We start from the raw sequence: 57671 nt of genomic DNA, 5'->3' as shown, positions 1-57671 counted from the left end.
AACATCCGGCAAAGCAGCTTCTTGCTTTGCATCTTCCGCAGTATTCTCAAATACTACTGATGCTGCGGAGCCATCAGCGTTTAGAAAATCCGAGGAATCCTTTTCTTTTTTATTTTCAGAAAATCCGCCGCTGTCAGAAGTGGTTTTACCAATAAATCCTGCACTCACGCCAGTTTTTCGCAATAAAATATCGCGTTTTACTTGAGCGAGACGCTTAGGATCCATTCTTGCAACAGATTCCACCGCTTCTCCGTTAGATGCAACTGGAGCAGGAGCAATCATTACTTGATTGCCAAAAACATCTTTTACTACGCTCATTACCACTTTTGGCACTTTTTGACCATCGTAAGGAGATGTAGTGCATACTGCGAGCGCAAAAGCATGCTGACTCATAGGCTCATTAAAAGTAAGCACTAAACGCTGACGCCCAGATTGCTCAGAGTTTAATTGCACTTTAGGAACATACTTACGCGTCACATATTCGCGCGCGTCTTCTGGCAATTTAGCGACTACTTCATCCCACATTTCGTCTGTACTTAGAGAATCATTATTCTGCGTTTTTGTAACAGAATTAGAGGATTCTGCAGAAGATTCTGGCGAAGACTCTAGCGAAGATACCGACGAAGATTCCGACGAAGACCCAGCAAAAGATCCAGCAGAAGATTCCGAAGAAGATTCCGAAGACTCTTCATGCTTAGTTTCTTTCACAGAAGAATTATCTTGCGTCTTTTGCGCAAAAGATTTATTTTGCGGCTTTGCTGCACCTATAAAAGATTTACCTTGTACATTTGCAGTAATGTCACTATCTGCAAGCAAACGAGCAACAAGAATTTCCAGATTCATTCGAGGAGAAACAGCACCGGCCATTGAACTTAGCGCTTCATTAATAGTTTGAGCCATACGCGCTAAATTAGGTAACGTCATTTGCGAAGATTGACGCTGCAAGGTTTCCAAATCTTCTGGAGCAATATCATTAAGCAGATCGGACGCGGCTTTAGCACCAGCAGAAACCATAAGAAGCAAATCTCGCACTCTGCCTAGCAAATCTTCAACAAATTTCCTAGTATCGTAGCCGCCAACAACAACGCGACGAACAACGTCATATATTGCAGCACCATCATGTTCAATAAGCGCATCAATGGCTTCAGAAATTAACTCACTAGGCGTAAAACCAAGTAAAGCAACTGCAGAATCCAAAGAAATAGCACCATCAACTGCACCGACCATAAGTTGATCAAGAACAGAAAGAGTGTCACGCATTGAACCCGCACCTGCTCTCATAGCAAGACGTAAAACACCAGGAGCAGGGTTAATACTTTCCTTCTTGCATATATCTTCAAGATAAGGGCCCATAACTTCTGGCGGAACTAGACGGAATGGGTAATGATGAGTGCGGGAACGAATAGTACCAATTACTTTATCTGGTTCAGTAGTAGCAAAAATGAACATAACGTGCTCAGGAGGCTCTTCTACAATTTTCAACAATGCGTTAAAACCTTGTGGAGTTACCATATGAGCTTCATCGAGAATAAAAATCTTATAGCGGTCTCGAGCTGGAGCAAAACCCGCACGCTCTCGAAGCTCTCGAGCGTCGTCAACACCGTTATGGCTTGCAGCATCTATTTCTACAACATCAATAGACCCAGGGCCACCAGTTGCCAAATCTTTACAGCTCTGGCATTTACCACATGGATGCGAAGTAGGACCTTTTTCACAATTAATGCAACGTGCCAAAATGCGCGCAGAGCTGGTCTTACCGCATCCGCGAGGACCAGAGAATAAATAAGCATGAGTAATTTTGCCTTGGTCTAATGCTCTAGACAAAGGTACGGTAACTTGATCCTGCCCAATAACACCATCAAATGTGTCCGGACGATATCTACGATACAGTGCAAGTGCCATGTTTTCTAACCTACCGCGACCTAAATGTTTCCCCGATATATCTTATTTCAGATTAGCAGCAGCCGCCACCCTCTTATAAACAAAAGAATATTAATTACTTTTATTTATCACAATCTTCCAATGCTGCTCGAGCAGACGCCTCTACACTTGGAGCTAAAGGAATATTCAAAGGAACTGTAACGCTTACAGTGACTTCATCTTTAGCTGACTTACAAGATTTCAATATTGCGTGACTTGAAGTAACAGTTCTAGTAGAAAATTCACAAGGATTATTTTCCATGCGCTGTAAAGCGGAAGCACCCGACAACGCAGCCGCAGTAGCAACTGCGTAAGCTTGATGCCTAGCGCTAAGAACATGCCCCAAAATTGCAGCAACAGCGAGCATTGAGCAGACTGCGATTACCAGCATAACGCCTAGCGCTGTGCCAGAACCGCAATCTGCCTTACTGCTCTTCTTACGAGCGAAAGATACTAAACAATTAAAATAACAATGCAAACTCATCCCAAAACCTGACTTACGTGACTTTCCACCAAAGGAGGCAATATGTGAAGCGGATCTGGAATAAGAGGACATTTCACAACAATATTAGCCATATTCCCATTACGATTTATTTGCACAGATGCACCTGAACCTGCAACTTTCTGCACGATACTTGCAGCAGCTTTATCGTCGTGATGAGTAACCATGTAGTAAGCAACCTGAGAAGCCGCATCATGGCAATTCATATTGCATACTACTGCTCTACCAACTCCAAGAAGTACAACTACAAGCACTATTGCACACGGCAAAACAACTGCAAATTCAGCAGTTACAGCACCAAAATCACGCGTATTAATATTACGCAATAATTTTTTGCATAACACAAAACATTTGCGCAAAATATTCTTCCGCATCATAAGCTCATTTCACTAAACATAGCGCATCAATAGATTAGCCAAAATCAATCAACCAATTTTCAACGCTTTTTTCACTAATTCTGTCAATGTTTTGCGTATTGCATCTGATTTCAAAATGGCAACTAATAATGCCGCAAAACCAGTAGCAGCAATAAGCACCACAGCATACTCGGCGGTTACAGCACCAGAATCTTGCTTTTGAAGATTGTTAATATACTGCTTACCTTTTTGATTAAGGCGCATTTCTACCACTGATAATTGGTCATTTACTTGAAGCATCGATACAGTGTATCTTGCAACAAGCTTTTGAATTATCCCAACCATTATTTGTACCTTTCCCTTCAAGTTATCCGAAATTTTCGGATAAAAATATTTTTGCAGGTTGATTTGCGAAGTCCAAGAAAAAATCTTCATTGTGGATAAAAGCTAGAAAGTATTGAAATCTTTTGGAAACTACTTAAGAAAATTCAAAAATAAGATTTTCTTAAAAAATTTAATCTACTATCGCATAAGAGAAGCAACCGTAGGAATAATACCAATACATATAAAAGCTGGCAAAAAGCACAATCCAACCGGTAGCAATAATCGCACAGACAGCCTGGAAGTTTCTTGCCTAGCAACATTTTCCATAGTGATTTCGTAATGCTTAGAAAGCGCAAGTAGAACCGGAACAGGCGAAGACCCATTACACCAAGATTCGCGCAAAGAAGTCATTAACCAAGTTGCTAAAACCGACGATGAATCTATTTTTTCAAGTTTTTTGTTGCGGCTTGTGCTTTTTGAAACAGCTTGAATATTTTTACGAACATGCGGCGGAGACCATGCTTCATGCCAGCTATCTCCAGAAATCAAAGCTCTGGACACCTCACACATCCACAATCCATGCCCTCCAGGCAAAACAGCACCGACTACATTCAAAGCTCTAGGAATAGCAACGCCACTGCGCAAAGCAACAATAATCATATGCAATCCAAGCAGAGGATCAATATCTTTAGAATAAGCATTACGCCACTCATATTTAGTATCAGAATCGCCAATATTTAATCTTTTATAGCCAAGCAACGTTTTAGAACCAAAAGAAATATTGCAAAATTGCCAAGCCATAATAACGAATACAGGCACAATCAGCAAAAGACGACTGTTATACTCCATTTTTACTTCCTAATAACCGAACTTGCCATAGTATGATTAGATATTCGCAACATTGACTTAACCCATGCCAAGCCAAGGCTGTAAGAAATCGCTCCAACAATCAACAAAACCCACCCATATACGGTAGTTAGCAAAATAAGAATCGGATGACCGCCAAGCAATTCACCTGCTAATAGAGACAAACAAGGCAACGCGGTGAGTAATTTTATTGTGGCAGTTGGCATTGCAGATACGTCTGCTTGAAGATCTTCCGCTCTGCGGCGAACATGGTACGATGCCGAAGCAGCTTCTACACAAGTAGCCATTTCGCAGCCTAAAGTATTGCTTAATTCATAAGCTGCCATAAGATTTTCGCAAACAGATCGCATATGGTTTTCAATGCGCCTACGCTGAGTCGCAGATAGATTTTGATTTTTAATAGAACATCTATTATTAAGCCATCTGTAAATCATTTTTGCACTTACTTCATTAGAACAAATACTATTCTTAGAATCAGCATCATTTTGCAATATCATTTCAAACGTTGAGCCGGATCTCAATGCAGCAATTAAACCGGCAAGAGCTTCTTCAATATCCATATTCCCCCAATCAAAAAATGAAAGTTACGAAGCTATTTGATTAAAATTACGTTGATTAAAATTACGTTGATTAAAACTATTTTTACTAAAATTACTCGCGCAAATATTACTAATATCTTCTGGAAGCTTCCAACACTTAGCAAACTTTTTCCACTCAGGTAAAACAAGCATGCGAATACTACCGTCGCTAAAACATCGTTCTAAACGCAAAACTGCTTTACCTTGTAAAGCCGAAGCGGAAGGCAAATATTGCAGAACGCCAATTTCGCGAAGCATGCGTCTTCCATCCGAAGCGCGCTCCACATGAATTACTACATCAAAAGCTCCCGCAGCCAAAGCGCATAATGCTGCAGGATCTAATTTAGCGAGCAAACCAAGAGCCATAAGTCGAGCAGGAACTTTTTCTACCTCATCCGCATGAATCGTAGTCATGCCGCCTTTATGGCCGGAAGTAAAAACGCGTAGCAAATCAGCAATTTCTTCCCCTCTGCACTCGCCTAAAACAATTCTGTCTGGGCGCATTCTCAAAGTTGCTTTTACTAATTGAGATAATCCAATTTCTCCAACCCCTTCCACATTGGCTTCGCGAACGCTTAGCGAAACATGATTTGCAGTCAGCTCACCTAATTCACGAGTTTCTTCCACAGAAATAATTCGATCATGTGAATCCGCCATTGCAAGAAGAGCTTTCATAAGCGTAGTTTTACCAGAACCAGTGCTGCCGGTAATCAATATGTTTGCCTTTAATTTCACAAGGAATCCAAGAACATACGCAATTTCTTTAGGAAACATTCCTTGACTACTTAACGCTAATAAGTCGTACTTTTTTAAAGTTGGAAATCGCACTGACAAAGCTGCACCTTGCGCTACTACTGGTGCTAAAACTGCGTGAATACGAATACCAGAGTTAGTTGAAGCGTCCGCAGTAGGGCAAGCATCATCAAGCCTTTTGCCAAGCTGAGCACACAACCACACTGCATACTCTCTCAATAATTTAGGGCTATGCATTGGCACTCTAGGCTTGCACTCTTTTAAACCCTGCCCACAATCTACCCACACACGTCCATCTTCGCTCACAACCATATCTGTAACCCGTGAATCATTTGCAAATTCCTGCAAAATTCCAAAATCAATATCGTGAGAATTATTTACGACCATACTTTCCCCTTGAATATGAAAAATGACTAAATTTAGAATGACGATGTTTGTTTGAACTTTCTTTTTTGCTAAAGATTGCCTCTGCTAAAAGCCAGTTTCCTAGTTTTTTCATAGCTGATTTCATGCAAGAAGGGACTTCTCGAATACCGTAGCCCCCTATAATGTCTGCATGAAGGTTTGAATCATACGGCAAAAATCCTAATATCTGTGTTGAAAGATATTCAGAAGCCTCGTCAACATTTAAAACATATGATTTTTGTTTTAAGCCTCTAGGGCACATCCCTATTGCAGCAAATTCATCGCTAGTAATATCAACATTGCAAGTTGACTTAAGCACATGCGAATATGCGCGAAAACGAGCTAAATCAAGAACAGATAATTCAACAGAAGCAAGAGTTGCAGAAGCAGAAAGTTGGGGAATACTTTTGTAAATTTCAACTGAGGATTTTCCTGATCCAATATCTACAATAACTACATCGCAAGCTTCAGCTAAAGCGCGAATTACAGCCTCAACAACCCACGGCTCTGGGCGTTCGCTTCGCCATGGAGAAAATGCTAAAACATCAACATCATCCCAATGAATAAGCTCATTTTTTAGCACGTATCCATCACAACGACCAAGAGGTGCTTCTACTTCTTGCAAACGCCTGCCTTCGTCGGATTCTAACCCCAACAAAACATCCAAACCGCCATGCGTTAAATCAGCATCTATAATCGCCACACTGTAGCCTTGCTTGCTTATATAACGAGCCAGAATAGACAATAACGTACTCAAACCAATTCCGTCAGTCGCCGCAGTTCCAACCAATATATTCGAAGGCAAAGCCTCAAGCAATTCGCTTTCAAGCGGCGCTTCTTCTGAATATTCACAAAAAGACTGATTTAGATTTTGCAATGAAATATTGCGATTTTTGGGCGCAATAGTAGTTATTACAGTGTGATCGTCTACAAGAGTAGATGAATTAACACAATCACTACGAATTGCGCTTGGATTAGAATAGCTCGACGCTTGAGGTGGGTAAACGTAACGATTAACGTCTTTCGACGCACTAAATCTAGCTAAATTGCTAGTACCGCTTGAATCAGTTTGCCTAGCGCTAGCCAACTTGTTATTTAAATCAATATTTGTACTCATGCGCCTATTAAAACGCATACGCAAGTTGGTTTGCAATAAAATTAAACCAATGTGGTTAAAACATTAATCATTCGGCAATTAGCGCATTATTAAGAACAAGATCTCCATGAGATTGCATATACCGTTCAAGAAGTTCGCTATAAACCGGCTTAGTTTTTAGAATATCCGAAACAAGCAACGCAATAAATGCGGAAGCTGCCACTGGAAGTGTATGAATCATAGTTCCAGACATTTCAACTGTTAGCAAAATCGAAGTAAGTGGAGCTTTTACAGAAGCAGAAAGCGTTCCAGCCATCACACAAACTGCAAACACGGATACGAATTTTGCGTCAATACCAAATGCTGAAATGCTAGTAATACTGCGAGCTGCAACTCCGCCTGCGAGCGCACCAACAGCAAGTATTGGCATAAAAATGCCTCCAGGAGCACCACAACCAAAACTTGTTGAAGTAAAAAGCATTTTTGCAACAAAAAGCAAACAAAGCATTGCAATACTTATTTTTCCATATTCCGAAAGGCGCACTAAGTTAGATCCGCCTCCGAGAACTTCCGGAAGGAATAAACCAACTGGTACTGCAATTAAGCAGGCTATTGCAACCGGCATCCACTTAGGCAAATATCCGTACAATGTTTGCAACCCAAGAAGAGAACGATTCATTAAAGAGCCCACAAATCCTGCAAAAATACCAAGTGGAATAAGCCAAATATGCAATCCCATTGGCAAATCTGGAATTTGACCGAAATCAAGCACTGGGCGCAAACCGAAGCAGGTTTGTGAAACAAAATCAGCAAAAAGAGAAGCGACAGCAGCGCCCATTAAAACTGTAGACGATATTCCATGCTGTACTTCTTCTAAAGCAAACATAACTCCAGAAAGAGGAGCAGAAAATGCTGCAGAAAGACCGGCAGCAGCACCAGCAGTTACAATATAATGCTCCTCAATATCGTCTCTCTTTCCTTTACGGAAGATTCGAGACAACATTTGAGCACCGCATGCGCCGATTTGAATTGATGGGCCTTCACGCCCAAGCGACAATCCGAATAAAGAACCTAGAAAACCACCAACAAAACGCACCGGCAAAATAGTGTGCCAGCGCATATTTAATCCACGGCGAACGTAGCCAACAACTTGTGGAATACCGCTTCCGGAAGCCATGCTTTCCTTAACGCTCATCCAACCAATAATCAGGCCTGCAATTATGGCAAAAATTAAGCATGGCACAATCCACCATGCGTTATGCCAAATTTGCAAGTACATCCAACGCGCAAAATCGGTACCATACTCAATGCCAAATCTGTAAAAAGCTACGAGAGAACCAGAAACTACGCCAACTAAAACGCCCGCTAATATTACTTTCCAGCGAAGCTGGCAAAAAGTTTCTAATATTTGCTTTGACTGCTTACTTAAAAAGCTCACTACATTCTTAAAGCTCACTACTGCTCGATTCTGCGCACAAAACTTAACTTTTAAATACTAAAATATTTGAAATAACAAAATTTGCAAAGCAACATAACCAATAGAAGCAGACAAAAATGGCGCAATAAGCTCCGCACAAAGTAGAAAAATGCCATCTTTTATGCGCTTTTTTTTGAATAAGATCCACACCTTCAAAAATTGCGGTAGAAAACGTGGAAAATCCACCCAAAAATCCCAAAATCATCAAATAAACAAAATTAGCGCCAAAAATTGATACTGCAACCATAAAAACATTAGCAACAACTCCTAAAGTAAACGAAGCTAAACAATTAATAAACAGCGTTGCAACAGGAATTCTACTATTATGGCTTGCAGAAATTTTTTTAGTCATTGCGCATCTTAAAACAGCACCCAAACCGCCAAAGAAGCAAGGCAAAACAAATATAGTAAAAACGTACAATGGATTCATCACTTCACCGCCTTAGTATTATCTTCTTGAACAGTTTGCTCTTGCTTTTTATTAATGCGCTTTGCAATTCCCGTTCCAAGCCAACTGCCAACAAACGCCATAAAGACGCCAAATATTAAGGAAAGAACCATACCAAAAATAGCAAAAGTCATGCGCGGAGAAATAAACGACATAGCACCTTCAAATGCGAAAGTAGACATAGTTGACAATCCGCCGCAAAAGCCCGTTCCTAAAGCATATTTGTAAAAAGTTTGCTTTTCTTTAGATAACGCTTTAACAGATATTGCAGTAACAAGAGCGAAAATAAAGCACGCAACCATATTAGACAAGAAAGTGCCTAAAGTAAGCTGACCAAATATAGAAGATTGTAGATTTACCGGGTAAATTAAAGGCGCGTAGAAAGAAATTACTTCACGTACAAACGCTCCGCACGCGCCACCAATAAAAACTAAAAGATATAAGCGGCGGCTATTTTTACAATTTTTCTCGCTTATTTTACTCATTCTCACTCTTTTACAAAACTATTTGCATAAACCAAAACGACACTCTCAATTGAGAAGTGCCGTTTTGTTAAGTTAATCATCAACCAATAAACAATTCAGTTAGTCAGAGAGTGAACACTAATAATGTGATCTCGCTGCGGACCAGTGCCAATGGCAGAAATACGGCAATTCGAAAGCTCTTCCAAACGCTTCACGTAATTCTGAGTATTCTGAGGCAAGTCTTCAAACTTGTGAATTTGAGAAATATCCTCACTCCAGCCAGGAACCATCTCATAAACTGGCTTTGCCGAAGCAAATAGAGACTGGTCCACAGGCATTTCTTCCACGCGCTTGCAAGTTCCGTCTGCCAAAGTCACGTCGTAAGCTACGCAAACTGGAATTTCCTTCAAGCCTGTTAAAACATCAAGCTTAGTAAGAACAATGTCTGTTAAACCATTTACGCGAGTTGCGTAACGGCTTACTACAGAATCGAACCAACCGCAGCGGCGAGGACGGCCTGTTGTGACGCCATATTCATGACCCTGCTCACGAAGCCAATCACCCTGCTCGTCCAAAAGCTCAGTTGGGAATGGGCCTTCACCAACACGAGTGATATAAGCCTTAGCAACACCAATTACGCGAGTAATGCGAGTTGGGCCAACACCCGTACCTGTGCAAGCGCCGCCAGCAGTAGGATTCGAAGAAGTAACGAATGGGTAAGTGCCGTGGTCAACGTCAAGCATTGTGGCTTGTCCGCCTTCAAACAGAACGGTTTTGCCTTCATCCATTGCCTTATTCAAAACTAGCGAAGTGTCAGCAACATAAGGCTTCAAACGCTTACCGAGCTCAACAAGCTGGGCAGTTACAGCGTCAATATCAATAGGATGCTGATTATAAAGCTTCACAAGCATCTGATTCTTTTGATGCAAGCTCGCCTCAACCTTGTCACGCAAATGCTCAGCATTAAATAAATCGTGTACACGAATGCCAACGCGATTAATTTTATCCGCATAAGTAGGTCCAATACCGCGACCGGTTGTACCAATCTTGTGCTTTCCAAGGAAACGCTCCGTAACTTTATCTATTACGCGATGATACGGCGTAATAATGTGCGCAGCTTCGCTTACCAGCAAACGAGAGCAATCAACTCCACGAGATTCCAAAGCATCAATCTCTTCAAGCAAAACTTCCGGGTCAACAACAACGCCGTTGCCAATTACAGGTGTTACATTAGGGCTAATAATGCCGCTTGGAAGCAAATGCAGTGCGTAAGATTTATCTCCAACTACAACGGTATGGCCAGCATTGTTGCCACCATTAAAACGTGCGACAATATCAACTTTAGATCCAATTAAATCTGTTGCTTTACCTTTACCTTCGTCACCCCATTGAGCGCCAATAAGCACAATACCAGGCATGCCGCACCTCCATTTTTTGGGCTAACGTTGCCCAAATTTGCACAATCCTACCTGACAAGATTATCGCTACGCCCCTACCGATTAAGAGGGAAGAAAAATCTTTTAAGCATGAAAGCTAACTATTTCAATGCTTTACCAGCAGAACCAAGCTGCACACAAGCTTCTACCACGCGTTGAGCCATGGCTTTTTCGGCTTCACGGCCCCAAGAACGAGGATCGTAAAGTTTCTTTTCTCCAACTTCGCCATCTATTTTAAGAACAGAATCGTAATTGCTAAACATGTGCCCTGCAATAGCGCGAGTAAAAGCATATTGCGTATCCGTATCAATATTCATTTTAACTACGCCGTAACGCACAGCTTCTGCAATTTCTTGAGCAGTAGAACCAGAGCCTCCGTGAAATACCAGCAGGAAAGGCTTTTTAGACGCGCCAAATGTACGAGTATCGCAAACATCTTTATATTCTTCATACACAGTTTGCTGGATTTCTTGCAACAATTGCGGACGTAACTTTACAACGCCAGGCTTATATGCTCCGTGAACATTGCCAAAAGTAAACGCTGCCATATATCTGCCGCGCTCTCCCAAACCAAGACGTGCAGCAACACGTAATGCATCTTCAGGCGTAGAATATAGGCGCTCGTCAATATCTGCACGATGCCCATCTTCTTCTCCACCAACCGCACCAATCTCAATTTCAAGAATTGTACGAGCCTTTTGTGAAGCGTCAAGTAGCTCTTCTGCAACGTCTAAATTATGTTGCAAATTAACAGTTGAGCCATCCCACATATGCGATTGGAAAAGAGGTTCCGCGCCCCTTTTTACCTGCTCTGCTTCTTTAGCTAACAGTGGGCGAATCCAGTCGTCAAGGTAAGCCTCTGCACAGTGATCAGTATGAAGAGCAATAGTAATATTTGGGTACTGAGATGCAACTTCATGCGCAAAAGCAGCAAACGCAAGAGATCCAACAACACGATTATTTACGCACTGCCCAGAAAAATAAGCCGAACCGCCAACAGAAACCTGAATAATGCCATCAGACTCAGCCTCTGCAAATCCCTGTAGAGCTGCATTAAGCGTTTGAGTACTTGTAACATTAATAGCAGGATACGCGTAGCCACCTCGACTTGCAGCATCAAGCATATGCGCGTAACGTTCAACGGTTGCAATAGTCATACTTGTATTATCCGCCTTTATAATTCACAAAGCTACACAAATCCACAAAAGTGTTACAAAAGCTGTTTTAATAACTTACTAACTAAAACGCTTTAAGTTACGACTGCATCTTTTGATGACGCTTTTTAGCTTCTGTAACTACAAATTCGTGATACTGTAATGCGATTGATTCGTCTAAACCAGCAGCAGCAGAAAGATTTAGCAGACGCTGAATCTGCTCCTGCTCACGCTTAGAATCCAAAGGGGCAAATTTAGCTTTAGCTTTAAGCTCACCAATGCGATTAGTAGTCTTAAAACGTTCCGCTAGAAGCGCAATAATCGCGCCGTCAATATTATCAATCGTTTTGCGCAGCGTTAAAATCTTATCCGCAGCATCTTCACAACTTTTATTTAATGAAGTATTGCTCGAATTAATTGTTGTTTCAGAAAAATCACACATAATATGATTTATCCAAAACTTTAATCAAAATAAGTCTGCAAAACCATTGTGGTTTCCGTACTTACCGGCACAATGCGATGAATAGTATTGATTAACTCTTCCAACTTACTTGGCGTTGCAACACGAACTACCAGCATAAAACTTGGACTTCCGGTAATGGAATAGCACGCTTCAATACCAGGAATATCGCGCAACTTTGTAGGAATTGTTGCTTCCTTACCAAAATCAAGCGGAGTTACTGACACGAATGCACTAACTGGCAAGCCGCGACGCTCGTAATCAATAAGCGCACGATAACCAGTAATAACACCCTTGCGCTCAAGCTTTTGAACACGCGACTGTACGGCAGAAACAGATAAGCCTGAAGCCTTTGCTAAACGCGTTAACGTGGCACGACCATCATGCTCAAGAATATCTACAATAACTCCATCGGTTGAATCCATTGGCAAAGCGCCTTCAACTTTACGGGAATTTCCTGTCATATTTTCTCCATTCTCTAATCGACGCTGAACGAGAATTATAGTCGGATTTATGCTAGCGCCGGCAGGCAGCAATACCTATGTTACCTTATTTTTTACAGAAAAAGAACAAAATAATATAAAAATTTTTTTATACCTTGCTTTATTTAGTTTTTTTGTGGAAAAATAATAAAAAATATAAACTAAATAATAATATTTATTGTCGAAAGAGTAGAGGGAGATAATATGGCTGTTGTAGCAGAACACGCAATCTCAATACCTAGATCTGGTATTCGTGACGTATTTGATCGCGTAGAACAAATCCCTGATGCTATTTCGCTCTGCCTAGGAGAGCCTGGCGAAACCGCTTCTAACCATATTGTTAAAGCAGCTTGCGAATCTATTGAAGCTGGAAAAACAAAATATACAGACGTTTTAGGAATTCCAGAATTCCGCAAAGCCGCAGTTGATTACACAAAAAAAGTAAAAGGCTTAGTTTATGACGCCGATACTGAAATTCAAGCAGTTGACGGCGCTACAATTGGTTTATATTTAGCTATTAAAGCAGTAATTGATCCGGGAGACGAAGTAATTATTCCTTCGCCATACTTCACTTCTTACGATGCCGAAGTTTTAATGTGCGACGCCACTCCTGTAACGGTTGCTCTTAAACCTGAGCATGGAATGCACGTTAATGCTGAAGAAATACGCAAAGCAATTACTCCACGAACTAAAGCTATTATTATCAACTCACCTTGCAACCCAACTGGCGCAGTAACTACAGCCGAAGAACTTGCAGAAGTTGCGAAATTATGTAAAGAATTTGATTTGTGGGTAATTTCTGACGAAGTGTATCATCCATTTGTATTCGCAAGTGATCCTGAAACAGAACCTGCAGGAGATGCTGTAGCGCCATCTATTGCAGCAGTTGAAGGAATGAAAGATAGAACCATTATTGTAGAAAGTTTGTCTAAAACTTACGCAATGACAGGTTGGAGAATCGGCTATATTCTTGCACCAGCTAACGTTATTGAACAAAGCAGTAAAATTGCGGAAATGATACACTCTTCCGTCAATTCGACTGCACAATACGGCGGAGTTGCTGCTCTTACCGGACCTCAAGATCATGTTCGTCAAATGCGTGAAGAATACCGCGAAAAACGAAATCTGGTACTTAACGCATTACAAGATTGCGACGCATTAAAACTTATTGAGCCGCAAGGAGCTTTCTACGTTTTTGTTGATGTTCGCCCAACTGGATTAACTTCCAAAGAATTTAGCAGAAGACTTTTGGAAGAAGAAAAAGTTGCTGTTGTTCCGGGAGAAGCTTTCGGAAAAGAAGGAAGCGGATTTGTGCGACTTTCTTACGCTGGAAAATCAGAAGAGCTTAAGGAAGCTGTGGCTCGCATGCGAAAGTTTGCGCTTGAGCAGCAGGCTGCTAATAATGCGTAAAAAATAATTAAAAACAACAAATAAAAGCAATAAATAAAAGCGCACAATCCTAGGGTAGATTCTTAAGATTGTGCGCAAAATTATTTATTTTGTTATTTTCAGTTTACAGACTAAAAAATAACACTCAAATCACTTATGCAGCAGTTTGCGCAGAAGTATTTGAAGAACCGTTTGCTTGCTGAACAATAGCAGCCAAGAAATCACGGTTTGAAGCAGTCTTCTTTAAGCGAGGGATCAAAGTCTGATACGCTTGCTCAGGCTCAAGACCGCCAAATAGGCGACGCAAACGGTAGATAATAGGAAGCTCGTTAGCCGGAGTAATCAATTCCTCACGGCGAGTTCCAGAAGCATTAATATCTACAGCAGGGAACAGACGCTTATCTGCCAAGTCGCGACTCAAACGCAACTCCATGTTGCCAGTGCCCTTGAACTCTTCGAAAATAACCTCATCCATCTTAGATCCGGTTTCAACCAGAGCGGAAGAAATAATCGTCAAAGAGCCGCCGTCTTCAATATTTCGAGCAGCACCGAAGAACTTCTTAGGTGGATACAACGCCTGAGCATCAACACCGCCAGAAAGAATACGTCCAGAAGCAGGAGCAGCGATATTGTATGCACGAGCCAAACGGGTCATAGAATCGAGCAAAACAACAACATCCTGACCAAGCTCAACTAAACGCTTAGCGCGCTCAATTGCAAGCTCTGCAACTGTAGTATGGTCGGAAGCAGGACGGTCAAATGTGGAAGAAATCACTTCACCCTGAACCGTGCGCTCCATATCCGTAACTTCTTCCGGACGCTCATCTACAAGAACAACCATCAGATGCACTTCAGGATTGTTAGTAGTGATAGCGTTAGCAATATTTTGCAGCGTAATAGTCTTTCCAGCTTTTGGAGGAGACACAATCAAACCGCGCTGACCCTTACCGATTGGTGCAACCAAGTCAATAACGCGGCCAAGCATGCGATTAGCAGTAGTTTCTTGGCGTAAGCGCTCATTAGGGTACAGCGGCGTAAGCTTAGCAAATTGCGGACGATTCTGAGCTTCTTCAACACTCATTCCATTGATGCTATTAACAGTTTGCAACGGAACAAACTTCTGACGCTGATTCCTGCGATCACCCTCGCGAGGTGCACGAATAGAGCCTTGCACAGCATCGCCCTTGCGCAAACCATACTTTTTAATTTGGCTCATTGAAACATACACGTCATTTGGCCCTGGAAGGTAGCCAGAAGTGCGTACAAATGCGTAAGATTCGAGCACATCAACAATACCTGCGACTGGAACAAGATCTTCCTGAGGCTCTTCGCGGCGAGATTCTCGAGAATCGCGCTCTTCGCGGCTCTCACGATTATCGCGATCTAAACGAGAATTGCGCTCAGAGCGATCTTTACGATCCTGGCGGTCAGAACGATCTTGACGATCATCGTGATCAGAATAATCCTCTCGATCATCCTCATAATCTCTACCGCGTCCACGCATGCGACGCTGGAAGCGCTCCGACTTATTGTCTTGCTCTTCGCGATCAAAATCGCGAGAAGCTCCACGCTGTCGACGAGATTCGCCTTCGGAGCGAGATTCATCTCCTGGCAAAGTTGCCAAAATCTGATCCAAATCGCGCGAATCTACTCCTTCTGCGCGACGATCACGATTGTTATCGCGCTCATCATTTACACGACGACGCTGGAAAGAAGAATTACGATTGTTGTCTCGTCGATAATTCTTAGATCCAAAATCTTCGTCGCGCCTACGACGATCATTAGTTGCATTTGGTACTAAGTTTTCCAACGCTTCTAAGTCTTTATCGTCGCCCAACGAACGAACTTCTTCATTATCTGCACGAGTATCTGCAGACTTACTTGCACTCGTAGAATTGTAAGGCGTGCGAACAGTTACACCAGCAGGCGCTTCTCCCCCATTGCGTGCCGCATTCAATGTAGCTAACAATTCAGGCTTACGCATGGTCGAAGTGCCGCGCAAACCCATTTGCTTCGCAAGATCTTTCAATTCTGAGAGCTTCATTTTCTCAAGATTTTGGCTTGTTGCCACAATTTTACCTTTCCCTAACTCACACGGAATATACTACCGGTAAGCCTTTGTATGGAAGATTACGGAAAAATCCGTCACGAACTCATGATTATTACATAACAATGTACACAACCACGAACATTATGTATGCTACTACAGCTCTACGACGCTGCAAACCGCGACGCGCCAGCAAGTCTAATTATTTTTAAATTATAAACTGAATATTCTAATAAAAAAGCGCCAATAATAATGGACTATGCCACTACTATTGACGCTACTTTTAGCTTAATTTTTACTTAAGTTATTTATAAATACTTACTACTTCTTTTCGTGATAAGACTTTTCAGTATTTACAGACCACACATTTGCTTTAGATTCTGCGCCAGTGTGAATATTTTCTACAGCTTCGATTGCGGTAGCCATGGAATGATCCTGGTTATTATAACGATGCTGTCCGTTTCGACCGACGCAATACAAGTTGCCGAAGCTATCCAAGTACTTAATCAACTCAGGCATTTGTGCATAAGTGTCAAAGTAAGCTGGGTAAGCTTTTGGAACACGTTCACGATGGGAATCAATAACATCTTCTTCGCCATTAATAACCTGCATGCGAGTTAATTCGTCGATAGCCATCTTACGAGCGTCTTCATCACTCATATTCCAGAAGTCGTCGCCTTCTTCGCAGAAGTACTCAAGACCAATCCAAACAGTGTTGTCAACGTCTTTAACAAGATAAGGACTCCAGTTGTTGAAGATTTGCAGACGGCCAACCTTGTAACCAGGGTCCTGAACATAAATCCAGCAATCTGGAACAATAGGCGGATTTCCAAGAGTTGGAATAGTAGTAGTATTACGCAGACGTACACGCTTAACGAGCAAGCCTACAGTCACAAAATCGCGGTAAGGCAAGCCCTTAGCCACTCGCTGCATTTCTGCTGGAACTTCAGCCTTTTCGTCACCATTTGCACCCTGCTCAAGAGCTGCAACCAAATCTTTAATAGGCATAGAAGAAACAAACTCGTCAGCATGCAATTCAGAACGTTCACCGTTTGCATCTTCAATAACAACGCTTGAAATCTTGCCATCAGACTGCTTAATAGCAACAACCTTAGCATCTGTACGAACTGTAGCACCATTTTCACGGCAACGGCGTTCAACAGTTTCCCACAATTGGCCAGGGCCAAGCTTTGGATACCAGAATTCTTCAATTAAAGAAGTTTCTACTTCCTTCTTCTTACCCTTTTTCTTAGGGAAAAGCTTAGAAAAAGCATTCTTCAAAACTTCAACAATGCTCAAACCCTTAACACGCTGAGCACCCCAATCTGCAGAAATCTGGCTTGGATGCCTACCCCAAAGCTTCTCGGTATAACCCTCGAAGAACATTGAGTAAAGCTTCTTACCAAAACGATTAATGTAGAAGTTTTCAAGATTAGTTTCTGGCAACTTGTGAATCATTGACCACAAGTAGCTAAAACCAACCTTCATCGTCAAAATAAAGCCCATAGAGCGCAAGGTGGCTGCGGAAAGAGAAATCGGGTAATCGAAGAAATGATGATTCCAGAAAATACGCGAAACACGATGGCGCTTCAACATAACTTCGTCTTCAACTTCAGGATCAGGACCGCCTGGTTCCAAGTCATGGTGACGACCAAGCTTCTTGTCATCGTATGAAGGCGCACCCTGCAACGGCAACATTTCACGCCACCACTGCATAATGCGATCATCCTTCGAGAAGAAACGGTGACCGCCAATATCCATACGATTACCGTTGTACTTTACAGTACGCGAAATACCACCAAATTCACGCGTTGCTTCGAGCAACGTTACGTCGTAGCGGCTAGAACCGCCATCTTTAACGAGCTCCCAGGCTGCCGTCAACCCTGCCGGACCGCCGCCAATAATCACAACAGATTTCTTTGGGGATTGTGTATCCGTCACTTGTCCTCCATACCTTAATACATCAATTTTTACGAAAACACATTTTGTGCCAGGTAAAATTTCTATATATCTTTATTGAGCATACGCTTATCACGCGATAGATTCCGGAATATCAATGTCTGTTTTCTGCACTTCTTCAACATTAACATCCTTAAAAGTCACTATTCGCACATTTTTAACAAAACGCGAAGGCCTATAAACATCCCAAACCCACGCATCCGTAAGTTGAACGTCAAAATAAACGTCTTGGCCGGCCGAACGCACGTTGAAATCAACCTTATTCGCCAAGTAGAATCGGCGCTCTGTTTCTACAACGTACGTAAAAAGCTTAATAACATCACGATATTCTTTATACAACGCAAGTTCAGCATCAGTTTCATAATTGTCGAGATCTTCGGCGCTCATTGCTTCCCTTCCGTATTGGTGTTACGTTTACGACCGCGACCTATAATGCGCCACCAAGCTCTTTTTGAAGAACTACCTTCGGTGTTATTTGCATTATAAGGCCATTCTTCATCAAGATTATCATGACGCACGGGTATAGCCACAGAGTGCTCATGTGCGCTCAACGCTTCAACTACACCCGGATTTTCCTCTATAACATGCAGACCAAACGCATCAAGAGAACGAATTGCATCGTACTCATCGGAAATCGTATCCATAACAACAAAATCTTGATACTTTTGATTTTGCGCATCCCATAAAGCATCGCGCGCAGTGCCAGTTTGTGCGAAACCAAGAGATTGATATACAGAAAGCGAGCGAGTATTCGTAGCAGGAACACCAACCCAAATGCGATGCAATCCTAATCCTACTGGCTCTGACGCAAAACCGTAAGTCATCACTCGAGGCATAGCATCACGCGAATAGCCGCGTCCGCGATAATCCTTGCCAAGTACAACTTGAATACGCGCAGAACGAGACCACCCATCTATGTCAATAAGAAAAATCATGCCAATAATCGCGCCAGAAGTATTCTTAACATCATCTAAAACATCTGGCACTATAGCCCAAGCAATTGTAGGACGAGACTGAACATCGCCAGCAAAACGACATAATTCAGCAGCTTTTTCAACAGAAAAACCGTCATTAGACCACTGAACAGAACGCTCAACCCACGCATGAACCATAGAACGCTCAGACTGAGAATCTTTTCCGGTAATAACCGAAGCGTTATCATATGCGCAAAGCTCATCCATACGCTGTAAATCATCGCATGTTGCTGGGCGAAGATGCGCCATTTCTCCACGAATTGGAGGGATTACTATAGATTTTGGTAACTCGCGAGAGTTGTTCACACCATCATTGGTTTGTTGCATAGTCACCTACTTGTATTGTGCCTTTGAGTATTAAGCCCTTCGCATAATTCTCATGTCGCATAATATATGATAATCCAGAAGACGAAAAATGCGTCACGATATTGCCAAATAGCAAATTCTGCGCACCTGCCGCATGAAACAAATTTAATCTGATTTAATCTGTTTTAGTATGATTAAATCTTATTAAATTATGCAGCAAGTACGCAGCACTTACTTTTTGATATTGATTACGCTTTTGCGTTTATACATTAGCGTTATCAAATATTAAATTTTTCAGATTTTTGGTTTTTCAGCCCTTGATTTTTGCCATCACAATCTTAGTAACAGCTTTAGCATCAGCCTGACCCTTAGTTGCGCGCATAACAGCACCAATAATCGCGCCCATCGGCTTCATATTGCCTGCCTTAAGCTTTTCTGCAACTTCAGGATCGGCTGCAAGAGCAGCGTCAACAGCGGCTTCCAAAGCGCCGTCATCGTTCATAACCTTGAATCCGTGCTTATTAACAACTTCATCAGGCTTGCCCTCGCCAGCCAAAACGCAAGCAACAGTTTGCTTAGCGAGCTTATCGTTAAGCTTACCGTCTGCAATTAGCTTTTCAACTTCAGCCACGTCTTGCGGAGTAATAGGCAATTCTTCCAAAGTCACGCCACGAGTGTTTGCTTCGCGAGCAAGCTCACCAAGCCACCACTTCTTAGCACCTGCTGCAGTTGCACCAGCTTTAACGGTTTCTTCAACCAAATCAAGAGCATCCGCGTTCAAAATATCGCGCATTTCAAGATCGCTAATGCCCCATTCGCTTTGCAAACGGTTACGGCGCTCGCGAGGCATTTCCGGCATCTCGGCCTTCATGCGCTCAATATGCTCTTTAGTGATGTGAAGCATAACCAAATCAGGATCTGGGAAGTAGCGATAATCGTCGGCGTCGGACTTCACACGACCGCCAGCAGTGGTCTGAGTTGCTTCATCCCAGTGACGGGTTTCCTGCAAAATCTCGCCGCCTTCGCTCAAAATAGCAGCCTGACGACGAATCTCATATTGCAGCGTCTTTTCGATTCCGCGGAATGTGTTCACATTCTTAGTTTCGGAACGAGTGCCGAACGGATCGGTCGGATTTTTGCGGAGTGAAACGTTCACGTCAGCGCGCATATTGCCCTGCTCCATGCGAGCGTGGGAAATGTTGAGGGCGCGAACAATATCGCGAATAGCACGCATATAAGCACCAGCAATTTCTGGAGCGCGGCTACCCGCACCTTCGATTGGCTTAGTTACAATCTCGATTAAAGGCACGCCTGCGCGATTGTAATCAACCAAAGAATGATTTGCGCCTTCAATACGGCCGTCAGCACCGCCAACGTGAGTATTCTTACCAGCGTCATCCTCAATATGAGCACGCTCAATCGGCACGCGGAACACCGTGCCATCTTCAAGCTCAACATCCAAGTAACCGTTGCCGTTAGTAGGCTTATCGTACTGGGAAATCTGGTAATCGCGAGGCATATCTGGGTAGAAGTAGTTCTTACGAGCGAACTGGCTCCACTCAGCGATTTCGCAATGCAATGCCAAACCGAGCTTAATAGCGTAATCAACTGCAGTCTTGTTTACGACTGGCAAAGAGCCTGGCAAACCAAGGCTTACAGGAGTTAGCTGAGTGTTTGGCTCGCCACCAAAAGATACTTCCGCTGGGCAAAACAGCTTCGTACGAGTGCAAAGCTCAACGTGCGTTTCCAAACCGAATACTGGATCAAACTGCTCAACAGCATCGGCGTATTTCATAAGTTTTTCAGCCATGAGAATCCTTCTTACTTAAGCTTTACTTCACTTTACTTAGCCAATGAATCGAGCCAGCCAGCCTTAAGCGACTTCCAGATTGGACCGCCCCACTGCTCTTCAAGAGCAGCTTCCAACGCTGCTGCAGGCTTGTACATCTTCTCATCATGGCATTGCGGAGCAATAATCTGAATACCAACAGGCAGACCATCGTCGCTTAAGCCAGCTGGAAGGCTCAAAGCTGGAACGCCAGCCATGTTTGCAGGAATCGTAGCAATATCGTTCATGTACATGGAAAGCGGATCGTTCATCTTTTCGCCAAACTTAAATGCCGTTGTAGGGCTTGTTGGAGAAACAAGAACATCTACCTTATTAAACGCTTCTTCAAAATCGCGAATAATAAGGGTTCGAACCTTTTGAGCAGAACCATACCATGCATCGTAATAACCTGCAGAAAGTGCGTAAGTACCGAGAATAATACGGCGCTTTACTTCGTCACCGAAACCAGCTTCACGAGTTGCAGCCATCATATTTGCGGCCGTCTGAGGCTTGTCTGCTGGCGGCATTACGCGCAAACCGTAGCGCATGCCGTCGTAGCGAGCCAAGTTGGAGCTAACTTCGGAAGGCATAATAATGTAGTAAGCAGCCAAAGAATAAGGGAAGTGAGGGCAGGAAACTTCCGTAACCTCTGCACCCATATCCTTAAGCAGCTGCACCGCCTCATTAAAGCGAGCTTCAACGCCTGGCTGGAAGCCATCGCCACTAAGCTCTTTAACAAGACCAACCTTTACGCCCTTCAAATCTCGACGAGCGCCCTCGCGTGCAGCCTGAGCCATTGGAGGAACAGGAGCTGGAATCGAAGTAGAATCGCGCCTATCGTTGCCGCCAATAATCTCCTGCAAAAGCGCAGAGTCAAGAACGGTACGAGAAACAGGACCAATCTGATCCAAGGAACTTGCCATGGCGATTGCACCAAAACGGCTAACACCACCGTAAGTTGGCTTTGCGCCGACTGTACCAGTTAAAGCACCTGGCTGACGAATAGAGCCACCAGTATCTGTACCCAAAGCAATAGGAGCTTCGAATGCAGCAACAGCAGCTGCAGAACCGCCGCCGGAACCGCCAGGAACACGGTCAGTATCCCAAGGGTTGCAAGTGGTTTGGTAAGCAGAATGCTCGGTTGAAGAGCCTTGAGCAAACTCATCCAAATTAGTCTTGCCGAGAATTGGCATACCAGCTGCTTTGAGCTTTTCAATAACAGTAGCGTCGTAAGGTGGAACCCAGCCTTCAAGAATCTTGGATGCTGCAGTAGTTGGAATGCCTTTAGTGACAATCATGTCTTTAATTGCAATTGGAACGCCTGCAAGCTCAGGCAAGCCTTCAGTCTCGCCATTAGCGTTCTTTTTATCAAAAGCATCTGCTTGCTCGAGTGCAATATCTGCAGAAACGTGCAAGAATGCCTTGATTTCTGGCTCAGCAGATTCGATTACTGCCAAGTGAGCTTCAACAAGCTCACGGCTAGAAACTTCTTTAGCTTTTACAGCTTCTGCCATTTGAGCAGCAGAAAGCTTTACTAAATCTTGAGTATTCGACATATCACTCCTCCCCTAAAATGCGAGGTGCTACAAACATGCCAGACTCACTCTTAGGCGCACCAGAAAGCGCTTCTTCTTGAGTTAATGGTGTAGCAGGCACATCAGGGCGCAAATAAGCTTCCAGAGGCACTGGATTTGCAGTAGGTGGCACATCTTCGCCAGCAACTTCCTGCACCTTATTAATAGATTCTGCAATGACGTTTAATTCGCCTTGCAAGCGACTAATTTCCTCGTCGCTTAAAGCAATCTGGGAAAGAACACCCAAATGCTCAATTTCTTCTCGTGTGAATGTAGGCATAACCCCAACTATATGTGTGATGCGTGACCTTTCAAAGCTGAAAAAATCTATTATATCCACATACCGCACGTGCGTGTTTTCACAAAATTATTACGCATATAAAATTTCAAAATTTGCAGCAATTGCTATATCAACACGCCGCATAAGCAAAAACGACGTAACCAAAAATTGTTGATATTTCAACGATATTTAAACTCTTGTTTTAAAAATAAAAAAATTTTTTAAGAGATTATCGCATAAATAAAAAGTGTGTAATAATCGTGTTTTGTGAGACGCTAAAACTAATGCACTGAGGCACGTTATGCATTGAAGCATATGAATTTCAGCATCTCATCGAAATAATCTAAATAAAAATAATCTAAATAAAAATCGAAGGACACATATGAAGAACTCAAAGTTCTACCGTAATGCAGCAATGTTGTTGCTCGCGGGCGCAACTATTATTCCACAATGCTTAGCAGCACCAGCAATGGCCGCTCCTTCCGCTAAGGATTCTGAACCAGCCACATCTTGCGCAGCCAAGAAGGACTCGTTGAATAATTATTTGTGGGATTTGCAATACGATAAAACAAACATTCTCGCCCGTCATGGCGAAACCATTGACAACAAATTCTCTAGCGATAGCTTCAACAAGGGCGATGAATTCGTTGTTGTTGAGCATCAGAAGAAGAACATCACAAATACAACTTCAAACTTGTCGGTTACTTCCGCCAACGATGATCGCGTATACCCAGGTGCTCTTTTCCGCGCTGATAAGAATTTGATGGACAATATGCCAAGCCTGATTTCCGCAAACCGCGCTCCAATCACGTTGAGCGTTGATTTGCCAGGCTTCCACGGCGGCGAAAGTGCTGTAACTGTTCAGCGCCCAACCAAGAGCTCTGTAACTTCCGCAGTGAATGGCTTAGTTTCCAAGTGGAATGCACAGTACGCTGCAAGCCATCATGTTGCAGCTCGCATGCAGTACGATTCTGCAAGCGCACAAAGCATGAACCAGCTCAAGGCAAAGTTTGGTGCTGATTTCGCCAAGATTGGTGTTCCGCTGAAGATTGATTTCGACGCTGTGCACAAGGGCGAAAAGCAGACTCAAATTGTGAACTTCAAGCAGACCTACTACACCGTAAGCGTTGATGCACCAGACAGCCCAGCTGACTTCTTCGCACCATGCACTACGCCAGAAAGCTTGAAGAGCCGCGGAGTAGACAGCAAGCGTCCGCCAGTATATGTGTCCAATGTAGCTTACGGCCGTTCAATGTACGTAAAGTTCGACACCCGCAGCAAGAGCACCGATTTCCAGGCTGCTGTTGAAGCTGCAATCAAGGGTGTTGAAATCAAGCCAAATACCGAGTTCCACCGCATTTTGCAGAACACTTCTGTAACTGCTGTAATTCTCGGCGGCAGCGCAAACGGTGCAGCTAAGGTTATTACCGGCAACATCGACACGTTGAAGGCTTTGATTCAAGAAGGCGCAAATTTGAGCACCTCCAGCCCAGCAGTTCCAATTGCTTACACCACTTCCTTCGTCAAGGATAACGAAGTAGCAACTTTGCAAACCAATAGCGATTACGTTGAAACCAAGGTTTCTTCCTACCGCGACGGCTACTTGACTTTGGATCACCGTGGAGCTTACGTAGCTCGCTACTACATCTACTGGGATGAGTACGGCACCGAGATTGACGGCACTCCTTACGTGCGTTCTCGCGCTTGGGAAGGCAATGGCAAGTATCGTACAGCTCACTTCAACACAACTATTCAGTTCAAGGGCAATGTGCGCAATCTTCGCATCAAGCTTGTTGAGAAGACCGGCTTGGCTTGGGAACCATGGCGCACAGTGTATGACCGTTCTGATTTGCCACTGGTTCGCCAGCGCACAATCAAGAACTGGGGCACAACCTTGTGGCCACGCGTTGCTGAAACTGTGAAGAACGACTGATATTTCTTATAATTTAATAAGATAATTTAATTTATAATTAAAGATAAATGAATACAACAAAGGGCTTTATCTTGTAGCCAGTTACGAGATAAAGCCCTTATTTTATTTGTATTATTTATTTTATTTGCGAAATATTATTTAGATATTTTAAATATCGCGATGCTTTTCAATTACGTAGCCAATTACGTACATAACTACGCCCCAAGCGAGAACCACTAAACCGGACTGCCACCATGTGAAAACATATGCGTTTGGTGGAAGTTGCAGCCCAGAATTAGCGGAGGCTCCTAAGAATTGGCTTACAGCACTGCCTGGCAAAATCTGAATAAGTATTGAAGTCCACTTCGCAAAATTGCTTGCAAGCATAATAATGCTAACAATGGTCTGCAGAATCACCACGGCTCCAATAACGCACATAATTCCGCCAGCAGTTGACTTGCAAATCATGCCAAAACCGTAGGCCATTGCTGACACAACAACCATAATTGCAGGAGAGCCAAGGAACAGAGTAAGCGGCAATTTCCACACGTTGCTTCCCGATAATCCGGAAATGTTATCTCCCATAAAAGCTAATTCTGCAGCAGCTAGCGAAACTGTCATTGCAATAAGTTGGGCTACAAAAACGTAGATTGCAACCGCAACAAATTTAGCCGTAAAGAACATACCCCTTCGAGGTACAGCAGTAAGAGAAGCCTGAATCGAAGTTGTAGAATGCTCCGCGGTTACAGCAAGCACTGCAAAAATCGCCAAAACAATCAAAGATATAGAAGCAAAGCTAATAACTAAGCGGAAAATGCCTTCTTGAGATGCAATAAGATCACTTTTATCGCTCGGCCCAACGGTAATCGCAGCACTTGATTTGCTACCAGCTGCACCATTGTTATGAACGTCAACTTTAGACATTGCTTTCTGCACAAGCGCGATAATAAAACTAAAAATTACTGGCAAAACAATTGTTAATGCCATGCACCACCACGTAGACGCAAGTCCGCGCAGCTTAACAATTTCAGATTTAAGCGTGTGCATAAATGTAAGGCGTAAGTGCTGAGCGTTCATGCTGCGGCCTGTTTTGTAAGAATTGCTCGCCGGATATTCAACAGCTTGTTCAATTTGCCCACTCATTTTGCGCTCCTTCCATCTACATATTGCGTTCCAGTCGCAGCAGTAGTATTTGGCAATGCTTTTGTTACGTACTGCTCTTGACCGTGCGTAAGAGCCAAATATGCTTCCTCAAGCGAAGCATGCTCTTGATTCAGCTGATATACCAAAATCTGATTATCCGCAATTTCGCGCGCAATCTGGTTGAGCTCGCAACCTGTTATTCTGAGTAGCTCGCCTTCTTGAACGTCTTGAGGCGTGCGATTATCTGGCAAAATCTTGCATTCAGGATGATTCTGAACAAGCACAGACTTTAGCTTTTCACCTTCTGGCGTTACTAAACGTATAGCATGCTGAGAATGTGCGTCAACAAAATCTTGTACTGTTGTGCGCTCCAAAATTTCGCCATGCGCAATAATCACAAGGTTATCTGCAGTAAGCGCAACTTCGCTCATCAAGTGCGAACTAAGCAGAATTGCTCGACCTTGGCTTGCGTAATACTTGCACAATTCGCGAACCCACTTAACGCCTTCTGGATCCAAACCGTTAATTGGCTCGTCCAAAATAAGATTGTGCGGATCTGCTAAAAGTGCCGCCGCAATCGAAAGACGCTGGCTCATGCCGAGTGAGAAGGATCCCGCTTTGCGAGTTTTTACGCTAGTTAAACCAGTAATATCAATCACTTCGTCAACGCGCTTTTTTGATATTCCGTGAGTTAAAGCGAGCGAGTACAAGTGATTATATGCGGAACGACCTCTGTGGGCAGACTTTGCGTCAAGAACTGCGCCAACTTCCGTCATTGGGGATGCGATTTTTGCGTAAGGTTTTCCGTCAATAAGAGAAGTACCGCTATTGGCATGAATAAGATTTAACGCGCAACGCATGGTGGTAGATTTACCAGCGCCATTAGGGCCTAAAAAGCCCGTGACTTTACCGTCTTCAGCGACGAAAGAAACGTCGTTAAGCGCTGTTTTTGCGCCGAAACGCTTTGTAATATGTTGGAATTCTAACATAGCTTAACAGTATCACAAATAAAAAAAAAATACACATTAAATGTAAGCGTTTATGAGTACAGGCTGCTGCGTTTTGTAATGCGATTTTTGTTTTGTATTTGTTTGCGATTGTTTTTTATATTCGCTTGTTTGTAGTTTGTGTCAGCAATTTGGTGCTGCATGTTGCGCAATCCACGCGTGCATGGAAACAGCTGCGGCTGCTCCTGCGTTTAGCGAGCGAACAGAGCCGAATTGCGAAATGTAAACAACGTCATCCGCCATCTCTAGTGCTTTTTTAGAAAGACCTGGACCTTCTGCACCAAAAAGCATAAGGCAACGTTTAGGGAATTTGTAGTTTTCCATAGCAACAGCGCCTGGAATAATATCGAGCGCTATAACGCGAGCGTTTTTAGCGTCTTGTTCCTTAATATTTGCGATTTTTTCGGCTTCTTTATTGCCTTCTGCTTGTGCTTTAAGCAAAAGTTGATGCGCTTCTTCTGCTTCTTTAAGCATATTTTCGCGCCAATTAGTTACTAGAGTTTCAATAGTTGGGCAGCATTCAACGTATTGGTATAGCTCGGTCATTAACGAGCCTTTGCGATTCCATTTATGAGGCCCTACGATATACACTTTTTTCGCTGTAAATGCGTTTGCAGTGCGAACCATAGAGCCTATGTTGAAATCGTGAGTCCAATTTTCTACAGCTACTTCAAACTCATGACGGCCTTTAGAATCGAGATCCGCTTTTATGGCTTCTACTTTCCAGTATCGGTAGCAATCTAGAACGTTACGCTGGTCGCCTTCGTTTAGTAATTCAGTGCTAAACCGCGCATCGTAATTTGGCGATTCTGGATTATCTGGACGAGGCTCACCTGGGTGTTCTTCTTCCCATGGGCCAACTCCTATAGGTCGGAATTCTGGCTCATCGGAAGCTTTTGCAGCCAAAGTAATTGGATTCGGTTCGTGCATGTGTGAGTTTTGCTCCGTTTAATACTTTTGTTTAGTATTGGCAGCTAGTAATTGCAGCTAGTCTTGGCAGCCGTCAGTTGCGCAATCGCCTGTGCAACCTGACTTGCAGTGACCGCCACAGCAGTTGTCTTCACAGCATGGCTCAGTGCAACCATCATGAGCACAATCACCCGTGCACTCTACTTTGCAATGGCCACCGCAGCAATTATCTTCACAGCATGGCTCAGTGCAACCATCATGCTTGCAATCTCCTGTGCATTTAACCTCGCAATGACCGTCACAGCAGTTGTCGTTGCAGCAATCGTCGTGATCTGCATCTGCGCGTAATTCTTCTTCATCGAAAGCTTGAACAAATGCCATTTTAGTACTCTCCTCACTTATTGGATTTACTAATTGAAGATGCCTTGTGCCTTGTTCGTCGGCGTCAACACCACCAATTAATGCAACTATAGCAAGAATTTGCGCGCCTTGCTGATTAACAATGCCAAAATCAAGACTTAATTCATTGCCGTGTCGTAAAGTCACAAGCGAAGAAGTTTGAACATACGATTTTTCAGAAAGCCAAGAGTCAAGTAACAATACTCGCTTGCCTTTAACAGACGGGCCTTTTGTTGCAGGGAAAACAAAATCCATAACGAAGCCGTCGAGTGCAATTCCTCTACGTTCTGCAGCATGAATAAGCGCAAAAACCATCGGCACTGCAGCAGCAGTTAACGCACCAATAGCGTCAACATCGCGTTCTAACGAATACCCAGCTTTCTCAATTGCATCAAAAAGAACATCACCAACCAACTTGGAGCCGCGCTGAGCAAAAGTAACAGAAAACAGTTCGCTAAATGGTTTCGCACTCATATCCGCACAAAGCATGCGCTTAAGTTCCGCGCGTTCCTCTTGTAATTCCGTCATTATTACACTCCTTAGCGTTTAGAGTTGTTCAATTTTTGATGCTTTGATGTTTTTATGCTTAACGATCTTCTACTGATACTTCCGGAGCGCTCAGCTCTTTAACATCAGCTTTATCAGAATCTATAAGATCTATTGAAGCAATAACTTTACTTTGATCTAACTTCTGAAGTTTACGCGCTGTTACCAACACTCGCGACTCAAGCGAGGAAGCAAACTTATTGTAAGCTGCAACCGTTCTTGCCAAAGATACGCCAAGTTTTGAAGCATTTTCTCCAAGAACTGCAAAGCGATCGTACAATTCTCGAGATAAATCGAAAAGTTCTTTTGCATCATCTGTAAGACTTTGCTGCTGCCATGCGTACGCAACAGACTTAAGCACAGCCCACAAAGTAACTGGGGAAGTGAGTGCTACTTTTTGCGCAAAAGCATCATCCATAAGCGTTGGGTCCGCTTCAAGAGCCGCCTGAAGCAACGCTTCGTTTGGAATAAATGCAACTACAAAATCTGGTGCTGTTTCAAAAGCCTGCCAATATGCTTTAGCTCCCAATACTCTAACGTGTTCTCGCAAAGCCTTAGCGTGCGCTTTTAGAAGCTCACTTCTTCTAGCTAATTCTTCGTCACTTGCATTATCTGGTATTTCGCAAGCGCGCTGATAATCCGCATATGGAACTTTTGCATCAACTGGAATTGTTTTGCCTCCTGGCAGATGCACAACCATATCTGGTCTCTGCTGCTCACCATTTACTCCAGTTACAACAACCTGCGTATCAAAATCAACATGTTCAAGCAAGCCTGCGGATTCCACAATATTCTTTAGCTGAGCCTCGCCCCAAGCTCCGCGAACCTTGTTATTTCGCAATGCTGCAGAAAGCGAACTTGTTTCGCGGTCAAGCCTTGTTTGCTGCTCGCTTAAGCCTTTAAGCTGAGTGCTCAGCACACCCATTTCTTGCTTGCGTCCTTCTTCAATCTGCGAAACTTTATTCTTCAGAGCTTCAAGATTGTCTTTTACTGGAGCAAGCGCTTCCAAGACTTTACCTTGCTCTTTCAAAGTCTTCTCACGATTTAATCGTTCGCGTTCTTCTCGCTCTGCACGCAATTGCTCTTCGCGATTCACTCGCAATTGTTCTGCTTGCTGCGCCTTAGCAAGTTCTGCTTCAACAAACTTTAATCGCTCAGCAAGCTGCTCTGCTTGTGTGCGATATCGTATAGCCTGATTGCCATTTTCTTGCGCTTGAGCGCGCGCTTGTTCATACTGCGAGCGCAATTCGTTAAATTCGCGTTGGTTTACGCCATTAGTGCCTTGCGTTCCAGAGTTGTGCTTAACAATAGCCAGCACAATAACAGCGGTTATTGCTACAGCAGCCACCATTAAAACAAGCATCACAATATTATCGAACATACGTTCTATTAAACACTATTGAGTTGACTTTTGAAATATAATTAGACACGTCTTTTAAGCGCGTTCAAAATAAAGCAATCCACGTCCACACGTGCCGCTCCATAGGCAAACTGCAATTATAGTAAGCACAACAATGACGTATAACAATATGGATTGTCCAGGAATTGCAGGCAAAGTTCCAGAAGGATACCATCGCAAAATCAATCCAATTTTACTTTGCAAACCTTGTGTGGCAATGTTCATCACCGCTAAAAAGACACCAAATGCAAGGCCGTAAAACCTTCCAAAACAGGCTAATCCAATCATTATTAGCACAATATCAATCCAAGCATTACCTAAAATCATCTGCAATGTACTCAATAACTGCAAGTCAATTATACGAACAATTAACACTGAAGCGCCGAATGAAACAAACAAACACAATAAAGCAGCACTCAATGCATATATTCGCAGCCTTTTCATCACGAAACGTTCCCACGATACCATAATCGGAGCAAGACAAACGAATGCCGCGGTAATAAACCCAACTACAATAACTTCATACAGAGTAACAACAAAATTAACAGCACTACTACCAGATTGACATTGGAACGTTATACCTTCTACCGCATTATGCACATTAGCAGAATCTGGCAAACAAATATAACCAACATAAACTGGCAACTGCGTTACAAATGATCTGAATATAACAAACATTAAAGAGGGAAGGACTACGGACAATAAAATTGCAACGATTGCAACAATATAATGCCTACCTTCAAGCCAAGCGCGAAAATTATTTTTCATGCTTATCACCAAGTTCCGATAAGACTTGTTGTGGAGTTATGAGGCATTGATTAAGTTCTTTAACATGATTTTTTACAAATTGTTTCAGCTTAGCATCATCAGCATTATTAATACTCATAGCCACTTTATCGTTTGCTTCACCTGGAATAAATCCATATGACCCATACACATCATTACTTATACGAGAAGGAAGTTGTGCAAGCAAAAATGCTGTAACAGAAGCGTTTGAATCAAGATTCTTTTTTACATATACTTCTTTCATAGCACTTGATGCACATTTTGCAGGCACAAATCTTTGTAACACTTCTTGAGCGATACCAGTCATATCACCATATTTCTCAGAACGCCTAACAAATGTATCTGTTTGTTGTTGAATAACAGTAGCTTTAAGATTACGTAACTTTATTAAACCACTATTAGTAAGATTCCAAGATTTTTCAGTATTTGTTGGAGTAAACGCATTCCCCAGTACAAGCACAATTCCTTTGCCTTGCGAATCTCTCTGATTCTTAGGAAACCAAGAAGCAACAGTTTTCAAATGTTTAACAGCACGAAGTTTACGAATATAAGCTTCTTCAGGATGTACACAAACAGAAAAAGCAGTATCTTTAAACGTCGTACACTGAGGCACAAAAGGTCCAGAGCGAATCCAAGGTTTTGGACCCCACATAGCTATACAACAAGCACATACTATTGGCATAATTAAAGAAATACTTATTGCTTTTATACGCCAATAAGATCCCTTTTGCCAAAAATATCTAATATGCGCGCAACAAAGAATACATGAAACGATAACAACACACACAAAGAACGTGCGCAAACCCACCAACCATGGGTTCATTCGCAAACCAGGCTCGGCGCCGATACCAGCGTCCGACACTGGAAGTATTGCGTATAAACTACTACCCCAATATCTAGGAAAAATATCTCCTTGAGGTATGGTGCCATTACGCATTATAATGACGCCATAAATACAGCACCAAATTATTGCAAAAGATAATAAAGCTGAGAATACAATTGCCCAACGATTGCCAATAATTACTCCTAAAGTAAAACCAATTGCAAAAAATGCACTTGGCGTCACGCCTCCACATAATAGTGGAAAATACGGGAAATTTGTAATATTTACATCACTCTGAATTACTGTTGGCAATATACTTACGCAATATAACAAACTGCACAGTATAGCGCCTTTTAGTATAGGAATAGCGTAACGACTGGCTGATTTTCCTGCACACCACGCAGGATTAACCAAACATCTAGGCGAGCAAGCTTTACACGAACACCATGCGCCAAAAATGCAAGCAACAATATCAGACAAACAATGCATCCACGTGACATCAATTCTTAACCAAAGCGCATAATTATTATTATGCGCTAAAAAATTTGCCACACCCAAAAAAACAGGATATGCAATCAAAAATAAGCTAAAAATACAACTGCTTATTAGAGATAATGGTGACATAATATGTGAAACAATCGTGCACTTCTTATGACTTTTCGTAAAAAATCCGAATTCAGTTAAAAAGTTAGAATATTGACGCATATTTAATCACATCCCTACTTGCTACCACATTAACGAAATAAGAAACTATACATATCTAGTTACTGCTACTACTAATTTTTATGAAATTTAGATAGCAAATGCCTATACCCTGATTCCCATGGAGTTACCATAAGATCTTCACGATTAGCATATTGAAGAAGATTATCCATTTTCCCATCAAGCAATATAATTCCTTCATTAAGAACTATAACCCGATCCGCAATTACTGCTAAATCTTCTACTAAATGTGTACTGACAATAACAGTATGCTTTTGCGAATAAGACTTAAGAAAATTACGAATATCAATACGCTGCTCAGGATCTAAACCAACAGTAGGCTCATCAAGTATTAGTACTGCAGGCTGACTAGCAATCACACAAGCAATACCAGCACGCTGACGCTGACCTCCTGATATTTTAGCAACGATGCGATGTGCTTGTTTTTCCAAGCCAACCTGTTTGAGAGCATTCCAAGCAGCTTGATACGCAGCACTCCACGATAAACCTCGCGCCCATGCGGCATATTGAACATTTTTTAACACACTCGATGCATTCATAAGTTCAAATGATTGTGGCAAATAACCAATATTTGACCGAGCTTTAGCCCTTTCCGCACGATCAGTTACATCAAAGCCATGAACAAAAAGTTTTCCACTAGAGGGAGCATAAATCGTCGCTATAACGTTAAGCAGAGTAGTTTTCCCAGCACCATTTGGCCCCAAAAGACCACATATGCCAAAAGATAAATCTATAGAAAGATTATGCAAAATTTGTTTTTTCCCATACGAAAAATTCACATTAACAAGTTGCACATCTGAGCCCGTATATGATTCTTGCATATCTCCCCACTTAATAACTAGACTACTTACCTACAACTTCGTATATTTTCTCTGTCTATTCCAACTACGGAACCACTCATCTGAGCATAAGCTGACATTGGCATAGCATAAACAACAGTAGAACGCGCAACTATTGCAAATCCTTCCTTTGCGAACATATTCGTATCTCCATTTTCAATCTGCTTCATAACGTATTCAGCCTTGAATACATACACGCATTTTATAATAATTCAATATAAAAAAAAATAGATTTTTACAAAAACCAATTAAAATTTTAAAAGATACGCATATTCGATAATGCCAATTATCAGCAGTAACTCGAAAAATTAAGGAGGAATTCCACCTTTTTATTTCAAGTTCATTCTACAAATATTTTTTATTCAGATACAAAAATAGCGCGCTGTCTACTGGGGAATAATCCAACAAACAGCACGCTTTGTTTTATTTGACTACATTATTTGACTACATTAAAGAATGCAGGCACTACGCAATCTTTAGGATCACATGGTCGTCGCTCTCTGCACAATCCGCAACTACGCGAGCGCCATCATGCACCTTTCCAGAAAGCAGCAATCGCGCAAGTTGATCGCCAATTTCCGTTTGAACCAATCTGCGCAACGGACGAGCACCATAAACTGGATCGTAGCCATGCTCCGCAAGCCAAGCGCGAGCAGAATCACTCACATCCAAGCTAATACGGCGATCACTCAAGCGTGCAGCCACTTGACGAACTTGAATATCCACAATTCCACCAAGCTCTTCGCGGCTCAACGGATGGAACATAACAAGCTCATCCAAACGGTTAATGAACTCTGGCTTAAACTCAGCATGAACAGCATTCATAACAGCCTTGCGTTTAGCAGCATCGTCCAAGCCTTCTTGCACGAGGAATTGCGAACCCAAGTTTGATGTCATAATCAAAATCGTATTCGTAAAATCAACCGTTCTACCCTGACCGTCAGTCAAACGACCATCATCCAAAACCTGCAACAAAACGTCGAATACTTCTGGATGTGCCTTCTCAACTTCGTCAAAAAGCACTACAGAATACGGACGCCTACGCACAGCTTCAGTAAGCTGGCCGCCTTCCTCATAGCCAATGTAACCAGGAGCGGCACCGATTAGACGCGAAACGGAAGCCTTTTCCATGTACTCGCTCATATCAATGCGAACCATTGCACGCTCGTCGTCAAACAAAAAGTCAGCAAGAGCCTTAGCAAGCTCCGTCTTGCCAACGCCAGTAGGACCCAAGAATAGGAACGAACCAGTTGGGCGATTCGGGTCTGCAATTCCAGCACGGCTTCTGCGCACAGCATCCGCTATAGCCTGAATTGCTTCACTTTGACCAACAACGCGCTTAGAAAGCTCCTTTTCCATGTTGAGCAGCTTCTCATTTTCGCCTTGCATCAAGCGACCAACAGGAATGCCCGTCCATTCGCTAACGACTCCAGCAATAGAATCAGCATCAACCTGGTCTGGAACCATCGGCTCTTTTGCTTCACTCTTAGCATTAGCAGCCTCGGACTCCGCTTCTTCCAAAGCTTTTTGAATGCTTGGAATTTCGCCATACAAAATACGGCTTGCTTGCTCCAAATTGCCTTCACGCGTGAATTTGTCGGCTTCTACGCGCTTAGCGTCGAGTTGCGCTCGCAAATCACCAACCTTGTTATGGCCAGCCTTTTCCGCATCCCAACGCGCTTTCAATCCAGCAAGCTTTTCGCGCGAGTTAGCTAATTCTTCTTGCAACTTTTCTAAGCGTTCGCGTGCAGCAGCATCTTCCGCTTTCTTTAATTGCATTTCTTCCATTTCAAGACGCGTAACTTTGCGCTGCAATTCGTCGATCTCTTCTGGCTGAGAATCAAGCTCCATACGCAAGTGAGCTGCCGCTTCATCCACCAAATCAATCGCCTTATCTGGAAGCTGACGACCGGTAATATAGCGGTTTGAAAGCGTTGCTGCAGCTACGATTGCATCGTCACTAATAGTCACCTTGTGGTGCGCTTCGTAACGTTGCTTAAGTCCGCGCAAAATCGTCACCGTGTCTTCAACAGACGGCTCACCAACGAACACTTGCTGGAATCTGCGTTCAAGCGCCGAATCCTTTTCAATATGCTCGCGATACTCATTAAGCGTAGTTGCGCCAACCAAGCGCAGCTCACCGCGCGCAAGCATTGGCTTAAGCATATTGCCAGCATCCATTGAACCTTCTGCAGATCCTGCGCCAACAACAGTGTGAATCTCATCAATAAACGTAATAATTTGACCGTCTGATTGCTGGATTTCCTTCAACACTGCCTTTAAGCGTTCCTCAAACTCGCCGCGATACTTCGAACCTGCAACCATCGAAGCTAAATCGAGACTGATAAGACGCTTGTTTTGCAAAGTCGTAGGCACATCTCCTGCCACAATTCGCTGAGCCAATCCTTCTACAACTGCCGTTTTACCAACGCCCGGCTCGCCAATTAGCACAGGATTATTCTTCGTGCGGCGAGAAAGAATCTGAATCACACGACGAATTTCCTGATCGCGCCCAATTACTGGGTCAAGCTTTCCTTCGCGAGCGCGCGCAGTCATATCAATAGAATACTTTTCGAGCGCTTTGTAGTTGCCTTCCGCGTCTGGGCTTGTAACTTTCGCACCTCCACGCACGGTTGGCACAGCTTTTCGCAACGCATCTGCGCTAACATTGTACTTTTTGAAAATATCCGCAACAGCGTTTGGCGCGCTAGCAACCATGCCAATAAGCATGTGTTCCGTAGAAACGTATTCGTCTCCCATTGCGCGCATTTCTTTTTCTGCCTGGCTTAGCGCAGCCAAAAGCTGACGACTTGCATCTGGCTTAGTTGTAGTTGAACCAGTAGATGAAGGCAATGCCACTAATGCGTTGCGAATTTCAGCACCGATTTGTTGCGCGTCCGCCCCCGCCTGAGCAATAAGCGCACGCACAACGCCCTGCTCTTGGCGAAGTAAGGCATCCGCCAAATGCAGAGTGTCAACTTGCGCATTGCCAGCAGCCGCTGCACTTTGCACAGCGTCGCTTAATGCGTCTTGCGCTAAGGTTGTAAACTTTTGTTCCATATCTACCTCATTTCCACGAAAGCTCTAAAACACATTTCAGTTAAGTCAAATCGCTGCAACTTTTATTGCAATTTTTATTGCAGCTCTCGTTGCAATTTCAAGCTTTTTGACAATACTTTCGAGTTCTAACGAGCTTTCACTTTCATGTATCTGATACGTATAACAGATTTTCCTATAACTTTATTCCTAAAACTTGAGTGTACTAGACTCAAGTTTTGTTTTCAAGAACTTTCAATCGCAAATAATTTACGCAAATAATTTAATTAAGTAGTAAATATGTCGTAATCTTAAAAACATGAGAATTGCACGTTTTTCATATAATGAAGTTCCGCAATACGCTTTCGTTCAAAAAGACGAAACCGACGGTAAAGATTATTTAGTAGCGCTTGAAGGGCATCCTTTAAGTCCACAAGGAGTTAAACCAACTGGTAAACGTTACGCGTTAGACGCCGATGGCGTGCGCTTGCTTGTGCCTGTGATTCCGTCAAAAGTGTACGGATTGGCAAAAAATTACGATACTCGTTCCGATGACGAGCGCGCTACTTCTCCTGCGGCTTCTTCGCATACTGCTGCAGATATGGTGATTTTTACAAAGCCGAGCACTTCTGTAATAGGACCTGACGATCCGATTGTTATTCCTGCTTTTTCGAACGATATGAATTTTGAGCCAGAAGTGGCAGTTGTTATGGGCAAAATCGCCAAAAACGTAACGGCAGATACCGCAATGAATTACGTTTTTGGTTTTACGTGCGTAAACGACGTAACTTTACGAGATTGCGCAGGAAGTGACCCAATGTGGACGCGTGCAAAAGGTTTCGACACTTCTTGTCCGCTTGGACCTTGGATTACAACCGAGCTAAATTGGCGCGATGCACATATTTCGTTTACGCTTAATGGCGAAAATGTGCCGGAAGCTGACGGCACTACAGCTCGACTTATTCACAGTATTCCTGAGCAAATTGCTGCAATTTCAAGCTTCTCAACTCTTCTTCCGGGAGATGTGATTTTGACAGGAACTCCGTACCCGGCTGGAACTTTGCGAGCTGGTGACGAAGCGATTGTACACGTAGATGGTATTGGTTCGCTGCGCAATGTGATTGTGCATGCGTAACTAAAATCATCGATTTGACTTAAAACTTTGACTTAAAACTACACAAATGCGCGTGGGCCAAAGATTGCCGAACCGATTCTAACCATTGTTGAACCTTCGGCAATCGCCCACGCAAAATCGCCGGACATTCCCATCGAAAGCTCTAATTTTGCAGAGTTTCCATCATGATCTTGCGCGAGTTGTCCACTTACACAATCTCGAATTTCTCGCAATTTTGCGAAACCACTTCTCACTATTTTTTCATCATCCACTCGCGCTCCAAGAGTCATAAATCCGCGCAAATTAAGCGCAGGCAGGCTAGATATAGCGAGAGCTTCGTCAATCGCGCGTTCGGGAGCGCACCCGGATTTTGTAGATTCTCCCGAAACATTCACTTCCAACATAACGTTTGTGCAAAGTCCCAAATTTTGCGCGCGAGCAGATATTTTTTGCGCAAGTTCAATGCCGTCAACCGACTGAATACCATTTGCAAGTGGTAAAACTTTGTTTATTTTATTACTTTGCAGCTGACCGATTAAGTAGAGCGGAATTTCGCCGTTCACGCCAACGCTTAAACCTTCTCTAGCAGCTTGTGCGCGTAAAATCTCGGCTTTTGCAACGATTTCTTGCGGGCGATTTTCCCCAATTACGCGCACTCCAGCTTTAAGCGCTGCCATGATTTCGCCAACATCTCGCGTTTTAGTTGCGGCAAGCAGTGTAACCGACTCAGCTTTGCGACCATAATGCGATTCGGCTTGAACAATGGCGTCTTGCACGCTGTGCACGCCGTCGGCAATTTGACGCGCGCGAACACAATCAACCTCAGTATTCGCTAAATCTTTTTGCGTCATATATGCCATTTATTGCCCCAATCTATCAAACCTAACTACATAGTTTAGTCGAGGAAGGGCACGGATTTGTCGGCTAGGTTTGCGCGAACAGAACCCCACGGCGTGTCAAAGCTTTCAAACAACGCAAGCGCATCGTCGGCACTCATATCTACAGGCTGATTTTGACCAGGCTTTTTGTATCCCAAAAGATACATACAATAGCCAATCATGCGCTCGGCACTCCAGCCAGATTCACGAAGAGCACCAACATCTAGCGAATGCTTACTTTTTGCAAGTCGCTCGCCTTGTGCGTTGTCAATCAGCGGCAAGTGCGCAAATTGCGGACGCACATAATGCACGCCGTGAGCCGCAAAAAATCCCGATTTTTCAAGCAGCTCACCAATCCAAATCTGAAGCGCTGCAGAACGCAGCAAATCGCGTCCGCGCACAATATCATTTACTCCGCTCAAAACATCGTCAACAACAACCGCAAGCTGATAAGAAAAAACGCCATCCGCGCGGCGAATCACCATATCCCCCAAATCGCGATCAATATTAAAAGATTGCGCGCCAAAGATCGCGTCTTCAAAATCAATATTTGCTTGCGGCGAATCAGCCGATGGAACAGCAAGCCTTAAAGAATGTTGCTGATTATTTTGCAAACGCTTTTCGATTTGCGCCAAGCCTTCCGAAATTTTGCGAAGATTTCTGCACGTACCCGGGTAGCGTATAAAACCGTCGCCTTCTTGCGGAGCTGCGATTGCGCGAATATCGGAACGCGAGCAAAAACAAGGGTAGATTAACGAATTTCCGTCGTCATCTTGCAAAGATTCTAGAGATTCAAGAGCTTCTTGGTAGATTTCAGTGCGCTCATGCTGATAAGTAGGCTCACCAACCCAATCAAGACCAGCCCATTTCAAATCGTCAATAACTCGCGCACTAGCATCCTTCGGCATTCGCGCAATATCAAGATCTTCCAAACGTAAAAGCATGTGGCCGCCTTGCGATTTTGCAGAGAGCCACGCAGCCAACATTGCTACCATATTGCCAATATGCATACGCCCGGAAGGAGTCGGCGCAAAACGACCAATTGCAATAGTTGACTTCGAAAACATGATTTCGTCTTTCTAATATCTTTCTTAATATCTTCCAATATCTTTTTTAATAAGCACAAACTTGCAAAGCATAAACTTGCAAAATAAAAAGCGCGTAACGCATTCATACTAGCATTACGCGCTTCTTACAATCGCAATAAACCGCAATAAACCGCAATCAATCGCGGTTAAAAGCAAATGTTTATGCAAATAACGACTTATACATAACCACGCCCAAGATTGCACCAGCAGTAGGAGCAACAACTGGGATCCACGCTTCACCCCAGCGAGAAGATCCCTTGTGTGGAATTGGCAAAATTGCGTGAAGCAAACGCGGCATAAGATCACGCGCAGGATTCAAAGCAGGACCAGTTGGACCGCCCATAGAAGTCACCAAACCCCAAACAACGAAGCCAACAACGATTGAAGCACCGGCCAAATTCTTCTCACCCCATGGAGACTTAAGGCAACAAAGAGCTGCCAAAACAAGCACAAGCGTGCCGAAGAATTCGTTAAGGAAGTAATTAAGCTTGTTGTTATAAGCGTCCGTAGTGCAGAAAGTGCCAAGAATAGCTCCAGGCTCCTCAGTTTCGTTGTAGTGCGGCAAATACGTTACGTACACAATAAGCTGTCCAACCAACGCGCCCAAAAGCTGAGCTACAATATAAGGCGCAACGTTTTGCCACTCAAACATTCCATTTGCAGCTTGCGCAATCGTCATAGCAGGATTGATATGCGCTTCGGAAATTCCTCCGAACATTAGCACTGGGAACATCACGCCAAAACCGTAGCCCATGGCAATATTTAACCAACCAGCATGGTGTCCTTTAGTATTTTTTAATTCAACATTTGCAACAGCACCGTTCCCAAAAATCATAAGAATAGCAGTGCCAATAAATTCTGCAGCCAACTTCGTCATAAACGAATATTGCATGGTCCTTCGATCCTTCTTACCTGTTTCAAACTCCGCACACGTAATCACGCGTCAATAAATTAGCAACTCGCAATTGCGATTAGCACAGCATGGAACACAATACATCCTCATTTTCAAAGAAGCTAAGAAAATGAATTCCAACAATTATTCTTTGATAGTTTCCCTTATGCGCGCGACAGTCTTCGTAAACAGTAAAATCGCCCTCACATCAAAAGAGGCCCGCCACTTTGGCGAGCCTCTCATTTACAAAAACAATATCTGCGGTTTCATCTTCACAACATCCTCGTTGCAACGGTTAAAGTCTTAAATATCCCGTCCAACGTCCACGGATTCTATATCCATACACTTTTGTGGGTTACCGCTATCTCTTTTTTGTTTTTGTAATTATTATTATCATCGTTTTTTGCCTAATAGTAAAGCGCAAAATAGCATTTGTTCACATATTGTAAATACTGTTCAATTGCACTGAAAAAATCGTAACTATTGCACACTTTTGTGAATATGCAAAGGTTATCATGTGCGTTTGCGTTCGAATTAAGCAAATGACGGCGTGTCGAATCACCCGACACTCATTCGCGCACTTCCCTTACAGCGCATACAATTACAGAGTATGGTACAGATTTTTGACGCTCCCTCAAAGGCGATACTGCGCGGTCAAATTGCCGAACACATCGCCGAAGATGAAAAGGCAGAAAAGCGTGAAGCTCGTGAGGGCGAGCTACCGTTACCAAAAGATCGTTTCTTCGACCGCGAATTAAGCTGGCTGAAGTTCAATCGTCGCGTGCTTGAGTTGGCACAAAATACCGATTTGCCGCTACTTGAACGCGCTAATTTTGCTGCTATATTTGCGTCAAATCTCGACGAATTCTTTATGGTTCGAGTTGCAGGATTAAAGCGCAGAATAGATTCTGGAATAGCAGTAACTGCAGCATCCGGATTAAGCCCTCGTCAGCAATTGCGCGCTATTAGTGAGGTCACTCACCGCCGCCAAGATGAGCACGCTCACTATGTTATTGAGCACATTCTTCCTGAGCTTGCAAAGCAGCGCATTGTGTTGCTCAGCTGGGATAAGCTTACAGAATCAGAAAAAGCACGTTTGTCTGATTACTACAAAAAGCAAGTTTTCCCTGTTCTTACGCCTCTTGCAGTGGATCCTGCTCACCCATTCCCATACATTTCCGGCAAGTCTATTAACTTGGCTGTTATCGTCGAAAATCCAAATTCTGGAAAGTCGCATTTTGCGCGCGTAAAAATTCCAGATAATTTGAATCGCCTTGTACCAGTTGACGATTTAACAGACGAAGAAGGTCGCGAAGAGCGCTACGGCTTCATCACTATGGAAAAGCTGATTGCAGCACACTTGGAATCGCTTTTCCCAGGCATGATTATTAAGGAAGCCCGCTCCTTCCGCGTTACACGTAACGAGGATATTGACGTTGAGGAGGACGATGCAGAGAACCTGCTTAACGCTATGGAGAAGGAACTCCTTCGCCGTCGTTTTGGACCGCCTATTCGTTTGGAAATTTCTAACGAGGCCAGCCCATTCCTTTCTCAGCTTCTTGCAAATCAGCTTCGCGTAAGCCCTGAGGAGGTCTATCGCTTGCCTTCTCCGCTTGACATGACGGTATTGTTTGAATTGCAGGCGCTTGACCGCCCAGATTTGAAGTATCGTCCGTTCATTCCTACTACGAACCGTCAGATTGCGGAAGTTGAAACTAGCCACGCGCAAGATATTTTCGCTTCTATTCGCGAGCATGACATTTTGTTGCATCATCCTTACGATTCGTTCTCTACTTCTGTGCAGGCATTCCTTGCTCAGGCTGCTGCGGATCCAAAAGTGCTTGCAATTAAGCAGACTTTGTATCGTACGTCTAGCAATTCGCCAATTATTGACGCTCTTGTTGACGCAGCTCACGCCGGCAAGCAGGTGCTTGCGTTGGTTGAGATTAAGGCACGATTTGACGAGGACGCAAATATTGCTTGGGCGCGTAAGCTTGAGCGCGCAGGCGTTCACGTTGTGTACGGCATTGTTGGTTTGAAGACTCACTGCAAGCTTTCGCTCGTGGTTCGTCAGGAAGCAGAAGGATTGCGCCGATACTGCCACGTTGGCACAGGCAATTACAATCCTAAGACTGCTCGCTTGTACACGGATTTGGGTTTGCTTACTTGCGATCCTGTAGTCGGCCAGGATTTGACTCGTTTGTTTAATCAGCTTTCTGGTTATGCACCAAAGTCGAGCTTCCACCGCCTGCTTGTTGCTCCTCGTACAGTTCGAACTGGTATTATTGCGCGAATTCAGCGCGAGGAAGCCGCGGCTCTTGCTGGGAAGGAAGCTTGGATTAAGATTAAGGTCAATTCTGTGGTTGACGAGCAGACTATTGACGCATTGTATCGAGCTTCTCAAGCTGGAGTAAAGATTGATATTGTTGAGCGTGGTATCTGCTCGCTTAAGCCTGGAATTGAGGGATTGAGCGACAATATTCGCGTTCGCTCTATTCTTGGCCGATTCCTTGAGCACAGCCGCATTTACGCTTTTGCTAATTCTTGCGGACCTCAGATTGGTGACGGTCCTGCAAGTGGCCCAGAAGTGTGGATTGGCTCGGCTGATTTAATGCACCGTAATCTTGACCGCCGCGTTGAAACTCTGGTTAGAATTAGCGCGCCAGATCAGGTTGAAGCTTTGATTCAGTACATTGATTTGCAAATGGCTGATTCAACTGTTTCGTGGTGGATGGATGGCGACGGCACGTATACCTTGCATTCTCGCGATAAGGAAGGTCGTCCGCTCGTTGACAGCCAGGCTTACTTGATTCATACTCACACGCGTAAGCCTCGCGGCGCGAATTAAATAAAATAACTTGGTTGGTAACGTATTGCAAGTGCTGCATTGCAAGTAACACGTTGCCTGCCATCCTGAATAAACATCTGAAGCCGGGCTCAAACTGTTTTGGGCTCGGCTTCGGCGATTCTAACACAAATAGACTGTAAGCTGTTATCTCCGTTAAATTTCAAGCGTTCCCGCAATAGCCGAAATCTTCTACAGCACTATTTGCCAGTTTTGGGAAGTTTAAGGATTATAGAACAATAACAGCACTTTTGCTACGCACTTTTATCACAGTAATGACTGTGTACAAAATATAAAACATCAAAAATATAAAACATTAAAGCACAACTAAAATTTGCGAAAGAAAACCGCTAAAATAGTGAATATGAGTGCAGTAACGACGCAATACGTTGAAGCAGCTGGCGGAATAATCTATCGCAAGCGCAATATTACAAACAACTCAAACGCAGGCGAAGATGCAAAAACAGGAAGCAATGCAATAAAGCCTAGCGACGACGATTTTGAACTTTGCCTAGTCTACCGTCCTAAATATGACGATTGGAGCTGGCCAAAAGGAAAGAATGAGCCGAAGGAATCACATCGCCACACAGCCGTGCGCGAAGTTGGAGAAGAAACAGGATATTCAGTCACGCTAGGCCCACACATTGCCAAAATAGAGTATCCGCTTGAGCGCGAAGGTAAAAAATCTTCCAAGAACAGCTCATCAAATAACAGCCAAAATCGCAATTCCCAGCCGGAAGTAATAAAGCGAATCCACTACTGGATGATGCGCTTAATCGACAAGCCAACTGCAGCAAAGCGTCTTCCTGCTTTCGGACCAATTAAGCCAGCCAAGCCTACTGAAATTGGCAATGTTTTATGGCTTACTCCTTCTCAAGCGCGCAAAAAACTTACGCACGATAGCGACCGCGAAGTGCTGGATGCTTTCTTAGAAAAGCTCCACGCAGGTCAAGGAGAATATAGCACGCTGCTTCTGGTGCGTCATGGTAAAGCTGAGTCTCGAAAAACTTGGCAAGGAAGCGAAGCGACTCGACCAATCACACCTCTTGGAGCAGCCGCATCATACGCTCTAGGACGCGAGCTTGCCTGCTACGCGCCGAATAAAATCATATCGTCACCTTGGAAGCGTTGCGTTGAAACTGTTGCGGCTTTTGCACACGACTCTTCACTTCCAATAGAACAAGTTGCGGAACTTACTGAAGATCATCACGAGAAACAACCAAAATCTACGCTATCTGTGCTTATAAAAGAAATACAAAATCTTGAGTGCAACGCACAAAATACAAGCAAAACTAGCAATGTAAGCACAGCCAACAGCGAAAGCACATCCAACAGCGCAATCGCATCCAACAATGCAACAGTCATATGCTTGCACCGACCGGTTATTGGCACTTTCTTTGATTATTTGCGCGAAATAACAAAACCTAGAGCACACAAGCGCATACTCAGTCAAAAATCTCCATATATGCCTACAGGAAGCGCAATAGTTTTGCATATAATTAATACCCCTAAAGGTGCTAGCATTATTGATATTGAAAAGGTTCTGCCAAGTGTCTACTAGTTTAAATTCACAATCGAGTTCTATTCATTCAAGTAGATCTGCTTTTATGCCAAGCCCTACTGGAGCTTCACGCCCAAGTCGGCCTGCACAAATGGATCCTGCAATGCTCGCGCAGATTGAAGGCGGCACAGACCCGCAGGTTGTAAACGAAATTAGCCACACTTCCGCTGCCGTTTTGCTTAACCGCGTTCATAAAACGCAGTCGCCGGAAATCGTTGAGCGCGTGCTGAATTTAGTTGAAAATGAAGGCATTGAAGTTATTGCAGATTTGTGGAATCACGCAGAAGCTGAGTCTCTTCCTGGAATGTTGTGGCGACTGTACTTACTGCGCATGTCTCTACGAAAGCAGCGCGAAGCTTACGCTGAATACTGGAGTCTTGGCGAGCCTGAAACAACAAGCGCTTCGGCTATTACAGGAATTGATGAGGCTCCTACCGGAGAAGATATTGCGCAACTTGCAGATTCTATTCTTTCTGGTGCTTTTACAGGCGATTTTGCCGTAGCTCTTTACCGCGCTTCAGCTTTTACTTCGATTATTGCGCGCGGAATGCGAGTTTACGCAAAAAAGTTAGATGAGCAAGCAAATACAATGCACACGCAGAAAATTGCAAAAGTTTTGCACATATCCGCAAATATGCACGCACTTTCGTTATCTTTTGCTCATGGAGCGAAATTATGGCGAGCAGGAAAATTGGAATAAATTATTTGCGATTAAAATTGTGCGGCGCGTGAAAACAGAAAACAAGGTATACTCAAAATGATGCTGGCTTGTGTTTAAGCCCCGGGCTCCATTTTTTGCCGCTGCGAGCGGCGTTTGCGCCGACAGGCGCTTTCGCAAGTCAGTATCGTTTCTGTTTTTGAATCTTGAATTTTAAGTTTTAGTTTTATTTTTAGATTTTAGATTTTAAATTTTGCTAGATAAGTTTAAATAAAATATATTTTTACTCAACATTTGTTTATATTTCGCGCAAAAATAACGGCACGCCGATAGCTTAACATGCCATGCTTGCATTACCCTAGAAGGTATGGATCTTCATGTTTTACATCATCCGCTGGTGGACCACAAGCTCACCGTTTTGCGTGATAAGAATACACCTTCTAACATTTTCCGCGAGTTGGTTTCCGAATTGGTAACCCTCGAAGCATACGAAGCAACCCGCAATTTGGAAGTTAGCGATCGCGAGATTGAAACTCCTATTTGCAAGATGACTGGCAAGCATTTGAACCGCCCACGCCCAATGGTTGTGCCGGTTTTGCGTGCTGGTCTCGGCATGCTCGACGGCATGACTCGCCTTCTTCCAACCGCTGAGGTTGGATTCCTTGGCATGAAGCGCGACGAGCAGACGCTCGATATCATCACTTATGCCAACCGTTTACCAGAAGATTTAACCGGCCGTCAGTGCTTCCTTCTTGACCCAATGCTTGCCACTGGTGGCACTCTTATTGCCGCTACGCACTATTTGGCTGAGCGCGGCGCTAAGGACGTTACTGCTATTAACATTTTGGCAGCCCCAGAAGGCTTGAAGCGCTTGGAGAAGGAACTTGATCCTTCTATCGATTTTAAGGTTGTTGTTTGCGCTGTTGACGAGCATTTGAACGACAAATCTTATATCGTTCCAGGTCTTGGCGACGCTGGCGATCGCTTGTATGGTTTGATTGACTAATATACTTACCAAATCAAGCGAAAGCTAGAATATAAAAGCTAAAATCAAAAACTACAAAATAGCCTGCTGATTTGCAACACTTTGCAACTTCAGCAGGCTTTTGTATTAATTGATTGCGCAATATTGCATTACAAATCAGATAATATAGCTCTAATATAACTAAGCTTTATTCACAGCTCCTTTAGCATATAAAGATTCTAAAGCATCGCGCAAAGTCCCACTGTAGCTGATGCCAGCTTTTTGCGCCCAAGTGTCAAGCCAAGCTGGAAGAGTAACATTTTTACGAACTGACTGAGAACCGTATTTTGCAGCATAAGAATCCATATCAAGCGCAACCATCGATAACTTTGAATTAGGATTTTCTACAACAATATCACTAATATCGCTAGCTTTTGGCGCAGTCTTGCCACTTTCTAGTTCTGTGAGAACCCATCCGCTTGCTGCATCTTCTGCCATAATCAAAGCATCTGCAAGATTACTACCGCCAGTTACACACCCTGGCAAATCAGGAACTTCTGCAACAAAACCCCCACTATTATCTTCGTATGGAGTAAGAATAACAGGATACGCTAATTTCATCATTTCACCTTTGTCTCACTAATTCCTGCCTGGCGCCAGATTGACTTAACAACCGATGGGTTAATGCGTAGATTATACACACTATGCGCATAAAATAAAATAATCAATCAAATTTCTACTAAATCGCGTATACGCCTATGTTCATTTACCGCGGACGAGTTATTGCGATTTTGCGAGCGTTTCCACTATAAATATTCCAAGCATTATCAAAACACTCGCGTAATTAGAATGTTTCATAATACGTTTTTAAAAAAACTAACATTATTTGTTATACTCTTCTTAACCTATTTATAAGTTTAACGAAGGGGAATAAATTATAACAAAAAAATTAAGTCTTGCTGTACTAAACTGCACCACTAAATCTTAACTAAGAAGATAAGCGCAAATTTAGAAGATACGGTTTATTTAGTCAAACTAAAGCAAAAATAGAAAATCTATTAATTTTGAGATGATGATAGAAGCTAGAAGGTGAAAAATATGAAAAAAGATTTTTGTTTTCACTGCGGAATGAAATTAGATGACGATTCCAAGTTTTGTAAAAATTGTGGTCAGAAAGTCAATGACGATACTCAGGTTTCTGAACAACTAACCAACCAATCCTTTATGGAGAATTATACAGAACGCAAAACTATTTATGATGGCAGCGTTCATAAATGCTCAAACTGTGGAGAGATAATAGGTTCATTTGTTACCGTATGCCCGACTTGTGGAAAAGAAATTAGGGGAATTCACTCCGTATCTTCCACTCAGGAGTTGGTAACAAAATTAGAAAATATATCTGCCAAGAAAATGCCAATTGCAGAAGAAAAAAGATCTGTTATGAAAATGGTATTTGGCAAAGATTTTAAGAATGAAAACAAACTCAAAGAAGCTCTTGACGATTTTGAAGATCAGAAAGATGAAGAAAAAGCATCTCTTATAATTAATTTTACTGTCCCAAATTCCAAAGAAGATATTATGGAATTTATGATATTAGCAGCATCTAATATCAATGTGAAAAAGGGAACTGATGATGTAATCACGAAGGCGTGGATTGCAAAATTAGATCAAGTCTATCAGAAAGCAAAAATTATCATGTCTGATAATCCTAGCTTTGTTGAACTAAAAAATATGTACGAAAATAAAAAGAAGGAGATAAGACGAGCAAAGCTAAAACTTTATTCGATTGTTACAGGGCTTTTTATAGGACCTTTTTCATTGCTATTATTCATAGCTGGAATCGAATGGAATCCTATCGCTACTATTGCCATCACAGTCGTTATCGTAATAATTGCCCTTCTGACTATATTTCTGTTAAAAAAGCGCTATAACTTGTTAGATAGGTTGTAAAAATGTTTTTATTTGATAAAACAAAAAGAGGCGTAGGAATTATGGACGAAATACGCTGCGATGAGCCTTCGTATCTAATATGGAAATGGCGTCCTTCTGGCTCAGAGCTTGGGGAAAATAATAGAGAGAATGCTATTCGTTTTGGATCATCTTTAAGAGTCAAAGATGGCGAAGTGGCAGTTTTTGTATATAACCAAAAAAATGGCATAATGCAGGATTTTATTGTTGGTCCTTTTGATCAAACAATTAAAACCGATAACTTCCCTGTTCTTGCAAGCATCGTTGGTCTTGCGTACAAAGGTGGAACTCCTTTCCAAGCAGAGGTTTATTTTATTAATCTTGCTCAAATTATTCAAGTAAAATTCGCTGTGCCGTTCTTTGATGTATACGATCCAAGGTTTGTAGATTTTGGTGTACCTGTTGCGGTTCGAGGAACAATTAGCTTTAGCATCAAAAATTACCGAGAATTTATTAAATTGCACAGGCTTAATAACTTTAACCTTGAAGATTTTAGTCACCAAATTTGCGATGCAGTTAATCGCTATATAAAAAATATTGTGACTAATGCGCCTACAAATTATAGGATTCCTGTAATTCAGCTTGAAACAAGAACGCAACAAATAAACGACGCAGTAGAACATGACATAAGAGAACGACTAGAAACAACATTTGGCGTTATGTTATCTGCTGTTGATGTTGGCGCTATTGAAATAGATAAAACAAGCGACGGATACAAGCAACTTATGCGGGTAACCAAGAATATAGTAAGTGCTACTGCTGAAGCAGAAGCTGCAGCTAATATTAAAAATATTTCAGATAAACAACGAATTAAAATAAAAAACTATGAAGAAACTTTGCGAGTCCAACGCGAAGAAGGCCAGTATGCTCAGCATAAGGCAACACAATCTACAAATATCGGCGCGTTCCAGATTGAGAAGCAAGCAGAAGTAGGTGTTGCTGGAGCAAACGCATTAGGCCAAATGGGCGAGAATGGAGCTGGAAATATAAATCTTGGAGATGACGGTTTAAGTGGTTTTAATCCTGCAGCAATGATGGCAAGCATGGCTGTTGGAGGCGTAGTTGGAAATAATATTGCTGGAGCTGTGAATAACATAATCGGCGGCATAAACCAGCCAGCACAATCTAACGTAGCGCCACCACCAATTCCTACTTCATCTTATTACGTTGCTGTCAACGGTAAGCCAACTGGACCTTTTAACATTCCAGCATTGACGCAAATGGCCGTTTCTGGACAATTAACTGCCAATGATTTGGTGTGGAAGAATGGAATGGAAGAATGGCAAAAAGCTGCAATTGTTGATGAATTAAAATCATTATTCAACACTATCCCACCAATCCCAAATCAAGGTGAATAGATAAGGAAAATCCAGTTAAAAATTCCTAAAACTACAAAATAGCCTGCTGATTTGCAACACTTTGCAACTTCAGCAGGCTTTTGTGTTTAGAGTTGACAAATTTTAGCGCAGATAACTCTCTTACCGCGGACGAGTTACGGCCACTTTGCGAGCGCGCTCAGCTAATTCGTCTAGTTTCGCAAGCTCCGCGCGTTGAGCATCAGTTTGCTTGGGCGAAAATTCGCCGTAACGATTTTGTGCAGCAGTACGAATTAAAAAGTCAGCCAGACGCGGATTTTTCGGCAAAACTGAGCCGTGCATATACGTTCCAATAACATTGTATTTGCGCGCTCCTTCCGTGTGATCTTTGCCATTATTACCGCAGTTTTCGCTATCAACCGAGCCAAGTGGCTGCGTTCCATCTTCCAAGCTTGTGCGCCCAGAATGATTCTCGTAGCCCACAATATCGCCAAAATCGGCGCTATGCTCCACAAGATTTCCAATCATGCGCACGTCTTGACCAACCGTATGCTCGCCGAGTACGCCAATTCCTTGAAGTTTTTGCCCCTCAACGGTTTCAAAATACTCTCCAAAAAGCTGGTAAAGACCACAAATCATAAGCATTGGAACGCCATCTTCTGCAAGCCCACGAATCGCGTCCGCGCGCGCAAATAAATCTTCCGTGACTCTGCTTTGACCATGATCTTGACCGCCTCCGCCAAGAATCATATCCACGCGCTCTGGCCATAAATCGCCAACATTGTACTCGTGTAGCACAGGCTTGTAACCGTACAATTCCGCTCGGCGCATAATAGTAAGCACATTGCCATAGTCGCCGTAAATATTCATGTCTTTCGGGTACAGCGACACAATATCTAGCACGAGATTTTCTTCAAAAGTAGCATTTGCTTTACTAATATCACTGGAACCATTCATGACTATTACTTCCCAACTCCAACGTCTTTAACTTCCGCAAGTTGCGCTAAAGCCGCGCGCACGCGAAGCATTGCAGTATACGTGCAATATATACGCTTAGCGTTTTTAGCATTGCCACTAAAATCGCCGTTTACGAAAGCTTTAGTATCTTCTTCTAAATCCGTATTCACATTGCAAGCCGAGACTTTATCGTACTGCAGCCTCAAAGCCATATCCCATGCGCGAGTACCAGAAACACACGCAACTCCAGTGCCGCTAAAGCTTGCAAAATCAACGTCCCACAGCCAGCTCATGTCTCTACCGTCCGCATATTCGTCACAAATTGCAATCATGGTATCGTGATTTTTCGGATGGTCCGAAGCAATTGCAAGCCTAAAACCAATAGGATTCTTCACTAAAACAAGCTCAACAGGAGCTCCATTAACTTCAATTACTTCGCCTCTACCAAAAGCAGGAGTTACGTGCGAAATCGCTTCCATAAGCGCATCGTCATCGAATTTTTGCAGCGTAGAATTTTGTTTTACAGCGTCCGCTAATATAGCGCGAACTACTGTTGCTGCAGCAGCAGCGTTGAAAATGTTGTAAGCGCCGTCGAGTTTTACAGATGTGGTTTTACGCTTGCCATCAAGTATAAACTCAGCCTCATGGTCTCCAACTTTTGAAAGCACAACGTCTGCTTTAGGAAGATTGCTATTTTTACCCACTGCAATATCTTCGCAATTTTCGCTTTTTTCAGCGCTATTGTGCAAATCATCATCAGTTGGAAACATGCTTTTTACAGCATCATCTAAACCAAAATATTGCACGCGAGCGCCGGAAGGAACAAAGCTTGCGAGCGCACAAATACGTGGATCCTCACGGTTTAGCACTACTGTTCCTTCGGTTGCAGCAGCTACGTTGCTTAATAGTTTTGCAGTTGTATCAATTTCGCCGAATCGGTCGAGCTGATCTCGCATAACGTTTAGCAATAAAGAGTAGCTTGGCTTGATTTGATTCACAAAATGTACTGCGTACGCTTCGTCAAGCTCTAAAACTGCAATATCCGCGTCTAGTTTCGTACCAAAAGCCGGCATAGTTTTTGCAAGAGCTGCCACTACTCCTCTAGTAAAGTTTGAACCGGTTGGATTGGTAAATACGTTAAGTCCTGCGTCGCGCAGCATAGAAGTTACCATGCGCGTTGTAGTAGTTTTACCATTAGTGCCAGAAACGAGCACTATCCCATATGGCAATGAGGAAATAGTACGCGCTAAAAAGCCTGAATCGAGGCTCTCAATAACTTTACCAGGTAACGCGCTTCCACCATGGTGAAGCAGCCTAGAAAGCGCGCAAACAAGTTTACCAACAGCAGGCATGGCAAAACTGTACCAATGCTTGTGCAAATTTTTGTGAAACTCTTTACGCGATTCATGGTCGCCGCTTGACATACTAAATCACACTCCCGCCTGCTGGTAATCTTGCGGCATATCCATAAACTTAGAAGTTGCACCCAAGAAGGCAAGATTAAACGTGTCTGTAGGACCATTACGATGCTTTGCCATAATAATATCAGCTTCGCCCGGGCGATCTTCCTTATTGTAAAAATCAGGGCGATGCACAAGGAACACAACGTCAGCATCCTGCTCAATAGAACCAGATTCACGCAAATCCGAAAGCTGTGGCTTTTTATCGTTTCGCATTTCCGGCCCTCGGTTAAGCTGACTCAATGCCACAACCGGCACTTCAAGCTCTTTGGCGAGAAGCTTTAGCGCACGCGAGAATTCCGAAACTTCCTGCTGTCGGCTTTCTACACGCTTGCCGGAACTCATAAGCTGAAGGTAATCAATAACTACCAGTTTCAAATCATTCGTCTGCTTGAGCCTGCGGCATTTTGCGCGAATTTCCATCAAGCTCATATTTGGACTGTCATCAATAAAAAGCGGAGCATCCTGCATTTTTGTCCAGAAATTATTAAGAGTATTCCAACGATCTGGAGTAATATCTTCTGCTCTTCGCATGGCAGCGAGTGGAATATTAGTTTCTGCAGCAATAATACGTTGTGCTAATTCCACTTTGCTCATTTCTAGAGAGAACACAATAGACGTCATATTGTGGTGTAGTGCCGCAGAGCGCGCAAAATCAATGCCGAGCGTTGACTTACCCATTGCTGGACGGCCTGCAACAACAATCATCTGACCAGGCTGCAAACCTTGAGTAACTTCGTCAATGTCACGAAATCCTGTTGGCACTCCCTGCTCAAGTTCGTGATTTTGCATTTTATCGAGCTGATCAAGAGTATTTTGCAAAACTGGACCAATAGCAACGTAATCTTGACGCACTTTGCCGGCGCTCATCTCATACACTTCTGATTGTGCAAGATTTACAATATCTTCTGCCTGAGCTCCGGATGCAGAATAGCCCATTTGCGCAATTTTTGTTCCAGCAGTAATAACGTTACGAAGAACAGCATTTTGATGCACAATATCTGCGTAGTACATTGCGTTTGCGGCCGTTGGTACAGAAGCTACTAGGCTGTGCAAATAATCAGCTCCGCCAACTTTATCGAGATTCCCATCCTTCATTAATTCGTTAGCTACAAGCACAACATCAACAGGCTGAGATCCTGCAAAAAGCGTAAGAATAGCATCGTAAATAGTTTGATGCTGAGGCTGATAAAAATCTGCTGTTTCTAGCACTTGCGATACTTCACCAATAGCATCTTTGCTCATAAGCATTCCGCCAAGCACTGCCATTTCGGCATCAACATCGTGCGGAGGAACGCGATCAAACAGTGTGGTACCGCTTGTTCCTTCAGCGTTACGAGGAGCTCCAGAACCATATATCGGTGCGCCAGCATTGCCACCACGATTGCTTCCTGCTCGGCCAGCATTGCCATTAGTAGACTGCCACATATCATTATCTGCCATAAAAACGAGTATAAACGCGCGCACGTATTTAAGAACAAAAAATTCAAAATATTTGCACAAGTAATATTACAAATAATATTTACAGTTTTAGTGCAGCATTCATCCACAAATCGTTTCTAATACGCAAACTATTTCCCAGCGCACGACCGCCAATATACACTGAATTTAGCACAATCCACAATGTGATTGTTCTTATTACATCGTTCGCGTTAAGCGCAACGTCAAAACAGCTTGTACAAATAAGTACGCCTAAATATACAACTGCCATCGCTGAGCATGATTTTGCTAAGTAAGAATGGTCACCAGCGCCTATCAATACTCCATCTAGCGCCCACATCCATCCGGCAAGAGGCAAGAACAAGCCCAGAATTGTCATGCCTACAGAAATTAAAAGCTGAATATCTGCATGCGGGCTAAACAGTGGCGAACAACTCCACCCCACCAAAATCATGAATAAACCGACTCCTAAGCTGCTTACAGCACCAACTTGGGCACAAATGCGTGCAATAATTCCAGCACGCTTACGTAGGCCTGCTCCTAGCACTGAGGCAACAATAGTTTGTGCCGCAATACCAATAGCATCGAGAATATTCATAACAAAATTCCAGCAAGAATTAGCAACCTGATACGCAGCAAGCGTATTTGTACCAAGACGAGTTGCAGCAACAACCGTAGCAACCATGCACACGCGCAATGCAAGTGTTCGCACGAATAGCGGCATGCCAGTTCCTGCAGAATGCAAAATATGTTGAAAATGAGGTTTAAGACGTGCTCCACTTTGCATAGCCCAAATAACAGCTGGAATACTAAGCACAAGCCCCATATACCATTGAGCAATCATTGTTGCAATTCCAGAGCCAGCAATTCCCATGTTTAACCCAAAAACTGCAATCACATCGAGAATAGTATTAAGCACAGCTCCACTAACAGCAGCAAATAATGTTATACGGACTTTTCTAAGCCCACGAAATATGCCGTTTGCAGCATACACAAGAAGTATTGCTGGAAGTCCTGGCATAACCATTTGAGTGTACACAATAGCATTTTGCAAAGTAGATCCGCGCGCGCCTATTGCGTAACATAGCGGCTCGGCGGCGAAAATAAGCAATGCTGTAAGAATTACACCAAGAAACAATGCAAGCCACAAGCCGTCCATTCCAACGCTAAAACCTTCTCGACGTTTTCCCGCGCCTAAAAGACGAGCAACTTGAGAAGTTGTGTTGTATGCCAAAAATAAGCAAAGACCTGCAATGGTAAGAAGTACAGTTGAACCAATAGAAAGTCCAGCCAACGCGTTTTTGCCAATATGGCCAATAATAGCAGTGTCAATAAGTACGAACGCAGGTTCAGATATAAGCTGTCCAAAAGTTGGTACGGCAAGTATCCAAATATTGCGAAGTACCTCTTTTTTATTCTGATTATCCAACTCTTGATTCGTCATAATGCTTCATTTCACTGCTATCTAGTAAATCGCAGCAAATGCAATATTGTGCAAATACCACATAAAAATATTCGCGAGTGAGCTAACACAAATATGTGTAAAGCGCAAATAAAAATATGATTCCGCAAAGTTATTCGCAAGATATCCACATGGTTATCCCCAGCATGTGGATAATTTTGTGAGATGTCCACTTAGACACGCCTTAAATGTGGATAACTTATCTTTTTATCCACATTTAATAATTCGTGCGTGTCTTACGGAACCTATTTTTCCCGCTTTACTTATCGTTATTTTCGCGAGATTTACTAGATTTTTTATTGTTTTTATTAGATTCGTGTTCTTCTTCTAATGTTTTTTCGTCTAAATTATCTTCGGATTGACTCTTTTTAGATTCGTCATTAGTTTCAGAATCTGATTCCTTACCGTCTTGCAAATCTGCTTGCTTATCTGCACTAGCCGATTCAGACTCCAGAGAATTGTCATCAACTGCAATATCAACCGAAGTAAGAACGGCCATCTGAGTTTTACTTGACTCATCGTCAGACACTGCAACAACAGCACCTTCATGGCTTTGAGCAATGGCAGAGAAATCATAAGCGCGCTCGCCTTGATCGGCTAAGTCAACGCCCTTACGTTCCTTAGCTTCAGAAATACGCCAGCCAAAAAGCTTTTCAAGAGCAAAAGCAACAATAGCTGTTACAGCGCCAGAGTAAAGCACTGTAATTCCGATTAAGCAAAGTTGCGCAACAAGCTGATGCCAATCTCCAACAGAAAGCAAACCAGAACCATCTGCAAAAAGTCCAACGGAAATTACACCAATAAGAGCTGCAACACCATTTACACTTACAACATGCAAAGCTCCGTCATAACGTGCGAAAGTGCGAGAATGAGTTACAAGTGAAGTAATAACTCCGGAAAGCACGCCCAAAACCAAAGCCCACAGTGGCGCAATAACGTCTGCAGCAGCTGCACTAGCAGACAAACCTGCCATAACGCCGGACGCAGCACCCAATGCCGAGAAGCATCCAGAACGCAAACGTTCAGTCACACCCCAAGCCAGCATTGATGCAGATGCGGTTATTGTAGAACTTACCCAAGCATAACCAGCAACACCTGGAACTCCAGCGGAAGAGCCAATCATTAAGCCAAGCCATCCGAACCAAATCAAGAAAATTCCAAGCATAACAAATGGAACATTATGCGGATGACGAACAGAACCGTTTTCAACAGATGACTGAGAAGAAGTTTCAGCAACTTCAGCTACAGTAGCTACTGAAGAAACAACAGATTCGGTAGAAGAATTATCCTGAGCCTTTGCAACATCAGCCCACAATGCTCGAGATAAACGACTCTTTGCATTGCGAGAATTAGTTTTAGCAGATGCCGAGCTGGCGCCTGTTCCAGCATGAGCAACATTTTTAATATGCAATACCAAACGCTTCAATGGGAAGTGAGCGTGGCCGCCAATAATCATAACAATTGCAAAAGCTGAAACTGCAGCAGCAATATGAAGTAAAGATCCGCCCGCAAAATCATGCACTTGAATGCCCAAAGCTTGCGAAATAGCTCCATTAGGAGACAGCAATCCGCCGCCACAAACCATATGCGCAAGAGGAGCAAATACTAAAGTAACCCAAACAGCCACGAAAATAAGCCAAATAGAGTAGCGCACACGCCCAGCCAACGCTCCAGTAATTAAAGCAACTGCAACAACTGCGCAAGCTAAGCGGAATGCGGCAGGAATTCCTCCAGCTAGTCCGGAATTAGCATCCATGGATGTAAATACACCATGATCTGCAACCATAGAATCGCGGAATAGTAAACCGCTTAACGGGTCGCCAACAACTCCGCCAGCCATATCTTTGCCAGCAAAAGCCAGTGACCATCCCCACAAAGTCCATACAAGCGTTGTAACAGCGATAGCGCCAGCAGATAACATCATCATATTTACCATGGAAGTAGCGCGTTCGCGGCCGCCATAAAATAGGGCAATACCCGGCGTGATAATAAACACCAATGCGCCGGCCAACAACGCCCACTGCGGATCCATTGTGGTCATTTTTCACCTCAATTATTTCAAACAGTGCAAGGAATAATCATTGCAGCTGATACATCACTTTCTACCTATTGTAGTCGGAAAATCAAATATATCTTATGCCAGCAAGCCTTCAACAAAACTTTGCGGATCAAATTGGACTAAATCATCCGGTCCTTCTCCTAATCCAACAAGTTTCACAGGAACACCAAGTTCTTTTTGAACTGCAACAACAATTCCGCCTTTAGCAGAACCATCGAGCTTTGTAAGCACAACTCCAGTAATTCCAATCGCTTCAGCAAATATTTTTGCTTGAGCCATTCCATTTTGCCCAGTAGTAGCATCCAAAACAAGCAGCACTTCATCTACAGGCATAGTTTTTTCTACTACCCTACGAATTTTCCCTAGCTCATCCATTAGATTTGCTTTATTTTGCAAACGTCCAGCAGT

Annotated in this window: 51 protein-coding genes (2 of these 51 cut by a window edge); 9 read left to right on the top strand and 42 right to left on the bottom strand. The window is 43.2% G+C overall.

Translation table 11 applies throughout. The features are described from left to right. The 15 genes from dnaX to NG78_RS04740 all read right to left on the bottom strand — a co-directional run. Positions 1-1902, bottom strand: the 5' portion of a protein-coding gene (gene dnaX, locus NG78_RS04675) for a DNA polymerase III subunit gamma/tau (protein ID WP_004134049.1). Its footprint begins 501 nt before the window's first position; the window shows 1902 of its 2403 coding nt (coding positions 1-1902); its start codon is at positions 1900-1902; its stop codon lies off the left edge, out of view. Between the two features lie 100 nt (positions 1903-2002). After that, positions 2003-2404 (bottom strand): Rv3654c family TadE-like protein, encoded by a 402-nt coding sequence (locus NG78_RS04680; RefSeq protein ID WP_004134048.1) that lies wholly within the window; start codon positions 2402-2404, stop codon positions 2003-2005. Then, positions 2401-2796 (bottom strand): TadE family type IV pilus minor pilin, encoded by a 396-nt coding sequence (locus NG78_RS04685; protein ID WP_004134041.1) that lies wholly within the window; start codon positions 2794-2796, stop codon positions 2401-2403. Before NG78_RS04685 ends, NG78_RS04680 begins: the two co-directional genes overlap by 4 nt. Positions 2797-2847: 51 nt before the next feature. Beyond that, on the bottom strand, positions 2848-3123 hold the full coding sequence (locus NG78_RS04690) for a DUF4244 domain-containing protein (RefSeq protein ID WP_004126283.1): 276 nt from the start codon (positions 3121-3123) through the stop codon (positions 2848-2850). 177 nt (positions 3124-3300) lie between these two features. Further along, the gene (locus NG78_RS04695; protein WP_004134040.1) at positions 3301-3951 is read right to left on the bottom strand and encodes a type II secretion system F family protein; all 651 of its coding nucleotides are present in this window, start codon (positions 3949-3951) and stop codon (positions 3301-3303) included. Positions 3952-3953: 2 nt separating this feature from the next. Further along, positions 3954-4529 carry a type II secretion system F family protein gene (locus NG78_RS04700; RefSeq protein ID WP_004134039.1) on the bottom strand — a complete coding sequence of 192 codons (576 nt, stop codon included), beginning with the start codon at positions 4527-4529 and terminating at the stop codon, positions 3954-3956. Between the two features lie 24 nt (positions 4530-4553). Beyond that, entirely contained in the window at positions 4554-5687 is a 1134-nt protein-coding gene (locus NG78_RS04705; RefSeq protein WP_004134038.1) for a CpaF family protein, read from the bottom strand. Next, entirely contained in the window at positions 5674-6822 is a 1149-nt protein-coding gene (locus NG78_RS04710; RefSeq protein ID WP_004134037.1) for a CpaE-like family protein, read from the bottom strand. The genes NG78_RS04705 and NG78_RS04710 overlap by 14 nt, the downstream gene beginning before the upstream one ends. 67 nt (positions 6823-6889) lie before the next feature. Then, entirely contained in the window at positions 6890-8257 is a 1368-nt protein-coding gene (locus NG78_RS04715) for a ClC family H(+)/Cl(-) exchange transporter (protein WP_004134035.1), read from the bottom strand. A 25-nt stretch (positions 8258-8282) separates the two neighbouring features. Beyond that, positions 8283-8708 carry a fluoride efflux transporter FluC gene (locus tag NG78_RS0105815; protein WP_004134033.1) on the bottom strand — a complete coding sequence of 142 codons (426 nt, stop codon included), beginning with the start codon at positions 8706-8708 and terminating at the stop codon, positions 8283-8285. After that, on the bottom strand, positions 8708-9211 hold the full coding sequence (locus NG78_RS04720; protein WP_004134031.1) for a fluoride efflux transporter FluC: 504 nt from the start codon (positions 9209-9211) through the stop codon (positions 8708-8710). The genes NG78_RS0105815 and NG78_RS04720 overlap by 1 nt, the downstream gene beginning before the upstream one ends. A gap of 95 nt (positions 9212-9306) precedes the next feature. Further along, positions 9307-10608, bottom strand: coding sequence for an adenylosuccinate synthase (locus NG78_RS04725; RefSeq protein ID WP_004134029.1), 1302 nt, complete (start codon positions 10606-10608; stop codon positions 9307-9309). Between the two features lie 119 nt (positions 10609-10727). Continuing rightward, positions 10728-11783 carry a class II fructose-bisphosphate aldolase gene (gene fbaA, locus NG78_RS04730; RefSeq protein WP_004134028.1) on the bottom strand — a complete coding sequence of 352 codons (1056 nt, stop codon included), beginning with the start codon at positions 11781-11783 and terminating at the stop codon, positions 10728-10730. 97 nt (positions 11784-11880) lie between these two features. Continuing rightward, on the bottom strand, positions 11881-12222 hold the full coding sequence (locus NG78_RS04735; protein ID WP_004134022.1) for a chorismate mutase: 342 nt from the start codon (positions 12220-12222) through the stop codon (positions 11881-11883). A 20-nt stretch (positions 12223-12242) separates the two neighbouring features. Continuing rightward, positions 12243-12704, bottom strand: coding sequence for an Lrp/AsnC family transcriptional regulator (locus NG78_RS04740; RefSeq protein WP_004134019.1), 462 nt, complete (start codon positions 12702-12704; stop codon positions 12243-12245). Between the two features lie 222 nt (positions 12705-12926). Here NG78_RS04740 and NG78_RS04745 point away from each other — a divergent pair, with 222 nt between their 5' ends. Further along, complete coding sequence (locus NG78_RS04745) at positions 12927-14132, top strand: pyridoxal phosphate-dependent aminotransferase (RefSeq protein WP_004134016.1); 1206 nt, start codon at positions 12927-12929, stop codon at positions 14130-14132. Between the two features lie 133 nt (positions 14133-14265). Here the strand turns inward: NG78_RS04745 and rho are convergent, their stop codons facing one another. From rho to gatC, 7 genes are all read right to left on the bottom strand, one after another. Beyond that, positions 14266-16182 carry a transcription termination factor Rho gene (gene rho / locus NG78_RS04750; RefSeq protein ID WP_004134013.1) on the bottom strand — a complete coding sequence of 639 codons (1917 nt, stop codon included), beginning with the start codon at positions 16180-16182 and terminating at the stop codon, positions 14266-14268. Positions 16183-16479: 297 nt separating this feature from the next. Beyond that, entirely contained in the window at positions 16480-18099 is a 1620-nt protein-coding gene (locus NG78_RS04755; RefSeq protein ID WP_004134010.1) for an NAD(P)/FAD-dependent oxidoreductase, read from the bottom strand. Positions 18100-18189: 90 nt separating this feature from the next. Next, on the bottom strand, positions 18190-18504 hold the full coding sequence (locus NG78_RS04760; RefSeq protein WP_004105898.1) for a DUF2469 domain-containing protein: 315 nt from the start codon (positions 18502-18504) through the stop codon (positions 18190-18192). Beyond that, entirely contained in the window at positions 18501-19418 is a 918-nt protein-coding gene (locus NG78_RS04765) for a GNAT family N-acetyltransferase (RefSeq protein WP_004134007.1), read from the bottom strand. The genes NG78_RS04760 and NG78_RS04765 overlap by 4 nt, the downstream gene beginning before the upstream one ends. Positions 19419-19707: 289 nt before the next feature. Beyond that, positions 19708-21207 carry an Asp-tRNA(Asn)/Glu-tRNA(Gln) amidotransferase subunit GatB gene (gene gatB, locus NG78_RS04770; RefSeq protein ID WP_004134003.1) on the bottom strand — a complete coding sequence of 500 codons (1500 nt, stop codon included), beginning with the start codon at positions 21205-21207 and terminating at the stop codon, positions 19708-19710. Between the two features lie 32 nt (positions 21208-21239). Beyond that, positions 21240-22781, bottom strand: a complete 1542-nt coding sequence (gene gatA / locus NG78_RS04775; RefSeq protein ID WP_004134000.1) for an Asp-tRNA(Asn)/Glu-tRNA(Gln) amidotransferase subunit GatA — start codon at positions 22779-22781, stop codon at positions 21240-21242. 1 nt (position 22782) lies between these two features. After that, the gene (gatC, locus tag NG78_RS04780) at positions 22783-23079 is read right to left on the bottom strand and encodes an Asp-tRNA(Asn)/Glu-tRNA(Gln) amidotransferase subunit GatC (RefSeq protein WP_004126322.1); all 297 of its coding nucleotides are present in this window, start codon (positions 23077-23079) and stop codon (positions 22783-22785) included. Between the two features lie 382 nt (positions 23080-23461). Here gatC and vly point away from each other — a divergent pair, with 382 nt between their 5' ends. Beyond that, positions 23462-25012: a cholesterol-dependent cytolysin vaginolysin gene (gene vly, locus NG78_RS04785; protein WP_004133995.1), complete on the top strand. Its 1551-nt coding sequence runs from the start codon at positions 23462-23464 to the stop codon at positions 25010-25012. 147 nt (positions 25013-25159) lie between these two features. On the opposite strand, the gene NG78_RS04790 is transcribed toward vly, so the two are convergent. The 10 genes from NG78_RS04790 to clpB form a co-directional block, all read right to left on the bottom strand. After that, entirely contained in the window at positions 25160-26134 is a 975-nt protein-coding gene (locus NG78_RS04790) for an ABC transporter permease subunit (RefSeq protein WP_004133993.1), read from the bottom strand. Then, positions 26131-27123 carry an ATP-binding cassette domain-containing protein gene (locus NG78_RS04795; protein ID WP_004133991.1) on the bottom strand — a complete coding sequence of 331 codons (993 nt, stop codon included), beginning with the start codon at positions 27121-27123 and terminating at the stop codon, positions 26131-26133. Before NG78_RS04795 ends, NG78_RS04790 begins: the two co-directional genes overlap by 4 nt. 141 nt (positions 27124-27264) lie before the next feature. Further along, the gene (locus NG78_RS04800) at positions 27265-28071 is read right to left on the bottom strand and encodes a TrmH family RNA methyltransferase (protein WP_004133989.1); all 807 of its coding nucleotides are present in this window, start codon (positions 28069-28071) and stop codon (positions 27265-27267) included. A gap of 57 nt (positions 28072-28128) precedes the next feature. Then, positions 28129-28977, bottom strand: coding sequence for a hypothetical protein (locus NG78_RS04805; RefSeq protein WP_004133988.1), 849 nt, complete (start codon positions 28975-28977; stop codon positions 28129-28131). 58 nt (positions 28978-29035) lie between these two features. Continuing rightward, the gene (locus NG78_RS04810) at positions 29036-30376 is read right to left on the bottom strand and encodes a DNA recombination protein RmuC (protein ID WP_004133987.1); all 1341 of its coding nucleotides are present in this window, start codon (positions 30374-30376) and stop codon (positions 29036-29038) included. 54 nt (positions 30377-30430) lie between these two features. Beyond that, positions 30431-31162 (bottom strand): hypothetical protein, encoded by a 732-nt coding sequence (locus tag NG78_RS04815; RefSeq protein WP_004133984.1) that lies wholly within the window; start codon positions 31160-31162, stop codon positions 30431-30433. Further along, positions 31152-32708, bottom strand: coding sequence for a hypothetical protein (locus NG78_RS0105810; RefSeq protein ID WP_230454142.1), 1557 nt, complete (start codon positions 32706-32708; stop codon positions 31152-31154). Before NG78_RS0105810 ends, NG78_RS04815 begins: the two co-directional genes overlap by 11 nt. Before the next feature lie 71 nt (positions 32709-32779). Beyond that, entirely contained in the window at positions 32780-33547 is a 768-nt protein-coding gene (locus NG78_RS04820) for an ABC transporter ATP-binding protein (protein ID WP_004133980.1), read from the bottom strand. Between the two features lie 26 nt (positions 33548-33573). Continuing rightward, positions 33574-33735 (bottom strand): hypothetical protein, encoded by a 162-nt coding sequence (locus tag NG78_RS06100; RefSeq protein ID WP_004133978.1) that lies wholly within the window; start codon positions 33733-33735, stop codon positions 33574-33576. Between the two features lie 295 nt (positions 33736-34030). Continuing rightward, the gene (gene clpB / locus NG78_RS04825) at positions 34031-36625 is read right to left on the bottom strand and encodes an ATP-dependent chaperone ClpB (RefSeq protein WP_004133970.1); all 2595 of its coding nucleotides are present in this window, start codon (positions 36623-36625) and stop codon (positions 34031-34033) included. A 295-nt stretch (positions 36626-36920) separates the two neighbouring features. Here clpB and NG78_RS04830 point away from each other — a divergent pair, with 295 nt between their 5' ends. After that, positions 36921-37736 carry a fumarylacetoacetate hydrolase family protein gene (locus tag NG78_RS04830; RefSeq protein WP_004133969.1) on the top strand — a complete coding sequence of 272 codons (816 nt, stop codon included), beginning with the start codon at positions 36921-36923 and terminating at the stop codon, positions 37734-37736. A 38-nt stretch (positions 37737-37774) separates the two neighbouring features. Here the strand turns inward: NG78_RS04830 and NG78_RS04835 are convergent, their stop codons facing one another. The 3 genes from NG78_RS04835 to NG78_RS04845 form a co-directional block, all read right to left on the bottom strand. Next, the gene (locus tag NG78_RS04835; RefSeq protein ID WP_004133968.1) at positions 37775-38575 is read right to left on the bottom strand and encodes a YggS family pyridoxal phosphate-dependent enzyme; all 801 of its coding nucleotides are present in this window, start codon (positions 38573-38575) and stop codon (positions 37775-37777) included. A 35-nt stretch (positions 38576-38610) separates the two neighbouring features. Then, on the bottom strand, positions 38611-39660 hold the full coding sequence (locus NG78_RS04840) for a glutamyl-Q tRNA(Asp) synthetase (RefSeq protein ID WP_004133967.1): 1050 nt from the start codon (positions 39658-39660) through the stop codon (positions 38611-38613). A gap of 181 nt (positions 39661-39841) precedes the next feature. Then, positions 39842-40573: an MIP/aquaporin family protein gene (locus tag NG78_RS04845; RefSeq protein WP_004133966.1), complete on the bottom strand. Its 732-nt coding sequence runs from the start codon at positions 40571-40573 to the stop codon at positions 39842-39844. Positions 40574-41183: 610 nt separating this feature from the next. Here NG78_RS04845 and NG78_RS04850 point away from each other — a divergent pair. From NG78_RS04850 to upp, 4 genes are all read left to right on the top strand, one after another. Continuing rightward, on the top strand, positions 41184-43421 hold the full coding sequence (locus tag NG78_RS04850; protein WP_004119572.1) for an RNA degradosome polyphosphate kinase: 2238 nt from the start codon (positions 41184-41186) through the stop codon (positions 43419-43421). A gap of 361 nt (positions 43422-43782) precedes the next feature. Then, positions 43783-44979, top strand: a complete 1197-nt coding sequence (locus tag NG78_RS04855; protein ID WP_004133959.1) for an NUDIX hydrolase — start codon at positions 43783-43785, stop codon at positions 44977-44979. 46 nt (positions 44980-45025) lie between these two features. Then, complete coding sequence (locus NG78_RS04860) at positions 45026-45679, top strand: hypothetical protein (protein WP_004133957.1); 654 nt, start codon at positions 45026-45028, stop codon at positions 45677-45679. A gap of 325 nt (positions 45680-46004) precedes the next feature. Beyond that, entirely contained in the window at positions 46005-46643 is a 639-nt protein-coding gene (upp, locus tag NG78_RS04865; protein ID WP_004133956.1) for a uracil phosphoribosyltransferase, read from the top strand. A gap of 159 nt (positions 46644-46802) precedes the next feature. On the opposite strand, the gene NG78_RS04870 is transcribed toward upp, so the two are convergent. Then, entirely contained in the window at positions 46803-47222 is a 420-nt protein-coding gene (locus NG78_RS04870; RefSeq protein WP_004133954.1) for a type II toxin-antitoxin system HicB family antitoxin, read from the bottom strand. A gap of 477 nt (positions 47223-47699) precedes the next feature. On the opposite strand from NG78_RS04870, the gene NG78_RS04875 reads away from it, so the two are divergent. Next, on the top strand, positions 47700-48551 hold the full coding sequence (locus NG78_RS04875) for a zinc ribbon domain-containing protein (protein WP_004133952.1): 852 nt from the start codon (positions 47700-47702) through the stop codon (positions 48549-48551). 2 nt (positions 48552-48553) lie between these two features. Beyond that, complete coding sequence (locus NG78_RS04880; protein WP_032837658.1) at positions 48554-49927, top strand: SPFH domain-containing protein; 1374 nt, start codon at positions 48554-48556, stop codon at positions 49925-49927. A 120-nt stretch (positions 49928-50047) separates the two neighbouring features. Here the strand turns inward: NG78_RS04880 and NG78_RS04885 are convergent, their stop codons facing one another. The 6 genes from NG78_RS04885 to ftsY form a co-directional block, all read right to left on the bottom strand. Beyond that, complete coding sequence (locus NG78_RS04885) at positions 50048-50842, bottom strand: type 1 glutamine amidotransferase (RefSeq protein WP_004133948.1); 795 nt, start codon at positions 50840-50842, stop codon at positions 50048-50050. 5 nt (positions 50843-50847) lie between these two features. Continuing rightward, the gene (locus NG78_RS04890) at positions 50848-52266 is read right to left on the bottom strand and encodes a Mur ligase family protein (protein WP_004133946.1); all 1419 of its coding nucleotides are present in this window, start codon (positions 52264-52266) and stop codon (positions 50848-50850) included. Positions 52267-52272: 6 nt separating this feature from the next. After that, positions 52273-53745 carry a replicative DNA helicase gene (gene dnaB, locus NG78_RS04895; protein ID WP_004133945.1) on the bottom strand — a complete coding sequence of 491 codons (1473 nt, stop codon included), beginning with the start codon at positions 53743-53745 and terminating at the stop codon, positions 52273-52275. Between the two features lie 79 nt (positions 53746-53824). After that, a complete protein-coding gene (locus NG78_RS04900; protein WP_004133944.1) occupies positions 53825-55186 on the bottom strand; it encodes an MATE family efflux transporter in 1362 nt (453 codons plus the stop codon). Between the two features lie 277 nt (positions 55187-55463). Further along, complete coding sequence (locus NG78_RS04905; protein ID WP_019260597.1) at positions 55464-57245, bottom strand: ammonium transporter; 1782 nt, start codon at positions 57243-57245, stop codon at positions 55464-55466. Between the two features lie 93 nt (positions 57246-57338). After that, on the bottom strand, positions 57339-57671 hold the 3' portion of the coding sequence (ftsY, locus tag NG78_RS04910; protein ID WP_004133942.1) for a signal recognition particle-docking protein FtsY. It continues 774 nt past the right edge of the window; the window shows 333 of its 1107 coding nt (coding positions 775-1107); its start codon lies off the right edge, out of view; the stop codon is at positions 57339-57341.

This window comes from Gardnerella greenwoodii 00703Dmash, assembly GCF_000263635.1.
GTDB lineage: Bacteria > Actinomycetota > Actinomycetes > Actinomycetales > Bifidobacteriaceae > Bifidobacterium > Bifidobacterium greenwoodii.
This window is presented reverse-complemented; position numbering and strand designations above follow the sequence as displayed.

What these genes read in the sequence shown, in the direction of transcription:
- NG78_RS04680 (WP_004134048.1), bottom strand. Translation starts at nt 2,404, where the DNA reads ATGAGTTTGCATTGTTATTTTAATTGTTTAGTATCTTTCGCTCGTAAG.
- NG78_RS04685 (WP_004134041.1), bottom strand. Translation starts at nt 2,796, where the DNA reads ATGCGGAAGAATATTTTGCGCAAATGTTTTGTGTTATGCAAAAAATTA.
- NG78_RS04690 (WP_004126283.1), bottom strand. Translation starts at nt 3,123, where the DNA reads ATGGTTGGGATAATTCAAAAGCTTGTTGCAAGATACACTGTATCGATG.
- NG78_RS04695 (WP_004134040.1), bottom strand. Translation starts at nt 3,951, where the DNA reads ATGGAGTATAACAGTCGTCTTTTGCTGATTGTGCCTGTATTCGTTATT.
- NG78_RS04700 (WP_004134039.1), bottom strand. Translation starts at nt 4,529, where the DNA reads ATGGATATTGAAGAAGCTCTTGCCGGTTTAATTGCTGCATTGAGATCC.
- NG78_RS04705 (WP_004134038.1), bottom strand. Translation starts at nt 5,687, where the DNA reads ATGGTCGTAAATAATTCTCACGATATTGATTTTGGAATTTTGCAGGAA.
- NG78_RS04710 (WP_004134037.1), bottom strand. Translation starts at nt 6,822, where the DNA reads ATGAGTACAAATATTGATTTAAATAACAAGTTGGCTAGCGCTAGGCAA.
- NG78_RS0105815 (WP_004134033.1), bottom strand. Translation starts at nt 8,708, where the DNA reads ATGAATCCATTGTACGTTTTTACTATATTTGTTTTGCCTTGCTTCTTT.
- NG78_RS04720 (WP_004134031.1), bottom strand. Translation starts at nt 9,211, where the DNA reads ATGAGTAAAATAAGCGAGAAAAATTGTAAAAATAGCCGCCGCTTATAT.
- NG78_RS04725 (WP_004134029.1), bottom strand. Translation starts at nt 10,608, where the DNA reads ATGCCTGGTATTGTGCTTATTGGCGCTCAATGGGGTGACGAAGGTAAA.
- fbaA (WP_004134028.1), bottom strand. Translation starts at nt 11,783, where the DNA reads ATGACTATTGCAACCGTTGAACGTTACGCGCATATGCTTGATGCTGCA.
- NG78_RS04735 (WP_004134022.1), bottom strand. Translation starts at nt 12,222, where the DNA reads ATGTGTGATTTTTCTGAAACAACAATTAATTCGAGCAATACTTCATTA.
- NG78_RS04740 (WP_004134019.1), bottom strand. Translation starts at nt 12,704, where the DNA reads ATGACAGGAAATTCCCGTAAAGTTGAAGGCGCTTTGCCAATGGATTCA.
- NG78_RS04745 (WP_004134016.1), top strand. Translation starts at nt 12,927, where the DNA reads ATGGCTGTTGTAGCAGAACACGCAATCTCAATACCTAGATCTGGTATT.
- NG78_RS04760 (WP_004105898.1), bottom strand. Translation starts at nt 18,504, where the DNA reads ATGAGCGCCGAAGATCTCGACAATTATGAAACTGATGCTGAACTTGCG.
- NG78_RS04765 (WP_004134007.1), bottom strand. Translation starts at nt 19,418, where the DNA reads ATGCAACAAACCAATGATGGTGTGAACAACTCTCGCGAGTTACCAAAA.
- gatB (WP_004134003.1), bottom strand. Translation starts at nt 21,207, where the DNA reads ATGGCTGAAAAACTTATGAAATACGCCGATGCTGTTGAGCAGTTTGAT.
- gatA (WP_004134000.1), bottom strand. Translation starts at nt 22,781, where the DNA reads ATGTCGAATACTCAAGATTTAGTAAAGCTTTCTGCTGCTCAAATGGCA.
- gatC (WP_004126322.1), bottom strand. Translation starts at nt 23,079, where the DNA reads ATGCCTACATTCACACGAGAAGAAATTGAGCATTTGGGTGTTCTTTCC.
- vly (WP_004133995.1), top strand. Translation starts at nt 23,462, where the DNA reads ATGAAGAACTCAAAGTTCTACCGTAATGCAGCAATGTTGTTGCTCGCG.
- NG78_RS04790 (WP_004133993.1), bottom strand. Translation starts at nt 26,134, where the DNA reads ATGAGTGGGCAAATTGAACAAGCTGTTGAATATCCGGCGAGCAATTCT.
- NG78_RS04795 (WP_004133991.1), bottom strand. Translation starts at nt 27,123, where the DNA reads ATGTTAGAATTCCAACATATTACAAAGCGTTTCGGCGCAAAAACAGCG.
- NG78_RS04800 (WP_004133989.1), bottom strand. Translation starts at nt 28,071, where the DNA reads ATGCACGAACCGAATCCAATTACTTTGGCTGCAAAAGCTTCCGATGAG.
- NG78_RS04805 (WP_004133988.1), bottom strand. Translation starts at nt 28,977, where the DNA reads ATGACGGAATTACAAGAGGAACGCGCGGAACTTAAGCGCATGCTTTGT.
- NG78_RS04810 (WP_004133987.1), bottom strand. Translation starts at nt 30,376, where the DNA reads ATGTTCGATAATATTGTGATGCTTGTTTTAATGGTGGCTGCTGTAGCA.
- NG78_RS04815 (WP_004133984.1), bottom strand. Translation starts at nt 31,162, where the DNA reads ATGAAAAATAATTTTCGCGCTTGGCTTGAAGGTAGGCATTATATTGTT.
- NG78_RS0105810 (WP_230454142.1), bottom strand. Translation starts at nt 32,708, where the DNA reads ATGCGTCAATATTCTAACTTTTTAACTGAATTCGGATTTTTTACGAAA.
- NG78_RS04820 (WP_004133980.1), bottom strand. Translation starts at nt 33,547, where the DNA reads ATGCAAGAATCATATACGGGCTCAGATGTGCAACTTGTTAATGTGAAT.
- NG78_RS06100 (WP_004133978.1), bottom strand. Translation starts at nt 33,735, where the DNA reads ATGAAGCAGATTGAAAATGGAGATACGAATATGTTCGCAAAGGAAGGA.
- clpB (WP_004133970.1), bottom strand. Translation starts at nt 36,625, where the DNA reads ATGGAACAAAAGTTTACAACCTTAGCGCAAGACGCATTAAGCGACGCT.
- NG78_RS04830 (WP_004133969.1), top strand. Translation starts at nt 36,921, where the DNA reads ATGAGAATTGCACGTTTTTCATATAATGAAGTTCCGCAATACGCTTTC.
- NG78_RS04835 (WP_004133968.1), bottom strand. Translation starts at nt 38,575, where the DNA reads ATGGCATATATGACGCAAAAAGATTTAGCGAATACTGAGGTTGATTGT.
- NG78_RS04840 (WP_004133967.1), bottom strand. Translation starts at nt 39,660, where the DNA reads ATGTTTTCGAAGTCAACTATTGCAATTGGTCGTTTTGCGCCGACTCCT.
- NG78_RS04845 (WP_004133966.1), bottom strand. Translation starts at nt 40,573, where the DNA reads ATGCAATATTCGTTTATGACGAAGTTGGCTGCAGAATTTATTGGCACT.
- NG78_RS04850 (WP_004119572.1), top strand. Translation starts at nt 41,184, where the DNA reads ATGGTACAGATTTTTGACGCTCCCTCAAAGGCGATACTGCGCGGTCAA.
- NG78_RS04855 (WP_004133959.1), top strand. Translation starts at nt 43,783, where the DNA reads ATGAGTGCAGTAACGACGCAATACGTTGAAGCAGCTGGCGGAATAATC.
- NG78_RS04860 (WP_004133957.1), top strand. Translation starts at nt 45,026, where the DNA reads ATGCCAAGCCCTACTGGAGCTTCACGCCCAAGTCGGCCTGCACAAATG.
- upp (WP_004133956.1), top strand. Translation starts at nt 46,005, where the DNA reads ATGGATCTTCATGTTTTACATCATCCGCTGGTGGACCACAAGCTCACC.
- NG78_RS04870 (WP_004133954.1), bottom strand. Translation starts at nt 47,222, where the DNA reads ATGAAATTAGCGTATCCTGTTATTCTTACTCCATACGAAGATAATAGT.
- NG78_RS04875 (WP_004133952.1), top strand. Translation starts at nt 47,700, where the DNA reads ATGAAAAAAGATTTTTGTTTTCACTGCGGAATGAAATTAGATGACGAT.
- NG78_RS04880 (WP_032837658.1), top strand. Translation starts at nt 48,554, where the DNA reads ATGTTTTTATTTGATAAAACAAAAAGAGGCGTAGGAATTATGGACGAA.
- NG78_RS04885 (WP_004133948.1), bottom strand. Translation starts at nt 50,842, where the DNA reads ATGAATGGTTCCAGTGATATTAGTAAAGCAAATGCTACTTTTGAAGAA.
- NG78_RS04890 (WP_004133946.1), bottom strand. Translation starts at nt 52,266, where the DNA reads ATGTCAAGCGGCGACCATGAATCGCGTAAAGAGTTTCACAAAAATTTG.
- dnaB (WP_004133945.1), bottom strand. Translation starts at nt 53,745, where the DNA reads ATGGCAGATAATGATATGTGGCAGTCTACTAATGGCAATGCTGGCCGA.
- NG78_RS04900 (WP_004133944.1), bottom strand. Translation starts at nt 55,186, where the DNA reads ATGACGAATCAAGAGTTGGATAATCAGAATAAAAAAGAGGTACTTCGC.
- NG78_RS04905 (WP_019260597.1), bottom strand. Translation starts at nt 57,245, where the DNA reads ATGACCACAATGGATCCGCAGTGGGCGTTGTTGGCCGGCGCATTGGTG.